55 protein-coding genes and 1 tRNA gene (2 of these 56 cut by a window edge) are annotated in these 56997 nt (G+C 65.5%); 22 read left to right on the forward strand and 34 right to left on the reverse strand.

What is annotated here, in order from left to right:
* From J2X37_RS11480 to miaA, 5 genes are all read right to left on the reverse strand, one after another.
* Positions 1-16, reverse strand: partial view of a YceI family protein gene (locus J2X37_RS11480; RefSeq protein ID WP_310021317.1) — the start only. It extends 656 nt beyond the left edge of the window; 16 of the gene's 672 nt are visible here — the first part of the coding sequence; the start codon lies at positions 14-16; the stop codon falls past the left edge of the window.
* 205 nt (positions 17-221) lie between these two features.
* Positions 222-1241, reverse strand: coding sequence for a ketol-acid reductoisomerase (gene ilvC, locus J2X37_RS11485; protein WP_310021319.1), 1020 nt, complete (start codon positions 1239-1241; stop codon positions 222-224).
* A gap of 118 nt (positions 1242-1359) precedes the next feature.
* Positions 1360-1875 carry an acetolactate synthase small subunit gene (gene ilvN / locus J2X37_RS11490; RefSeq protein ID WP_310021320.1) on the reverse strand — a complete coding sequence of 172 codons (516 nt, stop codon included), beginning with the start codon at positions 1873-1875 and terminating at the stop codon, positions 1360-1362.
* Complete coding sequence (ilvB, locus tag J2X37_RS11495; protein WP_404979621.1) at positions 1875-3587, reverse strand: biosynthetic-type acetolactate synthase large subunit; 1713 nt, start codon at positions 3585-3587, stop codon at positions 1875-1877. Before ilvB ends, ilvN begins: the two co-directional genes overlap by 1 nt.
* A 144-nt stretch (positions 3588-3731) precedes the next feature.
* Entirely contained in the window at positions 3732-4730 is a 999-nt protein-coding gene (miaA, locus tag J2X37_RS11500) for a tRNA (adenosine(37)-N6)-dimethylallyltransferase MiaA (protein ID WP_310021324.1), read from the reverse strand.
* 28 nt (positions 4731-4758) lie between these two features.
* On the opposite strand from miaA, the gene serB reads away from it, so the two are divergent.
* From serB to J2X37_RS11515, 3 genes are all read left to right on the forward strand, one after another.
* A complete protein-coding gene (gene serB / locus J2X37_RS11505; RefSeq protein WP_310021326.1) occupies positions 4759-5604 on the forward strand; it encodes a phosphoserine phosphatase SerB in 846 nt (281 codons plus the stop codon).
* A 133-nt stretch (positions 5605-5737) separates the two neighbouring features.
* Positions 5738-6946 (forward strand): S8 family serine peptidase, encoded by a 1209-nt coding sequence (locus J2X37_RS11510; protein WP_310021329.1) that lies wholly within the window; start codon positions 5738-5740, stop codon positions 6944-6946.
* A 48-nt stretch (positions 6947-6994) separates the two neighbouring features.
* On the forward strand, positions 6995-7147 hold the full coding sequence (locus tag J2X37_RS11515; protein WP_310021331.1) for a hypothetical protein: 153 nt from the start codon (positions 6995-6997) through the stop codon (positions 7145-7147).
* A 440-nt stretch (positions 7148-7587) separates the two neighbouring features.
* On the opposite strand, the gene purL is transcribed toward J2X37_RS11515, so the two are convergent.
* Positions 7588-9804, reverse strand: a complete 2217-nt coding sequence (gene purL / locus J2X37_RS11520) for a phosphoribosylformylglycinamidine synthase subunit PurL (RefSeq protein WP_310021333.1) — start codon at positions 9802-9804, stop codon at positions 7588-7590.
* Between the two features lie 146 nt (positions 9805-9950).
* On the opposite strand from purL, the gene J2X37_RS11525 reads away from it, so the two are divergent.
* The 8 genes from J2X37_RS11525 to J2X37_RS11560 all read left to right on the forward strand — a co-directional run bounded on the left by J2X37_RS11525 (position 9951) and on the right by J2X37_RS11560 (position 16522).
* Positions 9951-10211: an exodeoxyribonuclease VII small subunit gene (locus J2X37_RS11525; RefSeq protein WP_310021335.1), complete on the forward strand. Its 261-nt coding sequence runs from the start codon at positions 9951-9953 to the stop codon at positions 10209-10211.
* A 3-nt stretch (positions 10212-10214) separates the two neighbouring features.
* Entirely contained in the window at positions 10215-11141 is a 927-nt protein-coding gene (locus J2X37_RS11530; protein ID WP_310021337.1) for a farnesyl diphosphate synthase, read from the forward strand.
* Between the two features lie 40 nt (positions 11142-11181).
* Positions 11182-11694, forward strand: a complete 513-nt coding sequence (gene coaD / locus J2X37_RS11535; RefSeq protein WP_310021339.1) for a pantetheine-phosphate adenylyltransferase — start codon at positions 11182-11184, stop codon at positions 11692-11694.
* 127 nt (positions 11695-11821) lie between these two features.
* Positions 11822-12577, forward strand: a complete 756-nt coding sequence (locus J2X37_RS11540) for a peptidylprolyl isomerase (protein ID WP_310021343.1) — start codon at positions 11822-11824, stop codon at positions 12575-12577.
* A 42-nt stretch (positions 12578-12619) separates the two neighbouring features.
* Positions 12620-13648, forward strand: a complete 1029-nt coding sequence (gene queA / locus J2X37_RS11545) for a tRNA preQ1(34) S-adenosylmethionine ribosyltransferase-isomerase QueA (protein WP_310021345.1) — start codon at positions 12620-12622, stop codon at positions 13646-13648.
* A gap of 192 nt (positions 13649-13840) precedes the next feature.
* On the forward strand, positions 13841-14803 hold the full coding sequence (locus J2X37_RS11550) for an ABC transporter ATP-binding protein (protein WP_310021348.1): 963 nt from the start codon (positions 13841-13843) through the stop codon (positions 14801-14803).
* Positions 14800-15573: an ABC transporter permease gene (locus tag J2X37_RS11555; RefSeq protein WP_310021350.1), complete on the forward strand. Its 774-nt coding sequence runs from the start codon at positions 14800-14802 to the stop codon at positions 15571-15573. Before J2X37_RS11550 ends, J2X37_RS11555 begins: the two co-directional genes overlap by 4 nt.
* A gap of 16 nt (positions 15574-15589) precedes the next feature.
* Complete coding sequence (locus J2X37_RS11560; RefSeq protein ID WP_310021352.1) at positions 15590-16522, forward strand: DUF481 domain-containing protein; 933 nt, start codon at positions 15590-15592, stop codon at positions 16520-16522.
* Positions 16523-16547: 25 nt separating this feature from the next.
* Here J2X37_RS11560 and J2X37_RS11565 read toward each other — a convergent pair whose 3' ends face one another.
* Positions 16548-17306, reverse strand: a complete 759-nt coding sequence (locus J2X37_RS11565; RefSeq protein WP_310021354.1) for a TSUP family transporter — start codon at positions 17304-17306, stop codon at positions 16548-16550.
* Positions 17307-17376: 70 nt separating this feature from the next.
* Between J2X37_RS11565 and J2X37_RS11570 the strand changes: the two genes are divergently transcribed.
* Both J2X37_RS11570 and tgt read left to right on the forward strand, forming a co-directional pair.
* The gene (locus tag J2X37_RS11570) at positions 17377-17949 is read left to right on the forward strand and encodes an alpha-ketoglutarate-dependent dioxygenase AlkB (RefSeq protein ID WP_310021356.1); all 573 of its coding nucleotides are present in this window, start codon (positions 17377-17379) and stop codon (positions 17947-17949) included.
* 29 nt (positions 17950-17978) lie between these two features.
* Positions 17979-19109 carry a tRNA guanosine(34) transglycosylase Tgt gene (tgt, locus tag J2X37_RS11575; protein WP_310021357.1) on the forward strand — a complete coding sequence of 377 codons (1131 nt, stop codon included), beginning with the start codon at positions 17979-17981 and terminating at the stop codon, positions 19107-19109.
* On the opposite strand, the gene J2X37_RS11580 is transcribed toward tgt, so the two are convergent.
* Both J2X37_RS11580 and rpsD read right to left on the reverse strand, forming a co-directional pair.
* The gene (locus J2X37_RS11580) at positions 19106-19294 is read right to left on the reverse strand and encodes a hypothetical protein (protein WP_310021359.1); all 189 of its coding nucleotides are present in this window, start codon (positions 19292-19294) and stop codon (positions 19106-19108) included. The genes tgt and J2X37_RS11580 overlap by 4 nt on opposite strands.
* A gap of 146 nt (positions 19295-19440) precedes the next feature.
* Entirely contained in the window at positions 19441-20055 is a 615-nt protein-coding gene (gene rpsD, locus J2X37_RS11585) for a 30S ribosomal protein S4 (protein ID WP_310021362.1), read from the reverse strand.
* A gap of 268 nt (positions 20056-20323) precedes the next feature.
* On the opposite strand from rpsD, the gene J2X37_RS11590 reads away from it, so the two are divergent.
* Positions 20324-20635 (forward strand): chorismate mutase, encoded by a 312-nt coding sequence (locus tag J2X37_RS11590; protein WP_310021363.1) that lies wholly within the window; start codon positions 20324-20326, stop codon positions 20633-20635.
* Positions 20636-20642: 7 nt separating this feature from the next.
* Here J2X37_RS11590 and J2X37_RS11595 read toward each other — a convergent pair whose 3' ends face one another.
* The 6 genes from J2X37_RS11595 to rpiB form a co-directional block, all read right to left on the reverse strand.
* Positions 20643-20915 carry a DUF4242 domain-containing protein gene (locus J2X37_RS11595; protein ID WP_310021365.1) on the reverse strand — a complete coding sequence of 91 codons (273 nt, stop codon included), beginning with the start codon at positions 20913-20915 and terminating at the stop codon, positions 20643-20645.
* 82 nt (positions 20916-20997) lie between these two features.
* Positions 20998-21741 (reverse strand): RNA methyltransferase, encoded by a 744-nt coding sequence (locus J2X37_RS11600; protein WP_310021367.1) that lies wholly within the window; start codon positions 21739-21741, stop codon positions 20998-21000.
* Positions 21742-21744: 3 nt separating this feature from the next.
* Positions 21745-22221 carry a transcriptional regulator NrdR gene (gene nrdR / locus J2X37_RS11605; protein WP_310021369.1) on the reverse strand — a complete coding sequence of 159 codons (477 nt, stop codon included), beginning with the start codon at positions 22219-22221 and terminating at the stop codon, positions 21745-21747.
* Positions 22222-22232: 11 nt separating this feature from the next.
* Positions 22233-22397, reverse strand: coding sequence for a hypothetical protein (locus J2X37_RS11610; protein ID WP_310021371.1), 165 nt, complete (start codon positions 22395-22397; stop codon positions 22233-22235).
* A gap of 12 nt (positions 22398-22409) precedes the next feature.
* Positions 22410-23705, reverse strand: a complete 1296-nt coding sequence (glyA, locus tag J2X37_RS11615) for a serine hydroxymethyltransferase (RefSeq protein ID WP_310021373.1) — start codon at positions 23703-23705, stop codon at positions 22410-22412.
* A 14-nt stretch (positions 23706-23719) separates the two neighbouring features.
* Entirely contained in the window at positions 23720-24157 is a 438-nt protein-coding gene (gene rpiB, locus J2X37_RS11620; RefSeq protein ID WP_310021375.1) for a ribose 5-phosphate isomerase B, read from the reverse strand.
* A gap of 240 nt (positions 24158-24397) precedes the next feature.
* On the opposite strand from rpiB, the gene J2X37_RS11625 reads away from it, so the two are divergent.
* The gene (locus J2X37_RS11625) at positions 24398-25945 is read left to right on the forward strand and encodes a catalase (protein WP_310021377.1); all 1548 of its coding nucleotides are present in this window, start codon (positions 24398-24400) and stop codon (positions 25943-25945) included.
* A 717-nt stretch (positions 25946-26662) separates the two neighbouring features.
* Here the strand turns inward: J2X37_RS11625 and rpoD are convergent.
* From rpoD to J2X37_RS11640, 3 genes are all read right to left on the reverse strand, one after another.
* Entirely contained in the window at positions 26663-28696 is a 2034-nt protein-coding gene (rpoD, locus tag J2X37_RS11630) for an RNA polymerase sigma factor RpoD (protein ID WP_310021379.1), read from the reverse strand.
* A gap of 66 nt (positions 28697-28762) precedes the next feature.
* Positions 28763-30643: a DNA primase gene (dnaG, locus tag J2X37_RS11635; RefSeq protein WP_310021380.1), complete on the reverse strand. Its 1881-nt coding sequence runs from the start codon at positions 30641-30643 to the stop codon at positions 28763-28765.
* 27 nt (positions 30644-30670) lie between these two features.
* Positions 30671-31123 (reverse strand): GatB/YqeY domain-containing protein, encoded by a 453-nt coding sequence (locus J2X37_RS11640; protein ID WP_310021383.1) that lies wholly within the window; start codon positions 31121-31123, stop codon positions 30671-30673.
* A 153-nt stretch (positions 31124-31276) separates the two neighbouring features.
* Here J2X37_RS11640 and carA point away from each other — a divergent pair, with 153 nt between their 5' ends.
* From carA to greA, 4 genes are all read left to right on the forward strand, one after another.
* Entirely contained in the window at positions 31277-32461 is a 1185-nt protein-coding gene (gene carA, locus J2X37_RS11645; protein ID WP_310021385.1) for a glutamine-hydrolyzing carbamoyl-phosphate synthase small subunit, read from the forward strand.
* Between the two features lie 32 nt (positions 32462-32493).
* Positions 32494-32856 (forward strand): hypothetical protein, encoded by a 363-nt coding sequence (locus J2X37_RS11650; protein WP_310021387.1) that lies wholly within the window; start codon positions 32494-32496, stop codon positions 32854-32856.
* A gap of 23 nt (positions 32857-32879) precedes the next feature.
* On the forward strand, positions 32880-36203 hold the full coding sequence (carB, locus tag J2X37_RS11655) for a carbamoyl-phosphate synthase large subunit (protein WP_310021389.1): 3324 nt from the start codon (positions 32880-32882) through the stop codon (positions 36201-36203).
* A gap of 115 nt (positions 36204-36318) precedes the next feature.
* Entirely contained in the window at positions 36319-36795 is a 477-nt protein-coding gene (gene greA / locus J2X37_RS11660; protein WP_310021391.1) for a transcription elongation factor GreA, read from the forward strand.
* Between the two features lie 352 nt (positions 36796-37147).
* On the opposite strand, the gene J2X37_RS11665 is transcribed toward greA, so the two are convergent.
* The 5 genes from J2X37_RS11665 to J2X37_RS11685 form a co-directional block, all read right to left on the reverse strand.
* Complete coding sequence (locus J2X37_RS11665; RefSeq protein ID WP_310021394.1) at positions 37148-37372, reverse strand: DUF4170 domain-containing protein; 225 nt, start codon at positions 37370-37372, stop codon at positions 37148-37150.
* Between the two features lie 136 nt (positions 37373-37508).
* Positions 37509-38054, reverse strand: coding sequence for a hypothetical protein (locus J2X37_RS11670; protein ID WP_310021397.1), 546 nt, complete (start codon positions 38052-38054; stop codon positions 37509-37511).
* Between the two features lie 84 nt (positions 38055-38138).
* Positions 38139-38477, reverse strand: a complete 339-nt coding sequence (locus J2X37_RS11675; protein WP_310021399.1) for a hypothetical protein — start codon at positions 38475-38477, stop codon at positions 38139-38141.
* Positions 38474-38866 carry a phage holin family protein gene (locus tag J2X37_RS11680; RefSeq protein WP_310021401.1) on the reverse strand — a complete coding sequence of 131 codons (393 nt, stop codon included), beginning with the start codon at positions 38864-38866 and terminating at the stop codon, positions 38474-38476. The genes J2X37_RS11675 and J2X37_RS11680 overlap by 4 nt, the downstream gene beginning before the upstream one ends.
* 23 nt (positions 38867-38889) lie before the next feature.
* The gene (locus J2X37_RS11685) at positions 38890-39450 is read right to left on the reverse strand and encodes a hypothetical protein (RefSeq protein ID WP_310021403.1); all 561 of its coding nucleotides are present in this window, start codon (positions 39448-39450) and stop codon (positions 38890-38892) included.
* 202 nt (positions 39451-39652) lie between these two features.
* On the opposite strand from J2X37_RS11685, the gene eno reads away from it, so the two are divergent.
* Complete coding sequence (eno, locus tag J2X37_RS11690; RefSeq protein ID WP_310021406.1) at positions 39653-40936, forward strand: phosphopyruvate hydratase; 1284 nt, start codon at positions 39653-39655, stop codon at positions 40934-40936.
* 151 nt (positions 40937-41087) lie between these two features.
* A complete protein-coding gene (locus J2X37_RS11695; RefSeq protein ID WP_310021409.1) occupies positions 41088-43145 on the forward strand; it encodes a M13 family metallopeptidase in 2058 nt (685 codons plus the stop codon).
* A gap of 43 nt (positions 43146-43188) precedes the next feature.
* On the opposite strand, the gene ribH is transcribed toward J2X37_RS11695, so the two are convergent.
* From ribH to J2X37_RS11750, 11 genes are all read right to left on the reverse strand, one after another.
* The gene (gene ribH, locus J2X37_RS11700; protein ID WP_310021412.1) at positions 43189-43611 is read right to left on the reverse strand and encodes a 6,7-dimethyl-8-ribityllumazine synthase; all 423 of its coding nucleotides are present in this window, start codon (positions 43609-43611) and stop codon (positions 43189-43191) included.
* Positions 43612-43639: 28 nt separating this feature from the next.
* Entirely contained in the window at positions 43640-44932 is a 1293-nt protein-coding gene (gene ribB / locus J2X37_RS11705; RefSeq protein WP_310021414.1) for a 3,4-dihydroxy-2-butanone-4-phosphate synthase, read from the reverse strand.
* Positions 44933-45217: 285 nt separating this feature from the next.
* Positions 45218-47518, reverse strand: a complete 2301-nt coding sequence (locus J2X37_RS11710; protein ID WP_310021416.1) for an EAL domain-containing protein — start codon at positions 47516-47518, stop codon at positions 45218-45220.
* A gap of 121 nt (positions 47519-47639) precedes the next feature.
* Positions 47640-48227: an OmpA family protein gene (locus J2X37_RS11715; RefSeq protein ID WP_310021418.1), complete on the reverse strand. Its 588-nt coding sequence runs from the start codon at positions 48225-48227 to the stop codon at positions 47640-47642.
* An 11-nt stretch (positions 48228-48238) separates the two neighbouring features.
* The gene (locus J2X37_RS11720) at positions 48239-50113 is read right to left on the reverse strand and encodes a sodium:proton antiporter (protein WP_310021420.1); all 1875 of its coding nucleotides are present in this window, start codon (positions 50111-50113) and stop codon (positions 48239-48241) included.
* A 168-nt stretch (positions 50114-50281) separates the two neighbouring features.
* Positions 50282-50357 (reverse strand) — tRNA-Lys (locus J2X37_RS11725).
* Between the two features lie 99 nt (positions 50358-50456).
* Positions 50457-51584, reverse strand: coding sequence for a rod shape-determining protein RodA (rodA, locus tag J2X37_RS11730; protein WP_310021423.1), 1128 nt, complete (start codon positions 51582-51584; stop codon positions 50457-50459).
* Complete coding sequence (gene mrdA / locus J2X37_RS11735) at positions 51581-53707, reverse strand: penicillin-binding protein 2 (RefSeq protein WP_310021425.1); 2127 nt, start codon at positions 53705-53707, stop codon at positions 51581-51583. The genes rodA and mrdA overlap by 4 nt, the downstream gene beginning before the upstream one ends.
* Positions 53707-54264: a rod shape-determining protein MreD gene (gene mreD / locus J2X37_RS11740; RefSeq protein ID WP_310021427.1), complete on the reverse strand. Its 558-nt coding sequence runs from the start codon at positions 54262-54264 to the stop codon at positions 53707-53709. Before mreD ends, mrdA begins: the two co-directional genes overlap by 1 nt.
* A gap of 7 nt (positions 54265-54271) precedes the next feature.
* Positions 54272-55153: a rod shape-determining protein MreC gene (gene mreC, locus J2X37_RS11745; protein WP_310021429.1), complete on the reverse strand. Its 882-nt coding sequence runs from the start codon at positions 55151-55153 to the stop codon at positions 54272-54274.
* A 32-nt stretch (positions 55154-55185) separates the two neighbouring features.
* Positions 55186-56232 (reverse strand): rod shape-determining protein, encoded by a 1047-nt coding sequence (locus J2X37_RS11750; RefSeq protein WP_310021431.1) that lies wholly within the window; start codon positions 56230-56232, stop codon positions 55186-55188.
* Between the two features lie 182 nt (positions 56233-56414).
* Here J2X37_RS11750 and mutL point away from each other — a divergent pair, with 182 nt between their 5' ends.
* Positions 56415-56997, forward strand: the 5' end (the start) of a protein-coding gene (gene mutL / locus J2X37_RS11755; RefSeq protein ID WP_310021433.1) for a DNA mismatch repair endonuclease MutL. Its footprint extends 1277 nt past the window's final position; the window shows 583 of its 1860 coding nt (coding positions 1-583); the start codon lies at positions 56415-56417; its stop codon lies off the right edge, out of view.

The raw sequence follows: 56997 nt of genomic DNA on the forward strand, positions 1-56997 counted from the left end.
AGGTCGAACGATTCATCGATGGTCCCCTGACGTTTGGAAGGTTGCAGGAATCATTCTGGGGACTTCGCGCCATCGTGACAACGAGGCACATCGATGTGACCGAAGGAAAGACTGCCACCAGACGCAAGGCGGGCCCGCGATCGCCGGGACGATCGCGGGCCCGCTTCTTGTCCGGTCCCGATGAGGGCGCCCGAAGCGCCCCTTCGGTCAGGAAATGCCGATCAGTTCTTGGCCTTGTCGACCAGCGCGTTGGCCTTGATCCAGGGCATCATCGCGCGCAGCTTGGCGCCGGTTTCCTCGATCGGGTGGCGCAAGGCCGCCTTGCGCGCAGCCTTCAGTTCGGGCTGACCGGCGCGGTTGTCCATGACGAAGGCCTTGACGAAGCGGCCCGACTGGATGTCCGCCAGCACGCGCTTCATTTCCTTCTTCGTCTCTTCGGTAATGATGCGCGGGCCGATCGTGATGTCGCCGTATTCGGCGGTGTTCGAGATCGAGTAGCGCATGTTGGCGATGCCGCCTTCATACATCAGGTCGACGATCAGCTTCAGTTCGTGGAGGCATTCGAAATAGGCCATTTCCGGCGCATAGCCGGCCTCGACCAGCGTTTCGAAACCGGCTTGGACCAGCGCCGTCGCGCCGCCGCACAGCACGGCCTGCTCGCCGAACAGGTCGGTTTCGCATTCCTCGCGGAAGTTGGTCTCGATGATGCCCGAACGGCCGCCGCCGACGCCCGAGGCGTAGGCGAGGCTGATGTCGTGCGCGTTGCCGGTGGCATCCTGCGCGACCGCGATCAGGCAGGGGACGCCGCCGCCGCGCTGGAATTCCGAGCGCACGGTGTGGCCGGGGCCCTTCGGCGCGATCATGATGACGTCGACGTCGGGGCGCGCCTCGATCAGGCCGAAGTGGACGTTGAGGCCGTGCGCAAAGGCAAGGGCGGCGCCGGGCTTCATGTTGTCGTGCAGGTCGGCGTAGTAGATCGCGGCCTGGTGCTCGTCGGGAGCGAGGATCATGATGATGTCCGCCCACTTCGCCGCCTCGGCGTTCGACAGCACCTTGAAGCCGGCGCCTTCGGCCTTCTTCGCGGTGGCCGAACCTTCGCGCAGGGCGATGGCGACGTCCTTCACGCCGGAATCGCGCAGGTTCTGGGCGTGGGCGTGGCCCTGCGAGCCATAGCCGACGATGGCGATCTTCTTGTCCTTGATGAGGTTCAGGTCGCAATCGGCGTCGTAATAGACTTTCACTTCAATTCCCCTTGGCTTTTCGCCTGCTGACATGGCCGGCCCGCCGGATGATCGTGGCGGCGCATAGCTGGTGTGGATGGTGGCTTCAAATGTATCGTTTGGAACGAAATCCGTATGGTCAGGCGCCGTTCGCGCCGCGCATCATGCCGACGATCCCGGTGCGGCCCACCTCGACCAGCCCCAGTTCGCGCATGAGCGCGACGAAGCTGTCGATCTTTTCCGGGCCGCCGGTGATCTCGAATATGAAACTTTCGGTCGTGCTGTCGACCACCTTGGCGCGGTAGACGTCGGCGAGGCGCAGCGCCTCCACCCGGCTGTCGCCGCGGCCCGAGACCTTCACCAGCGCCAGCTCGCGCTCGACATGCGGGCCGAGTTCGGTGAGGTCGGAAACCTTGTGGACCGGGACGAGGCGTTCGAGCTGGGCGTGGATCTGGTCGATCACTTCGGGCGGGCCGTGGGTGACGATGGTGATCCGGCTGATCTGGTGGTTCTCCGAGATGTCGGCCACCGTCAGCGAATCGATGTTGTAGCCGCGCGCGGTGAACAGCCCCGCGATCTTGGCGAGGATGCCGCTCTCGTTGTCGACGGTGATGGCGAGGACGTGGCGCTCGGCGGCGCGTTTCTCGATATGCATCAGACGGACGCCTTTGCTTCTTCGCTGACCGGCGCGGGCTGGGTTTCGTCGCCGTAGAGCAGCATTTCGGTGTGCGGCGCGCCGGAGCGGAACATCGGCAGGCAGTTCGCCAGCTTGGCGACGCGGCAATCGACGATCACCGGTCCGTCATGGTCGATCATTGCCTGGATGCCCGCGTCGAGATCGTCGAGATCCTCGATGCGGATGCCCTTCCAGCAGTAGGCTTCGGCCAGCTTCACGAAATCGGGCAGCGCGTCGCTGTACGAGTTCGAATAACGGCCCTCAAAGGTCAGTTCCTGCCATTGGCGGACCATCCCCATGTACTCGTTGTTGAGGATGAAGATCTTGACCGGCAGTCGGTACTGGCTGGCCGTGCCGAGCTCCTGGATGTTCATCTGGATCGAAGCTTCACCCGCAATGTCGATGACCAGCGCGCCCGGATTGCCGAGCTGCGCGCCGATCGCGGCGGGCAGACCGTAGCCCATCGTGCCGAGACCCCCGCTCGTCAGCCACTTGTTGGGACCGAAGAAGTGGAAGTGCTGCGCGGCCCACATCTGGTGCTGGCCGACCTCGGTCGTGATGATCGGATCGCGGTCCCTGGTCAGCTCGAACAGGCGTTCGACCGCGAGCTGCGGCATGATCTCGTCCTCGGACCGCGGATAGGCGAGCGAATTGCGCGCGCGCCAGCCGTCGATCCGGGCATACCATTCGCCAAGGTCCTGCGCCCGCGCGCCGGTCGCCTTCCACGTGTCGAGAAGCTGGCGCAGGACCTGCGCGCAATCGCCCAGCAGCGGCAGGTCGACACGAACGGTCTTGTTGATCGACGAACGGTCGATATCGATGTGGATCTTCTTCGCATCGGGCGAGAAATCCTCGATCCGGCCGGTGACGCGGTCGTCGAAGCGGGCGCCGATGGCGACGACGAGATCGGCCCGGTTCATCGCCATGTTGGCTTCATAGGTTCCGTGCATGCCCAGCATGCCCAGCCACGCCCTGTTTTGAGCCGGGTAGGCGCCGAGGCCCATGAGCGTGCTGGTGATCGGCGCGCCGGTGATCGCCTGCAACTCGCGCAGAAGGTCCGATGCCTCCGGCCCCGAATTAATGACGCCGCCGCCGCTGTAGAGCACGGGGCACTTCGCCGCGGCGATCATGCGAACCGCCTCGGCGATCGCGTCGTCGGGCGCGGTGGTCGGCGGGGCGTAGCGGGTCGGCTTTTCGAGCTGGCGGACGGGCGCACTGGCGACTTGGACGTCCTTGGGAATGTCGATGACGACCGGGCCGGGGCGGCCCGTGGTCGCGATCTGGAACGCCTCGGCGATCGTGGCGGCCAGTTCCGACGGGTCTTTAACCAGGTAATTGTGCTTCGTGCAGTGCCGGGTGATGCCGACGGTGTCGGCTTCCTGGAACGCGTCGGTGCCGATCATCGAGGTTGCGACCTGGCCGGTCAGGACGACCATCGGGATCGAATCCATGAAGGCGTCGGCGATGCCGGTGACGGCATTGGTCGCGCCCGGCCCGCTGGTCACGAGGACGACGCCGGGCTTTCCGGTCGATCGCGCGTAGCCTTCGGCGGCGTGGGCGGCGCCCGCTTCGTGGCGGACGAGGATGTGGCGGATGCGATTGTCGGAAAACAGCGCATCGTAGATGGGCAGCACCGCACCGCCGGGATAGCCGAAGACGACTTCGACCCCCTGTTCGACCAGGCTGTCCATCAGGATGTCGGCGCCGCTGCGCTCGGTCACTGCAATTCTCCGTTCAATATTCCAGGTTCGGCCAAAAGAATGGGCCCGAGCGTCGTGCGCCCGGGCCTCTCTCTCCCAACCTTATTTGCCCGGCGAACTAGGCGACATAGAATATCATGTCAACCGCAAATCCCGTAATAATGTTTCAATTATAAGCTTGTTATCGACACTTTCGGTATCAAAGCGCGTCCAAGCGGTGGGTGGCTGATGCCGAAACCAAGTATATTGCCGCTTGGCATAGCGGCGAGTCGCCTGTGCGCCGGCCTCGAGCGTAGCGGCACGATCGGCGCGACCCGCCAGCATCGCCGCGATCTCCGGCACCCCGATCGCGCGCATAACGGGAAGGGCCGGATCGAGGTCGCGGGACAGCAGCGCCTCGACCTCCTCGACCGCACCATTCTCCATCATCAGGGCAAAGCGACGGTCGCAACGCGCGTAAAGCCACTCGCGCTCCGGCACGAGCACAGTGGCGGTCAGGGCCACCGCCCCTGCGATACCGCCTTCGCGCCGCGCGTGCCAGTGATCGAGGGGGCGGCCGGTGCTGCGGACCACTTCCAGCGCGCGGGCGACGCGGGTGGTGTCGGCAGGGTTCAGGCGCATTGCCGCCTGCGGATCCTCGCTGGCCAGAGCCGCATGCGCCGCAGCGACGGGCAGGGCGCGCACCGCCTCTCGCACCGCGGGGTCGATGGCGGGGATCGGCGCGATGCCGTCGATCAGCGTGCGCAAGTAGAGACCGGTGCCACCGACGAGGATCGGCAGCCGCCGCGAGGCATGGGCCTTCGCGATCTCGTCCCTGGCTCTTGCGGCCCAGTCGGCGGCCGAGCAGGCCTGTGCCCCGTCCCACGTGCCGAACAGGACATGCGGCACGCCGCGCATCTCGGCCTCGCTCGGCCTCGCCGACAATACGGCGAGATCAGCATAGACCTGCGCGCTGTCGGCGTTGATGACCGTGGCGGGCAGACCCGCCCGTTCGGACGCCAGCGCCAGCTCGACCGCGAGATCGCTCTTGCCGCTGGCGGTCGGCCCTGCAATGAGCGCGACGCGAGGCCTGGCGCCGCTGATCGAACCATTGCCTGCCGACCCGTCATCGAAGGAGATCCCGTCCGTGCTCATCGCCCGGCTGATAGCAGACCCAGCAAGCATGGAAACCGCGCTCGACGCGGCGGCGGCCGCGTTGGCCGACAAGGGTTGGGCGATGGCGGGTGCGCAGATGCTCGATTTTTGCGGCGACGTGCTGGAAATCCAGCTGGCCGGCGGCGATGCGACGGGGGTGCGTGCCGTGCTCGATGCCAGCTTCGGACCCTGCGACCTCTTGATGAGCGATGCCGAGATCGTCGTTCCCCAGCTTTTCGTGTCGGACATGGATTCGACGATGATCGGGCAGGAATGCATCGACGAGCTGGCCGACTTTGCCGGTATCAAACCCCAGATCGCCGAAATCACCGAGCGGGCGATGCAAGGCGAACTGGATTTCGCCAGCGCCCTGACCGAGCGGGTCGGATTTCTCACCGGGCTTGAGGAATCGGCGATAAGTCGTTGTCTTGACCAACGTATCGTGCCGATGGCCGGCGCTCGCACGCTGGTCGAAACGCTGAAGGCGCGCGGTTGCCGGACGGTCCTGGTCACCGGCGGATTTCATGCCTTTGCCGATCCGGTGGCCGAGATGCTCGGCTTCGAGCGCGTCGTCGGCAACCGGCTCGGCGTGGCGGACGGGAAGCTCACCGGCAAGCTGGCGGCGGAGATCGTTGACAGCACGACGAAGCGGCAGACGCTGGAGCAGGAAAAGGCGCGACTCGGCGACGGGGCGGTGACGATGGCCGCCGGGGACGGCGCCAACGACATCCCCATGATCGAGGCGGCGACTTACGGCATGGCCTATTACGCCAAGCCCAAGGCCAAGGCCGCGGCGAACGGCTGGGTCGATCGGGGCGATCTGACCAGCATCCTGAAGTTGCTGGGTATTCCCCAGTCGGACTGGGTGGGCTGATCCGCCAAGCCGGGGCTCGTTGCAACGCGGCGCGCGGATCCCGGCCCCGAAGCTGCCGGGCCGGTAGGGAATTCGGGGCAATTCTGCTAGAGTGAGGCACTGGGTCGCAAGGAAGTCGGAACGGGGGACTTCGATGCTCGCTGCCAAAACCGCAATCCGCCTGATCGCCGGATTCGCATCGCTCGGACTGGTGGGTGCAGGCTCGGCGCAGGCCGGGCCCCAGCCGGGCGACAGGGTGCCCGGCGTCTACAACTGCTTTTTCGTCGATGGGCCCCTGACACCCTCGTTCGAGGCGCGCAGCGCGGCTTCGCAGGCCAATGGCCGGGTCATGTGGATCTACCCGTCGTTCCGGGCCTTTTCGATGCGTGCACCTGCTGCTGCGGTGGACAGGATGCTGCAGAAGAACCCGATGATCGACCATTGTTCGCAAGCGGTCATCGTCAGCCTGCCGCCCGAAATGGCCTCTGCCAGCAGCACGGTGCAAAAAGGCCCGCCTTCCGGTGGGGGTGGCGGCGGCGGTGGAGGTGGCAAGACCGATACGATCCCCTGGGGCGTCGCTTACGTAAAGGGGGGCATCGGTTATAACGGCGGCAAGGCCTGGGTTGTCGATACCGGGGTCAGCGCGTCGACCGGCGACCTGTCGCTCGATGCGGCAAACTCCGCGGTCTTCCTTTCGGTGCCGAACTCGATCGACGGGACCTCGACGCAGGATTACAACGGGCACGGCACGCACGTCGCCGGAACCATCGCCGCGCTGAAGAACGGCAAGGCGGTGGTCGGCGTTGCGCCCGGAGCTGTCGTGGTTCCGGTCAAGGTGCTGGCCTACACCGGCCTGGGCCTCGATTCCGATGTCGCCATGGGGCTGCAGCACGTGCTCGGCCGCGCGAAAAAGGGCGATGTCGCCAACCTGTCGATCAGCGGCGATGTCGATTCCGACCTGATGGACGCGGCGGTCGTCGCATTCGCGGACAGGTTCGTGACGGCAGCGGGCGGGCCATCGCTGGTGATCGCCGCCGGCAACTCCACCAGGGACATCAACGATCCCGATGTCCGCTATTCCCCGCCCGCCGATATCGACGGACCGGGCATCTACACGGTCAGCGCCATCGACGCATCGGGGTCGTGGGCGTCATTCTCGAACTACGGGGCATCGGTCGACTATGCCGAACCGGGCGTCGACATCGTTTCGCTCAATACTTCCGGCAGGACCGCGAAGAAGAGCGGCACGTCCATGGCGGCGCCGCACCTTGTGGGTATCCTGCTTTCGAGCGGGACGCCCATCGTGAAGGGAACCACGGTCGATCCGGCCAATGCCGCGGTGGACATCGGCAGCAACCCCTGACTTTCCTTAGCCGGTCAGAACACGATAAGCGGCGAGGGACTGATCGTGATGACCGAGGCGGCCCGCAACCCGGGCGGCACGGCCGCGAGCAGCCGCGCGGCGTTCTGCTCGCTGGTGACGGTGATTTCGAAGCGGTCCCGCTCCTACGAGAAAGGGGCCATCGCATCCTGCATCCCGATCGACCGGAGTGCAGTGTCGTAGAGGTCGATGAAGCAGCGCGTCTCGGCAATCGGATAGCGCACTTCGCGCAAGACGAACCTTTTGCGCAAATGGGGCGAGAGCGCGGCCATCACCGCGCTTTGGTCGACGGGCGGCTTCGGGTCGACCGTCAGCCTCGGCTCGCTGGCCTGGGCACGGACGAAGCCCGGCAGGCGCTCCCGCTCGGCCCGGTAGCCGAATTCGGAGAGGACCGCGATATCCTATATGAACGGCGCATACCGATAGCCGTTTTGCGCGGCATAGGCCCGAAAGTAGGCGCGAGCGAGCGCCGGCGAGTGGGCGCGATAGGACATCGCCGTCGCAGTTGGCCCGTCCGGACTGGCACCATAGCCCGCAAGAACGAGCGCGGCAGCGAGGGCGGATGCGACCTTACATGCCGCGGAAACGAGCGCGCCGCGCGGCCCGTTTCCGCGCGCGCGGGATCAGGCTTCCATCCAGTCCCGGAAGAACGCCTCGTTCGCTTCGCGCAGGTCCGCGAGCGATACCCGGCTTTCACCGGTGAGCGATCGGAATGTCACCGCCTCGCCCTCGATCACGCCGAGCGCGACGGCGGCGAGCCCGGCGGCAGCGGCGGCTTCGAGGATCGGTTCTGCCTCTTCGGCAGTGACGACGTAACGCGACTGGTCCTCGCCGAACCAGAACGAGGCCGCGCCCCGGCCTTCGGGGAGGGCGACCGTGCAGCCGATGCCGCCGGCCAGAGCCATTTCCGCCAGCGCGACGGCGAGGCCGCCGTCGGAACAGTCGTGAACCGCCGTGACCGCGCCGTCGGCGATCAGCTTGCGCACCGTTTCCCCGGCCCGCTTCGCCAGGTCGAGGCCGACCGGCGGGGGCGGGCCTTCTTCCCGGCCCAGCACTTCGCGCAAGTAGAGCGACTGGCCCAGGTGCCCGGATTCGCCGCCGATGACGACGACCTGTTCGCCCGCCGCCTTGAAGGCGATGGTGGCCATGATCGCATAATCCTGCATCAGGCCGACGCCGCCGATCGCGGGGGTCGGCAGGATAGCGCTGCCGCCGCCGGTCGCCTTGCTTTCGTTGTAGAGGCTGACGTTGCCCGACACGATCGGGAAGTCGAGCTCGCGGCAGGCTTCGCCCATGCCCTGCAGGCAGCCGACGAACTGGGCCATGATCTCGGGCCGCTGCGGATTGCCGAAATTGAGGCAGTTGGTCACCGCCAGCGGCGTCGCGCCGACCGCGCTGATATTGCGATAGGCTTCGGCGATGGCCTGCTTGCCGCCCTCGTACGGATCAGCATAGCAGTAGCGCGGCGTGCAGTCGGTGCTGATCGCCAGCGCCTTTTTCGTGCCGTGCACGCGCACGACCGCCGCGTCGCCGCCCGATTTCTGGAGCGTGTCGGCACCGACCTGGCTGTCGTACTGCTCCCAGATCCACTTGCGGCTGGCGAGGTCGGCACAGCCCATCAGGGTGGTCAGCGCGGCGGCGACGTCGATGGTCTCCTCGACCGCGCCCATGGCGGGCACGCCGTTCCACGCGGCATATTCGTCGCGGCCGATATAGGGGCGGTCGTATTCCGGCGCGTCGGCGGCCAGCGGTCCGAGCGGGATGTCGCAGACGACCTCGCCGTCGAATTCCAGCACCATGTGGCCGGTATCGGTGACTTCGCCGATGACCGCGAAGTCCAGCTCCCACTTGCGGAAGATCGCCTCGGCCATGGCTTCCTTGCCGGGCTTCAGCACCATGAGCATGCGCTCCTGGCTTTCCGACAGCATCATCTCGTAAGGCGTCATGCCCTCTTCGCGGCAGGGCACCTGGTTCATGTCGAGCCGGATACCCGCCTTGCCGTTGGTCGCCATCTCGACCGAAGACGACGTGAGACCGGCAGCCCCCATGTCCTGGATCGCGACGATGGCATCGGTCGCCATCAGTTCGAGGCAGGCCTCGATCAGCAGCTTTTCGGTGAAGGGATCGCCAACCTGCACGGTCGGGCGCTTCTCGTCGCTGTTCTCGTCGAAGTCGGCGCTGGCCATGGTCGCGCCGTGGATGCCGTCGCGCCCGGTCTTCGATCCGACGTAGACGATCGGATTGCCGACGCCGGTCGCGGCCGAATAGAAGATCCGGTCCGCGTCCGCGACGCCCACGGTCATCGCGTTCACGAGGATGTTGCCGTCGTAGGCCTTGTGGAAGTTGGTTTCGCCGCCGACGGTCGGCACGCCGACGCAGTTGCCGTAGCCGCCGATCCCCTCGACCACGCCCTTGACCAGGTGCTTCATCTTCGGATGGTCGGGCCGCCCGAAGCGCAGCGCGTTCATGTTGGCGACGGGACGCGCGCCCATCGTGAACACGTCGCGCAGGATGCCGCCGACGCCGGTCGCCGCGCCCTGGTAGGGCTCGATGTAGCTGGGGTGGTTGTGGCTCTCCATCTTGAAGATCGCGGCCTGTCCGTCGCCGATGTCGATGACGCCGGCGTTCTCGCCCGGGCCGCAGATCACCCACGGCGCCTCGGTCGGCAGCTTCTTGAGATGCAGGCGCGAGGACTTGTACGAGCAATGCTCGGACCACATCACCGAGAAGATGCCCAGTTCCACGAGATTGGGCTCGCGGCCCAAGGCGTGGAGGACGCGCTGGTATTCTTCGGAGGAGAGGCCGTGCGCCTCGACGATCTCGGGAGTGATGTCGCTCATATCCCGCGCCCCTTAATCGTGCCTGCGCCAAGGTTCCAGTCCTTTGTCGGCTGGCGCGCGCCTCATCGGCAAGCCTGGCGCTTTGCGGGGAGGAAGGCATTGTCGGCGCTTGACCCCATGGAACCGCGCCGCCATTGCTATGCGCCATGAACGACGCGCCCGATGCCACCGGCTCCGACATTGCCGACCTGACTTACGAGCAGGCGCTCAAGGCGCTGGAGGACGTGGTGCGGCGACTGGAAAGCGGCGACGTGGCGCTCGACGAATCGATCACCCTTTACGAGCGCGGCGAGCGGTTGCGCGCGCATTGCCAGGCCCGGCTCGACGCGGCGCAGGCGCGGATCGAGAAGATCGTCGCCGGTCCCGACGGCGTGCCCACCGGCACCCGCCCGTTCGACGAGGGCTGAGCCATGGGAATCGAAGGTGTCGTGACCGCGAGCGTGCTGGGCGATGCGCTGAACCGCATCCGCGAGGACGTCGACAAGCATTTCGACCTCTTGCTTCCGGTCCCCGACGATGCTCGCGCTCGGCTGTTTCAGGCGATGCGGCATGCCGCGATCGGCGGCGGCAAGCGGCTGCGTCCGCTGCTGCTGGTGGCGACCGCGGGCCTCTTCGGGGTGGAACGCGATGCGGCCGTGCGCACCGGCTGCGCGGTGGAGGCGATCCACGCCTATTCGCTGATCCACGACGATCTGCCCTGCATGGACGACGATGCCCTGCGCCACGGGCGGCCGACCGTGCATCTGGAGTTCGACGAGGCTACCGCGGTGCTGGCTGGCGACGCGCTCCACGCGCTGGCCTTCGACATCCTGGTCAGCCCGCAAGTCACCAGCGATCCCTTCGTCCGCTGCGAACTGGTCCTGACGCTTGCAAAGGCGAGCGGGATGGACGGCATGGCCGGCGGCCAGATGATGGACATGATGGCCGAACAGGCGGGAGAGCGGGGCGAGGGGTTCAACCTTCACACCGTGACCCGGTTGCAGCAGCTCAAGACCGGCGCGCTGCTCGGCGCCTCTGTCGAGATGGGCGCGATCCTGGGCCGCGTTCCGCCGGAGGGGCGCGTGCATCTGAAGAACTATGCCCGCGACATCGGCCTTGCCTTCCAGATCGCGGACGATCTCCTCGATCACGAAGGAGACGAGGAACTGGCCGGCAAGGCGCTGCGCAAGGACGAGGCGGCGGGCAAGGCGACGTTCGTGTCGCTGCTCGGCCCCGAACGCGCGCGAGAACAGGCGCAGATGCTGGTGCAGCAGGCGATCGGCCACCTGTCGTCGCATGGCGAGGAGGCCGACGTCCTGCGGGCCATCGCCCGCTACATCGTGGAACGCGAATACTGATCGCCCGGCAGGGCATGGGTACGAGCCGGAGGGGCAGGGTTTGAGCACGCGCATCGGGATTTATCCGGGGACTTTCGACCCGGTCACGCTGGGGCATCTCGACATCATTCGTCGCGGCTCCAAGCTGGTCGACGAACTGATCATCGGGGTGACGACGAACCCGTCCAAGAACCCGATGTTCACGCCCGCCGAACGAATGGCTATGGTCGAGCGTGAGGTTGCCGCGCTCGGCATCGACAACGTCCGCGTCGTCGGGTTCAACGCGCTCCTGATCAAGTTTGCGCAAAAGATGCGGGCATCGGTGCTGATCCGCGGGCTGCGCGCGGTGGCCGACTTCGAGTACGAGTACCAGATGGCGGGCATGAACCAGCAACTCGATCCCGGCATCGAGACCGTGTTCCTAATGGCCGACGTTTCGTTGCAGCCGATCGCGTCGAAGCTGGTCAAGGAAATCGCGCTTTTCGGCGGCGATATTTCGCGCTTCGTCAGCCCTTCGGTATGCGAGGAAGTGATCGCGCGGGTCGACGCACAGGGACGGATGGGCGATTACTGATCGCCTGCATCGTTACCGGACAAGTGGGTACGATGCGCTTGTCATGCATTGCCCCTGTCATTCATTGCAACGTCATCCGTGCACGGCTAATCGCCGCTCATCGCCATTTACGGGATCTGCATTCCAGATGAAATTTCGCTTCCATGCCCGCGCCGCGATCCTCGGTGCCGCGTTCGGTCTTGCTACCCTTTCGATGCCCGCGATGGCGCAGGAAAAGCCCGATACCAGCGCCATCTCCACCGACCCGCTCGTCGCCGCGACCGCCGGCATGACGCCGGAGGAACGCGCCGCTTATGCCAAGGAATACTGGTCGGTCGACATGTCGCTGGAAAGCGACCCAGACAACATCCTGCTGCTCGACCTGTCCAATGGCGGGCGCGTCGCGATCCGCCTGAAACCGCAGTGGGCGCCCGGCCATGTCGAGCGGATCAAGACGCTGACGCGCCAGGGCTTCTACGACGGCGTGATCTTCCACCGCGTGATCGAAGGCTTCATGGCGCAGACCGGCGACCCGACCGGCACCGGCACGGGCGGTTCGCCGCTCCCCGACCTCAAGGCCGAATTCAACCGCGTGCCGCATCTGCGCGGCAGCGTTTCGGCCGCGCGAGAGGGCAACAACGAGGATTCGGCCAACAGCCAGTTCTTCATCGTCTTTTATCCGACGCTGCAGCTCGACCGGAAGTACAGCAATTTCGGCCGCGTCATCGCCGGCATGCAATACGTCGACCAGATCCAGCGCGGCCAGCCTCCGGTCAACCCGACCAAGATCTTGCAGGCGTCCATCGCCAGCGACCACAAGGCGCCGCCGGTCACGACGCCGATGACTGGCGAGATAACGTCGGAAATGCTGTCCGCGCCGATCGCCGACACGCCCGCCGATTAAGCCGCCTTTTCATCCCGCGCGCCAGCGTCTAGGCGCGCGGGCATGAAAGTCGACCTCTTCGATTTCGATCTTCCGCCCGAACGCATCGCCCTGCGTCCGGCCCGCCCGCGCGATGCCGCCCGGCTGCTGGTCGCCGAGGGGGGCGCGCCGCTGACCGACCAGATCGTGCGCGACTTGCCGCAGGTCCTGCGCGCGGGCGACATCCTGGTTTTCAACGATACCCGCGTCATACCCGCCCAGCTCGAAGGGCGGCGGGGCGATGCCAGCATCGGCGCGACCTTGCACAAGCGCATCGACTTGCGCCGCTGGCATGCCTTTGTCCGCAATGCCAAGCGGGTTCGGATCGGCGATCGCATCGAGTTTCCCGCAGGCGTCACCGCTGTGGCGGAGGCGCGCCATGCCGACGGGAGCCTGACCCTGGCGTTCGAAGGGGACGAGCCGGTCGAGGTTCTCCTCGAACGCGCCGGCCGGATGCCGCTGCCGCCCTATATCGCCGGCAAGCGGGACACCGATGCGGCGGATCGCGAGGATTACCAGACGATGTTCGCGCGCGAGGACGGGGCTGTCGCGGCGCCGACCGCCGCCTTGCACTTCACGCCCGACCTGATCGCCGCGCTCGATGCGGCGGGCATCGGGCGAGAGACGCTGACGCTGCATGTGGGTGCGGGCACCTTTCTGCCGGTGAAGGCCACGGACACCGACGATCACGCGATGCACAGCGAATGGGGTCGCATCGAAGCGGAAACCGCCGCCCGGCTCAACGACGCGCGCGCCAATGGCAACCGGGTCATCGCGGTCGGCACGACCTCGCTCCGCCTGCTCGAAAGCGCAGCGGACGACGGAGGGATCATCCATCCCTTCGAGGGCGATACCGCCATCTTCATCACGCCGGGCTACCGCTTTCGCGCCATCGACGGGCTGATGACCAATTTTCACCTGCCGAAATCCACGCTGTTCATGCTGGTCAGCGCGCTGATGGGACTGGACAGGATGCAGGCGGTCTACGCCCACGCCATCGCCGGCGACTATCGCTTCTACAGCTATGGCGACGGATCGCTGCTCATCCCTTGACTGACGGGATTGCGGGAAAAAGACGGCCCGCACCGGGGGCGCGGGCCTTAAGGGGAGAAGACACGACCGGCAAAGGTCCTGCCCGATCCTGCTAGAAAATCCGCGGCGCGAATTCATTGATCGGGATCAAAACCTTCGCATCGTGCGGCGCGATAGCCTTGCAATCGCTGACCCGCCCATCACATTGCGCGGGTGAGCGAACCGATCCTACAAATCAGCGGCCTTGAGAAAACCTATCCGGGACGGGGCTCCGCTCCGCCGACGAGGGCTCTGGAAAAAGTCGACCTCGACATTCGCAAGGGTGAGATCTTCGCCCTGCTCGGCCCCAACGGCGCGGGCAAGACGACGCTCATCGGGGCGGTCTGCGGACTGGTTCGGCCGACCGGCGGCACGATCCGCGCCTTCGGGCTCGATCTTGCGCGCGACTGGCGCAAGGTCCGTGCCCGCATCGGCCTGGTCCCGCAGGAGATGGCGGTCGACATCTTCGAGACAGTCCATCGCACTGTCACCTATTCGCGGGGCCTGTTCGGGCGGCCGCACGATCCTGCGCGGATCGAGGAAATCCTGCGCGCGCTCAGCCTGTGGGACAAGCGCGATGCGCAGCTTCGCATGCTCTCGGGCGGGATGAAGCGGCGCGTGCTGATCGCCAAGGCGCTGGCCCACGATCCCGAACTGCTTTTCCTCGACGAGCCGACCGCGGGGGTCGATGTCGAGCTGCGGCGCGACATGTGGAAGCAGATCGACCGCTTACGCGAACAAGGCGTCACGATCATCCTGACGACCCACTACATCGAGGAAGCGGAGGAGATGGCCGACCGGGTCGGCGTCATCGACAAGGGCCGCATCCTGCTGGTCGACAGCAAGGACGAGATGATGCGCAGTCTTGGCAGGACCGAGGCGCAGTTCGCGCTTTCCGCCCCGATGGCGACCATCCCTGCCGGGCTGGCGCGCGATGGGCTGTCGCTTTCGGACGACGGCCTGACCCTGTGCTATCGCGGCGGCGATGGGGCCGGGGCGGGCAAGGCGGCTGTGGCCGAGATCGCGCAGACGCTGACCCGGCAGGGCATCGCCTATGCCGGCATCGACATGCGCGAATCGAGCCTGGAGGACATCTTCGTCAATCTCGTCAAGGACCGGCCGGAGATCGCCGCATGACCCTGGGCTTCCACTGGCGCAGCGCTTGGGCGATCTACCAGCGCGAAGTCGCGCGCGCCTGGCGCACGGTGTTCGGCACGATCGTCTCGCCGGTGCTGACGACCTGCCTCTATTTCATCGTTTTCGGCGCGGCCATCGGCGGGCGCATGGATGCGGTAGGGGGCGTATCCTATGGCGCCTTCATCGTGCCGGGCCTGCTGCTTCTGACGCTGTTGTCCGAAAGCACCGCCAACGGCAGTTTCGGCATCTACATGCCGCGCTTTACCGGCGCGATCTACGAACTGCTCTCGGCGCCGGTCAGCGTGGCCGAAACGCTGGTCGGGTTCGTCGGCGCGGCGGTGACGAAATCGCTGATCATTGCGGCGATCATCCTGCTGACCGCCAATTTCTTCGTCGACTACCAAATCGCCCACCCGGTTCTCGCCTTCCTCTACATCGTGCTGGTGGCGAGCGCCTTCTCGCTCTTCGGCTTCATCCTCGGACTATGGGCCGACGGGTTCGAGAAGCTGCAGATGGTGCCGCTGCTGATCCTTACGCCGCTGACGTTTCTGGGCGGCACCTTCTATTCGATCGCCATGCTGGCCGAGCCGTGGCGCACGGTCGCGATGTTCAATCCGATCGTCTACCTCGTGAACGGGCTGCGGTGGACCTTCTTCGAACAGGCCGACGTCGCCTTTGGCGTGGCGCTGGGCATGACCGTCGGCTTTCTGCTGCTGTGCATCACGGCGATCTGGTGGATCTTCCGCACGGGTTGGCGGCTGCGCGAATGATTGGTAGCGGGGTCGAATGTTCCGATCCCGCCTGGTCGCCGCACGTTTCGCCTTTTTTCCTCTCGTGGCCGCGCTGCCGGTAGCGGCTCATGCCGCGCTGCCAGAGGCGGCGCTGCGCATGATCGCCGCCGCCGAGGCGACCGGCGATGCCGCGCAAGTCGCCGCCGTTCACGCCGCCGCCCGCGCCGCATTCCCCGGCGATGTCGCCGAACTGGCCGTCCACAAGGCCCGCTTCGACACCGTGCTCGAGAAGCGGCGCGAGGAAGACGCGCGCAACCGCCAGGCCGCGATTCGCACCGCCGGCCTGTTCGAACGCTGGGAAGGCAAGGGCGAGCTGGGCGCGTTGCGCAGCACCGGCAACAGCGAAGACACCGGTCTCACCGCCGCGCTGTCGCTGGAACGGGCAGGAATCGAATGGCGGCACAAGGTGGCGGCGCAGGCGGATTACCAGCGCAGCGACGGGTCGACCACGCGCGAACGCTTCCTCCTCTCCTACGAACCCAACATCGACATTTCCCGCCGCGGCTTCGTCTTCGGGCTGGCGCAGGCAGAGCGGGACCGGGTGCAGGGCATCGCCTCGCGTACGTCGCTGTCCGGCGGGCTCGGCTATCGCTTTCACGACAGCGACCGCCTCAAGGTGGAAGTGAAGGCCGGCCCGGCCTATCGGCGGACCGCGCTGATCGACCAGGCGAACGACCGGTATCTTGCCGGGCTGGGTGCGTTCGACCTCGACTGGAAGTTTGCCGACAGGATCACGCTGACGCAGAGCGCGACGGCTTTCGTGCAGGAAGAAAACAGCACGTTCACGAGCGTGACCGGGCTGCAGGCCGGCATCGTCGGGGGCTTTTCGACGAGGCTGTCCTATCGCGTCGTGCACGAAACCAGCCCCGCCGACGCGGCGGAGCGCACCGACACGCAGTCCCGCGTGACGCTGGTCTACGACTTCTAGTGCCCTGGCAAAGCCGCGGCGGTCGTCAGCCGACGTACCAGTCGTAGAGGAGCTTGGCGGTGAGCAGGAGGCTGAGCGTCACGAGAAGCGGTCGGATCAGCCGGGCACCGTGCCGCATTGCCATGTGCGAGCCGATCCAAGATCCGACGATCGCGCCGCAGGCCATGACGAGGGCGAGGGTACAGATCACCTTGCCGCCCAGCGCGAAGACGATCACCGAGGCGATGTTCGACACCATGTTGAACAGCTTCGACAGTGCGGTCGCCCTCGTCAGCCCCTCACCGCGCAGGCCGACCAGCGAAGCCGTGAAGAAACTGCCCGCACCCGGCCCGAAGAAGCCGTCATATAGGCCGATCACCGCGCTTGCCGGGGCATAGAGGATCCGCGAGAGAAGCGGGGGATGGGGCGTATCGTCCATCCGCGGCGACAAGACGATGTAGATCGCCACCGCGCCGAGCAAGAGCGGCACGATCAGCTTCAGCGCGGCGATGGAAACGAACTGGACGAGGATGGTGCCGATGCCCGCCGTCACGAAGACGATCAAAGCCAGCCACTTCTCGCTGCGCCAGTGGACCAGGCCGGCCCGCGCATAATTGCGGAACGCGGTGGAGGTGCCGCCCAGCGACTGCACCTTGTTCACGCCCAGCGCCAAGTCAGGCGGGATCCCGGCAAACAACATCGAGGGCATCAGCAAGAGGCCGCCGCCGCCGGCAACGGCGTCGATCATGCCGGTGAGGACGGTGAGCAGGCCGAGGCCCACGATGATCCAGAGATCGATTTCCATGCGCCGTCCATAGCGCTTCGCACTTGCAGCGAAAGCTGTTCTCTCGCCATTTCGACCCCATATTCGTGTTGTGAACACGCAATTCGCCCTGTTTACGCCGGAATCGCCGCCGGCATTGGTGCCCGGACTGGCGCTGGCCGGCCCGCTGGTCACCGACGCGGAGGCCGAGCGGATCTGTCGGTGGATCGATGACAGCGGCCTGACGCCGTTCCGTTTCCAGCAGTGGACCGGGCGGCGGCTGACCAGTTCCTACGGCTGGCACTACGACTTTGCCGGTGGCGGCGTCGTCCGGGCGGAGCCGATGCCGGACTGGCTCCTGGCCTTGCGCCGACGCGTTGTGCAGGGGATGGGCGACGAGCCCGATGCGTACGAACAGGCGCTGCTGATCCGCTACGATCCGGGCGCGGGCATCGGCTGGCACCGCGACCGGCCGCAGTTCGGCCGCGTCATCGGCCTTTCCCTGGGCGCGCCGGCCACCATGCGCCTGCGGCAAAGGCGCGAGGGCGGTTTCGCCCGCGCCGTCTTTCCGCTGACCCCGGGGCATGCCTACATCCTCGATGGCGAGGCGCGGCGCGACTGGGAGCATTCGATCGTGCCGCTTGGGCAAGCGCGCTGGTCGGCGACGTTTCGCACGCTGGCTTAACGCGGCAGGGCACGCTAAGCGGCGCGGCGATGACCCGATTTGACTTCACCATCCACGCCCGCGACGGCAAGGCGCGCACCGGCACGATCCGGATGCAGCGCGGCGACATCCAGACGCCCGCCTTCATGCCTGTCGGCACGGCCGCCACGGTCAAGGCGATGAAGGTCGAGGACGTGCGCGCGACCGGCGCCGACATCATCCTCGGCAACACCTACCACCTGATGCTGCGCCCGGGCGCGGAGAGGGTCGCGCGGCTTGGCGGCCTGCACAAGTTCATGGGCTGGAACCGCCCGATCCTGACCGACAGCGGCGGTTACCAGGTGATGAGCCTGTCCGACCTTCGCAAGATCACCGAGGAGGGTGTGAGCTTTCGCAGCCATCTCGACGGGTCGAAGCACATGCTGACGCCAGAACGCAGCATGGAAATACAGCGGCTCCTAGGCAGCGACATCGTCATGGCCTTCGACGAGTGCCCGCGCGCCGACCAGCCGCGCGATGCGATCGCGAAGTCGATGGACATGTCGATGCGCTGGGCAAAACGCAGCCGCGACGGCTTCGACAGCGGCGTGGAACACGCCTCGCGCGCGGCTCTGTTCGGCATCCAGCAGGGCGCGCTGGACGAGGAGCTGCGCGGGCAAAGCGCGCAGGCGCTGCGCGAGATCGGCTTCGATGGCTATGCGATCGGCGGACTTGCGGTGGGCGAGGGGCAGGAGGCGATGTTCGCCACGCTCGATTTCGCGCCAGGTCAGTTGCCGGACGACAAGCCGCGTTACCTGATGGGCGTGGGCAAGCCGGACGATCTCGTCGGTGCAGTGGAACGCGGGGTCGACATGTTCGACTGCGTCCTGCCCAGCCGGTCGGGTCGCAACGGGCAGGTCTTCACCTGGAACGGGCCGCTCAACATGCGCAATGCACGGCACGCGGATGATCCGGCCACGCTCGATCCGGATTGCTTCTGCGCGGTCTGTCGCAAGGGATATTCGCGCGCCTACCTGCATCACCTCGTCAAGGCGGGCGAGATCTTGGGCGCGATGCTGCTGACCGAGCACAACATCTCGTTCTATCAGGCGCTCATGGCGGGGATGCGATCGTCGATCGCGTCCGGCACGATGCGGCAGTTCGCGGCCGGCTTTCGTCGGAGCTACTTCGCCCGGGATTAGGCAGCCAGAGGCTCGTCGCCTTCCGGCGCACCGCGCACCTGGAGTTGCGTTTCCCGGTACTTATAGAAACGGTCGCTAGCCTTGTCGTAGTAGCCGGCGCCGATGGCGCAGGCTTGTTTCATGGCCACCTGAAGGTCGGTGTACCACTTGCCCTTGGTGTTCGGAGTGACGAAACGGTATTGCATAGTGCCCGGGTAATGCGCGGACCGGCATCGCGGTTCCCGGCTTAAAATGTTGCGATCGCGGAATATTTTTGCCCGATTTCCGCCACAAAAGAAAAAGGGCGGGGAAGCCCGCCCTTTTTCGGATTTTGCGGTCTTTTTCGAGCCGATCAGCGCGAATAGAACTCGACGACCAGGTTCGGTTCCATGCGAACCGGATAGGGCACCTCGTCCAGCGTGGGAACGCGGGCAAAGGTCACCTTGTCGTTGCCGTCGGTCGCGACGTAGTCGGGGATCTCGCGCTCGGGAAGGCTCTGCGCCTCGATGATCAGCGCCATTTCCTTGGCCTTGGCACCCAGCGAGATCACGTCGCCGACTTTCACGCGGCGCGAAGGAATGTTGCACTTCACGCCGTTGACCAGGATGTGGCCGTGGTTGACGATCTGGCGAGCCGAAAACACGGTCGGCGCGAACTTGGCGCGATAGACGACCATGTCGAGGCGCTGTTCGAGCAGGCCGATCAGGTTCTGGCCGGTGTCGCCCTTCATGCGCGACGCTTCGATGTAAGTGCTCTTGAACTGCTTCTCGGTCACGTCGCCGTAATAGCCCTTGAGCTTCTGCTTGGCGCGCAGCTGCAGGCCGTAGTCCGAAACCTTGCTCTTGCGGCGCTGACCGTGCTGGCCGGGGCCGTACGAGCGCTTGTTGACCGGGCTGTTCGGGCGGCCCCAGATGTTCTCGCCCATGCGACGGTCGAGTTTGTGCTTGGCGCTGGTGCGCTTCGTCATCGTATGCTCCAATATGCTGTCCCCGCCACCATGGCAGGGCCCAAGCCCGGCATCGCACCGACTGGCCCTTTTGCCAGCCGCGGCCACCGCTTCACCGGGGTGCGGGACCTATCGGGAGCGGACCTGTAGCAGGCCCGACCGACGTGGATGCGCGGCCCATAAAGGAATGGTCGGCGAAGTCAAGCGCACGGGCGGGGTGGCAGGGCTCCTTCGCCATGGCGCGGACAACGCTCGACAAGCCCCGTCGCTTTGGGCAAAGCGCGAGGCCATGAACGTTGCTGCCAAGTCACCCGAAGCCTGCCGATCCATGACCGAAGTCCGCGCAGGGGTCGACGCGATCGACCGGGCGCTGATGGACCTTCTCGCCTCCCGTTTCGGCTACATGCGCGCCGCCGCGCGGATCAAGACGACGCGCGAGGCTGTGCGCGACGAGGATCGCAAGCGGGCGGTGATCGAGGCGGCCGTTGCCGACGCGGCCGACAAGGGCGTGCCGACGGACTTCGTCGCCCTGATGTGGGAAACGATGGTCGAAGCCTCGATCGCCTACGAGACCGAGAAATGGGACGCGCTGCGGGCCTGATCACAGGCTATTCGGCGGTCGTCGGGTCGATCGTCGCGCGCACCTGGCTGATGCTGTTGGCGGGAAAGCCCGCGGTGCCGGAGTGCTGGCGGATCAGGTCCTCGCTCGGCGCGCGATAGATGCAGTAGATCTTGTCGTCGGTGACGTAGCTTTGCACCCACTGGATGTCGGGGCCCAGTTCATGAAGCACGCTGCACGAGGTCTGCGAAGCGGCCTTCAGGTCGCCGGCCGACAAATTTCCGACGCCGGGCATGTCCCGCTCGATCACGAATTGCGGCATGGGTGTTCTCCCTCGCGACCCGCAATTCCAAGCGTATCACCGGCACTCCCTGTTTGAAATCGCTTTCGCAAAGGGCGCGCCGCTAGTCCCGATCCGGTTTGCCAAGGGCGGACAGGACGCCGCGCATCGTCCGCACCTCGAGGTGGTTCCAGCCCGGCTTGGTCAGCATGTTGCGCAAGGTCCGCTTCGTCGCGGCGGCGCGGCTTTGAGGCCGGAAATAGCCCTTCGGCTCCAGCAGCGCCTCCATCTGCGCGATCATGCCGTCGAGTTCGGCCTGCGGGGCAGGGGGCAGCAGGTCTTCCTGCGTCGGCTGGGCCAGGGGCTGGGCCATCGATGCAGATGCGGTCTTGGACCATTCGTAGGCCATCAGGATCACCGCCTGCGCCAGGTTCAGCGAGCCGAATTCCGGATTGATCGGCACCGTCACGATGTTGCGCGCGACCGCGACGTCATCGGTTTCGAGGCCCGAGCGTTCGGGACCGAACAGGATGGCGTGACGCCCCTGCGAGGTTGCGATCTCGCGCGCGGCTTCCTCCGGCGTCAGCACCGGCTTGGTCACGCCGCGCTTGCGCACCGTGGTCGCGTGGACATGTTCGCAATCGGCGACCGCATCGGCGACACTGGCATAGACCTGCGCCCGTTCGAGCACCACGTCCGCGCCGCTGGCAGCAGGGCCGGCGCCGGGGTTGGGCCAGCCGTCGCGCGGGGCGACGAGCCGCATCTCGGTCAGGCCGAAGTTCAGCATGGCGCGCGCCGCCTTGCCGATGTTCTCGCCCAGTTGCGGGCGCACCAGCACGATGACGGGTTGGATCGGGGCGCTTTCCATCGCCTACTCGCCCGCCGCGTCGCGCACGGTCTTGGCGAACTGGGCGAAGTCCTGCGCCTCGCTGAACTCGCGATAGACGCTGGCGAAACGGATATAGGCGACCGGGTCGAGCTGGCGCAGACCTTCCATCACCATCTCGCCGATCTCGGCGCTGGCGATCTCGCTGTCGCCGCGCGTCTCGACCTGCCGCTGCACGCCGGAAACGAGCCGATCGATGCGGTCCTGCTCGATCCCGCGCTTGCGGCAGGCGAGCATCACGGCATGTTCGAGCTTTTCCCGCTCGAATGGCTCGCGGCGCGGTTCCTCGCCCGCGGGGCCGGATTTCAGCACGGTGATCTCTCGCAACTGGATGCGCTCGAACGTGGTGAAACGCGCGCCGCAGCCCTCGCACTGCCGCCGGCGGCGGATCGCGCTGCCGTCCTCTGCGGGCCGCGAGTCCTTTACCTGGCTCGATTCATGGGCACAGAACGGGCAGCGCAAACGTCAGGCCTTCAGATCTTGCCCTTGGCCTTGGCCCAGCCAAGTCCGCCGCCGACCGCCGCGCCCAGCAGCGGGCCGACGAAGGGGACGGGGATGGCGACGATCGCGCCGATGACGCCCCACTTGAGCGCGGTCTTGGTCGTCGGGCTCATGCCTTCATTGGGATATTCGGCCATGTCTCGGATTCCTCAGCTGTAGATCGGGAAGCGATCGCACAGTTCCTCGACGCGCTGACGCACGTTCCGTTCCACTTGCGCGTCGCCTTCCTCACCGCACCGGCGCAATCCGTCGAGAACGTCGGCGACCATGTGGCCGATCTGGCGGAATTCTTCCGGCCCGAAACCGCGCGTCGTGCCCGCCGGGCTGCCGACGCGGATGCCGCTGGTCTTGGTGGGCGGCAGCGGATCGTTGGGGATGCCGTTCTTGTTGCAGGTGATGCCCGCCCGCTCCAGCGCTTCGTCCGCGTCCTTGCCGGTCACGCCCAGCGGCGTCAGGTCGATCAGCGCGAGGTGCGTGTCGGTGCCGCCCGAGACGATTTCCGCCCCGCGTTCCTTCAGCGTCGCGGCGAGGACCTGCGCGTTCTCGACGACCCTTGCGGCATAGTCCTTGAACTCGGGGCGCAGCGCTTCGCCGAAAGCGATCGCCTTGGCGGCGATGACATGCATCAGCGGCCCGCCCTGCAGCCCCGGAAACACCGCCGAGTTGATCTTCTTGGCCAGCGCCTCGTCATTGGTCAGGATCATGCCCGAGCGGGGCCCGCGCAGCGTCTTGTGCGTGGTGGTCGTCGCGATGTGGGCGTGGGGGAAGGGCGAGGGGTGGACACCTGCCGCGACCAGCCCGGCAAAGTGCGCCATGTCGACATGGAGCAGCGCGCCCACCTTGTCGGCGATGGCGCGCATGCGGGCAAAATCGATGATCCGCGGATAGGCGCTGCCGCCCGCGATGATGAGCTTGGGGTTGTTCTCGGCGGCCAGGCGCTCGACCTCGTCATAATCGATGAGGTGGGTGTCGGGCGTTACGCCGTATTGCACCGCGTTGAACCACTTACCCGACAGCGCCGGTTTCGCGCCGTGAGTCAGGTGCCCGCCGGCGTCGAGGCTCATGCCCAGAATCGTGTCGCCCGGCTTGACTGTGGCGAGCAGCACCGCGCCGTTCGCCTGCGCGCCCGAGTGCGGCTGCACGTTGGCGAAGCCGCAGTCGAAGAGCTGCTTGGCGCGTTCGATCGCGAGCGTTTCGATCTCGTCCGACGGGCCGCAGCCCTGGTAATAGCGCTTGCCGGGATAGCCCTCGGCGTACTTGTTGGTCAGCACCGACCCTTGCGCCTCGAGCACCGCCTTCGACACGATGTTCTCCGATGCGATCAGTTCGATCTGCTTGCGTTCGCGGGCCATCTCGGCGTCGATCGCGCGGGCGATGGCGGGGTCGGTCTCGGCGATGCCGTCGGTGAAGAAGCCGGGGGCGCGGATCAGGGTTTCGGTGCTCATCTTGGCGTCTCCGCTCAGCAGGAGGGGTTGGACAGCTTCTCGACGCGGCCGGCGTGGCGGCCTCCGCCGAAATCGGTGGAGAGGAATGCGTCGAGACACGCCTTGGCCATGTCCGGCCCGGTCAGGCGCGCGCCCATGGCGATCACGTTGGCATCGTTGTGTTCGCGGGCCAACGCGGCCGAAAGCGGTTCCGACACCAGCGCGGCGCGGCAGGCCGGGTTGCGATTGACCGCGATGGAAATGCCGATGCCCGACCCGCAGAGCGCGACGCCGTATTGCGCGGTGCCGTCGGCGACGACCGAGGCCAGCTTGTAGCCGTAGTCCGGGTAATCGACCCGGTCGGCGGTTTCGGGGCCGAGATCGGCAACCTCGTGGCCGAGGTCGACGAGGTATTCGCGCAGGTCCGCCTTCAGGTCGACGGCGGCGTGATCGGAAGCAATGGCGATTCGCATCGTGGTCCCGTGATCGTGAGGGGATTCGGCTTGGGCCCGCGCATAGTGCGATGCGGCGCCAAACACCACCCGGGAAAGCAATGACGTGGGTGGAACCCGATTGAAAGATCCGATGGGACTGATCGCTATTTCTGAAACCTGCGCACCGGAACCGAATGGATGCAAGTTCGCTGTGATGGTACAAGCCTCGGCGCGGGTCGTGCGGCGGTTTGATGTTTCTCCAGCCCAAGGGTGCTAGCCATGGCCAAGTCCGTCCCCCCGACCAAGACCCCCCGTACAACCACAGACGCCGGCATCCCGGTGCAGAGCGACGAACATTCGCTCAGCCTTGGTCCTGATGGTCCGCTGGTCCTCAACGATCACTACCTGATCGAGCAGATGGCGAACTTCAACCGCGAGCGGATTCCCGAACGCCAGCCCCATGCCAAGGGTTCGGGCGCGTTCGGCTATTTCGAGACGACGCACGACGTGTCGCAGTATACCAAGGCGAAAATCTTCCAGAAGGGCGCCAGGGCCGAGGCTGCGGTCCGCTTCTCCACCGTGGCAGGCGAACGGGGCAGCCCCGACACCTGGCGCGATCCGCGCGGCTTTTCGGTGAAGATCTACACCGAGGACGGCAACTTCGACATGGTCGGCAACAATACGCCGATTTTCTTCATCCGCGATCCGTTGAAGTTCCAGCATTTCATCCGCAGCCAGAAGCGCCGCGCCGACAATGGCCTGCGCGATCACGACATGCAGTGGGATTTCTGGACGCTTTCGCCCGAAAGCGCGCACCAGGTCACCTACCTGATGGGCGACCGGGGCATCCCCAAGAACTGGCGCGAGATGAACGGCTACGGCAGCCACACCTACATGCTGATCAACGAGAGCGGCGAGAAGTTCTGGGTCAAGTTCCACTGGATGACCGACCAGGGGACCGAGAGCGGCAATGCGCACCTGACGCAGGACGAGGCCGACCGGCTGGCGGGCATCGATGGCGACTTCCACCGCCGCGACCTGTTCGATCACATCGCCAGGGGCGAATTCCCGAGCTGGACGCTGAAGTGGCAGATCATGCCCTTCGACGAGGCGAAGACTTATCGCATCAATCCGTTCGACCTCACGAAGATCTGGCCGCATGGTGATTATCCGCTGATCGAGGTCGGCAAGCTGGTGCTGAACGAGAACCCAGTCGACTGGGACACGCAGATCGAGCAACTGGCGTTCGAGCCGAACAACATGGTACCGGGCACCGGCCTGTCGCCCGACAAGATGCTGCTGGCGCGCGGGTTTTCCTATGCGGATGCCCATCGCCACAGGCTGGGCGTCAACTACAAGCAGATCCCGGTCAACGCGGCCAAGAACGCCGAGGTGCATTCCTATTCGCGCGGCGGGGCGATGCGGGTGCAGAACGCGCTCGATCCGGTCTATGCGCCCAATTCCTATGGCGGCCCTTCGGCTCAGCCCGAGGTGGGCGGCGAGGCGACCTGGTATGCCGACGGCGAGATGGTCCGTGCGGCCTATACCCTGCGCGAGGACGACGACGATTTCAGCCAGGCACGAGACCTGATCCGCAAGGTGATGGACGATGCCCAGCGCGAACGGCTGGTCGCGAACATCGCCGGGCACCTCTCCAACGGGGTCAGCGAAAGGATCCTGGTTCGCGCCTTCGAATACTGGCGGAACATCGACAAGGAGACCGGCGACAAGGTCGAGAAGGCGACCCGCGACCTGATCGGCGGCAAGTCCGACGAACCGGGCATGGCAAGCGCGGAGGCGATCACCGAGAACGAACCGGCCGAATAAGCACGAACGGGGCGGGCGGAGCATGGTGGCGAACCGCCCACCCTCTCGGTCTTAGGCGTATCTTTACCGCATCCGGACGAGCATGGTGGCCTGTGAAGGAGAGCGGGCCATCATGTTGTCGTTCCTGAAGCGCAAGCGGGTCTCGGTCGGTCCGCACGATTTTTCCGCCGAAACCGAGATTGCTTGCGAGGCGGCCGAGATCTTCCCGATGCTCGACGTGACCGACAACCTGTTCTGGCGCGTCGTGCTCGGCGATCACGTCGAACGCGTGGGAGAGCGAGATTTTCACCAGGTCGATCGACGCATGCCGGACATGGACGTCCACCTCGAAGTGCTGGATCGCGAGGCGGGAAGGATGATCGAACTGGGGGTCGTCTGCGATCCCTCGCCAGAGGAACTGGCCGCGTCACGCGAATGCTATCGCCTCGAGCCGATCGGGCCGGGCTTGACCCGACTGACCCTCGACATGAGCGTCTTGCTGAAAACGGAATTGAACGAAAAGGCCTTTCCGAAGAGGCCTTCCTTTTCAGCCTTGCCGTATTCAACACGGTCGAAAAGATCCGGATTTTTGCCGAAGAAGGGCCCGATGCGGTGCGCATTGCCGACGGGCAGGTCGTCGCCGGGATCGACTCGCCCTGCCTCAACTAGGCCGGCGACGCGCTCAGGAAAGGTGGCGCCGTCCTTCCCTGAAGAAGGACAACGCCACCGACTTCTGCATTACTGGTCGAGGAAGCTGCGCATCTTGCGGCTGCGGCTCGGGTGCTTGAGCTTCCTCAGCGCCTTGGCCTCGATCTGGCGGATGCGTTCGCGCGTGACCGAGAACTGCTGGCCCACTTCCTCCAGTGTGTGATCGGTGTTCATGCCGATGCCGAAACGCATGCGCAGCACGCGTTCCTCGCGCGGGGTGAGGCTCGCGAGAACGCGGGTGACCGTTTCCTTGAGGTTCGCCTGGATCGCAGCATCGACGGGGATGATCGCGTTCTTGTCCTCGATGAAGTCGCCCAGGTGCGAATCCTCCTCGTCGCCGATCGGCGTTTCGAGGCTGATCGGTTCCTTGGCGATCTTCATCACCTTGCGAACCTTTTCGAGCGGCATCGACAGCCGCTCGGCCATTTCCTCCGGCGTCGGTTCACGGCCCTGTTCGTGCAGGAATTGGCGGCTGGTGCGGACCAGTTTGTTGATCGTCTCGATCATGTGGACCGGGATGCGGATCGTGCGGGCCTGGTCCGCGATCGATCGGGTGATCGCCTGCCGGATCCACCAGGTGGCATAAGTGCTGAACTTGTAGCCGCGGCGATACTCGAACTTGTCGACCGCCTTCATCAGGCCGATGTTGCCTTCCTGGATCAGGTCAAGGAACTGCAAGCCGCGGTTGGTGTACTTCTTGGCGATCGAGATCACGAGACGCAGGTTGGCCTCGACCATCTCTTTCTTGGCGATGCGCGCCTCGCGCTCAGCCTTCTGGACCGTGTTCACGATCCGCCGGAACTCGTGCAGCGCCATGCCGGTCTGGCTGGCGATGTCGGCGATCTCGGCGCGGATGCGCTCCACCGCGTCGTCTTCCTTCTCGGCGAAGGCGGCCCACTTCTTGTCCTTCTTCGCCATCTCCGAAAGCCAGGTGTCGTCAAGCTCGCGCCCGACGTAGCTTTCGAGGAAATCGGCGCGCTTCACCTTGTGCCGTTCGGCCAAGCGCAGCATCTGGCCGCCCAGCGCGGTCAACCGGCGGTTGAAGGCGTAAAGGTTGTCGACGAGAAACTCGATCTTCGTCGCGTGGAACTGCACCGATTCGACTTCGGCGGTCAGGTCCTCGCGCAGCTTCTCGTACTTGTCTTCCTTCGCCTTGGGGAAGCTCTCGCCGCGGCCCATCGCCTCGACGCGTTCTTCCTGCAATTTCTCGAAGGTCTGGAACAGCTTGGTGATCCGGGCGAACCGCTCCAGCGCCTCGGGCTTGAGCGCCGCTTCCATCTGGGCGAGCGAGAGGGTGTTGTCCTCGTCGTCGTCCTCTTCCTTGCGGCGGCTCGAACCTTCCTCGCCGTCCTCGTCGCCGGACTCTTCCTCGTCCTCGACGTCATCGTCGTCCTTGTAGGACGGACCGGCAGTCTCTTCCGAGATCTCGCCGTCGCCTTCGTCGTCGTCGTTGAGGCTTTCGGGCGCCGGCTCCTTGGACAGCATGGCGTCGAGATCGAGGATCTCGCGCAGCTGCATTTCCTCGTTGTTCAGCGCTTCGGACCACTGGATGATGGCGTGGAAGGTGATCGGGCTTTCGCACAGACCCATGATCATCATGTCGCGACCGGCCTCGATCCGCTTGGCGATGGCGATCTCGCCCTCGCGCGACAGCAGTTCGACCGCGCCCATTTCGCGCAGGTACATGCGGACCGGGTCGTCCGTCCGCTCGATCGTTTCCTTCTTCTTGACCGGCGCCTTGTGGCCCGATCCGGCGGCGGAACCGTCGTCCTCGTCGCCGTCATCGTCGTCGGCGAGTTCGTCGGGACCGTCGCTTTCGCCATCGCCGTCGCCGTCGGAATCATCGTCGTTCTCGACGATATTGACGCCCATCTCGCTGATCGCGGCCATGATGTCCTCGATCTGCTCGGACGACATCTGGTCCTGCGGCAGGGCCTCGTTCAACTCGTCATAAGTAATCACGCCGCGCTTCTTGGCGCGGGCGATAAGCTTCTTGATGGACGCTTCGTTGAGATCGATCAGCGGGGCATCGCCGCTTTCGTTCTTGTCGCTCGTCGTCGCCATATGCCGTTCTGGTTTCCCGTAATTCCCACGCCGACCGGTGAAATGCGCCCCATCTTGAGGGTAATCTCAGGCCGACGCACTCGCGCGCGATGCCGCCATTTGCATGAGGCGGCGTTCGAATTCCAGCTTTCTCTTCAGCAAACGCTGCTGCTCTGCATAGGCTCCTTCCGGATCCTGTGCGAAACGCGCCGTCGCCTCGGCCAATGCAGTCTCTATTGCCGGCTTCTCCACCAGCAGGTCGATGGCCTGCACCAGTTCTTGCGTGGCCTCTTTCGCCTCTGCGTGATCGGTCAGGAAGGCAAATTTCATGCCGCCGATCGTTTCCCTGTCGGGAAGGCTCAGTCCACGTCCCTCCAATATGGCTGCAACATCGGCGCTTTCAAGCACGGACGACGCGTTTTTCCCGTCGAACCTGCGCGCTTCTGCCGCCTCCAGCATGGCGTCGAGCAGGCGGGCCTGTTGCCGGTCCTCAGGGTGGAGGCCGGCGAGGCGCTCGCTCTCTTCGCCGATCACGGCGGGATGGGCGCAAAGGCCGATCAGCAGCGCGTCGATCAGCCGGGCGCGGACGGCATCGGGGGTGAGGCGTCGCAACCTGTCGGATGGCGGCAGGATAGACGTCCGTCCGCCGAAACGGTCCTGTCCCTTCCGGAAATTGCCCGGCTGGAATGGCGCGCGCTCCTTCGGCGGAAAGGCGAAGGCGCCATAGCGGTCGAGCAGTTCGCGGCGATAGAGCGACCGGATGTCGGGGTGCTGGATCGTCTCGGCATGATCGATCAGCCGTGCCTTCAGCCCCGCCTTGTCCTCCGGCGTGCGCAGCGGCAGGGCGTCGCGCTCGAACCGCCAGATCGCGTCGACCAGCGTCTCCGCCTTGGCCAGAACCGCTTCCATCGCCTCGGCCCCGTCGCGGCGAATCAGGTCGTCGGGGTCCATTCCCTGCGGCAGGGTCACGATGCTCAGCGAATGACCGGGTTTCAGCAGCGGCAGCGCACGGGTGATCGCCCGCATCGCGGCGCGCTGGCCGGCGCTGTCCCCGTCGAAGCAGAGCACCGGAACCGGCACCAGTTTCCAGATCAGTTCGAGCTGGTTCTCGGTCAGCGCCGTACCCATCGGCGCGACCGCCTCGCCGATACCGGCGGCGGCCAGCGCGATCACGTCCATGTAGCCTTCGACCACGACGATCCGGTTCGACTGGCGAGAGGCAGCGGCAGCACGGTGCAGGTTGTAAAGCGTGCGCCCCTTGTCGAAGACCGGGGTGTCCGGGCTGTTCAGGTATTTCGGCGCATTCGCCACATCCGCCAGGATGCGCCCGCCGAAGGCGATGACCCGTCCGCGACGGTCCTGAATCGGCAGCATCAGCCGCCCGCGGAACCGATCGTAGGGTTCCTTGCCCTCGACATCGATCAGCAGCCCCGCCTCGACCAGCATCGGCTTCGGAAACGACGCAAGGGCAGGGGCGATCGCGCCGCGATCCTCCGGCGCATAGCCGAACCCAAATTCGCGGATCGCCGCCGCCGACACGCCGCGCTTGTCCAGGTAAGCGCGGGCTTGCGCCCCGGCGGGCGAGGCGAGATTGGCGACGAACCAGGCCTGCGCGCCGGCCATCGCATCGTGCAGCGTGGCGCGCTGCTCCGCGGCCCGGGCCATGCGCGGATCGGGGGCGGGGACTTCCATCCCGGCCTGCGCCGCCAGTTCCTTGACCGCGTCCATGAAGGGCAGGCCCTGCTGGTCGGTCATCCAGCGGATCGCATCGCCATGCGCGCCGCAGCCGAAGCAGTGATAGAAGCCCTTCTCGTCGTTGACCGTGAAGCTGGGCGTCTTCTCATTATGGAACGGGCAGCACGCCTTCCACTCCCGCCCCGCCTTGGTCAGCCGCGTGGTGCGGCCGATCACGCCCGAAAGCGTGATCCTGCTCCGCAGTTCGTCCAGCCATTGGGGGGAGAGCGCCATCCCCTTTGAGTATTACGAAAGGCCCGATTACGAAAGCGAGGCTTTGACGAGGCCGCTGGCCTTGCTCATGTCGAGCTGCGCACCGTGGCGCGATTTCAGCTCGGCCATGACGCGTCCCATGTCCTTCATGCCTTGTGCGCCCAGTTCGGCCTTGATCGCCTCGATCGCGGCGGCGGTCTCGGCCTCGCTCATCTGCTGGGGCAGGTATTCCTCGATCACGCGCATCTCGGCCTCTTCGGCGGCGGCCAGCTCCTCCCGCCCGCCCTGCCGGTACATCTCGATCGATTCGCGGCGCTGCTTGGCCATCTTCTGCAGCACCTCCACGATCATCGCGTCGTCGTCCGCCGGGCCGCCGCTGGTGCGCAGTTCGATGTCGCGATCCTTGATCTTGGCGAGGATCAGGCGGATCGCGGCGAGGCGTTCCTTGTCCTTGTCCTTCATCGCGCTGATCTGGGCGGCCTTCAGGGTATCGCGAAGCATGATGGTTCCAATGTCCTCTGCGGGGAATGTCCGATGCGCGGCCCCTAGCGAAAAGAAACCTTCCCGCCTACCTTGACGCTGCAACCGCACCTCTCTAGCGGACGAGCCTTAGCACGCATCGCTGGAAACACGAGATAACGGAGCGCCAATTTCATGGCCGACGCCGCACCTTCGCACGCGCCTCAACCGAAAAGCGCGACCGCCGTTCTGGTCTTTGCCGACGGTCACGTCGCCTGGGGCAGGGGCTTCGGCGCGGTGGGCGATGCGGTGGGCGAGCTGTGCTTCAACACCGCGATGACCGGATACCAGGAAGTGATGACCGACCCGAGCTACGCGGGCCAGTTCGTCTGCTTCACCTTTCCCCACATCGGCAATGTCGGCACCAACCCCGAAGACGTGGAAGGCCTGTGCGATTCGGCGCTGGGCTGCGTGGTGCGCGAGGACGTGACCGACCCGTCGAACTTCCGCGCGATGGGCGACCTGCCGCAGTGGATGGCTGAGAAGGGCAAGATCGGCATCGCCGGGCTCGACACCCGCGCGCTGACCCGCCGCATCCGCACGCTGGGCGCGCCCAACGTGGTGATCGCGCACGATCCCGACGGCAACTTCGATCTCGACGCCCTGCTCGCCAAGGCGAAGGCATGGCCGGGGCTGGAGGGCATGGACCTGGCGAAGAGCGTGGCGCGCTCGTGCCATCAGGACTGGACCGGCGGGCACTGGACGCTGGGCAACGGCTATGACGCACCCGGCCTCGATGGCCGCCCGCATGTCGTCGCGATGGACTTCGGCGCGAAAGACAACATCTTCCGCAACCTCGTGAAGGCGGGCGCGAAAGTCACCGTGGTTCCGGCCGAAGCGACCTTCGACGAAATCATGGCCTTCAAGCCCGACGGCGTGTTCCTGTCGAACGGCCCCGGCGATCCGGCGGCGACGGGCGAATACGCAGTGCCGGTGATCAAGGCGCTGCTCGACGCCGACGTGCCCCTCTTCGGCATCTGCCTCGGCCACCAGATGCTGGCGCTCGCGGCGGGGGCCAGGACCTCCAAGATGTTTCAGGGCCACCGCGGCGCCAACCACCCGGTCCAGCGCGTCGGCGGCATCTGGGGCGAGACCGAGGGGCTGGTCGAGATCACCAGCATGAACCACGGCTTCGCGGTCGACGGCGACACGCTTCCGGCGGGCGTGATCGAAACGCACCGCTCGCTGTTCGACGGCACCAATTGCGGCATCGCAATCAAGGGCAAGAAGGCGTTCGGCGTGCAGTATCACCCGGAGGCCAGCCCGGGGCCGCAGGACAGCTTTTACTTGTTCGAGAAGTTCGTGGGTGAGTTGGGGTGAAGCGCAGATCGCTTCTGCCATTTGCCTGTGGAATGGCGTTGGCGACGGCGGTCTGGGTTGCGAGCTTGCTGATGGGTGGCCAACGTATGGCGGCCAAAGAATTGGTGCTCGAATATAAGCGGCCTTGGGGCCACGTTCGAAGTGTGGACCCAGGGAGAAAGTATGAAAAAGTCGCCGATTACGTTGTGTTCATCGCTGACCACTGCGCCGTGAAGAACTGGAAATTGGACGGTACGATTGGTGTGACCGATATCGAAGACACTGCATGGCTTAGGATTGAAGATGGAAGTCTGTCAGATCCTGCTTTTGCGTGCCTCTTGAAGTTTGCTGATGCGCCGTTTGTCACCGTCTCGCGTCAACCTGTTTCGAGCAGGTCGATGTTGGATGCTAATTGATCGATTAGACCCGAAAGAACAAAATGCCCAAACGCACTGACATCTCGTCCATCCTCATCATCGGCGCGGGTCCGATCATCATCGGTCAGGCCTGCGAGTTCGACTATTCGGGCACGCAGGCGGTCAAGGCATTGAAGGAGGAGGGCTACCGGGTGATCTTGGTGAACTCCAACCCCGCCACGATCATGACCGATCCGGAAATGGCCGACGCGACGTATGTCGAGCCGATCACTCCCGAATTCGTCGCCAAGGTGATCGAAAAGGAACGCCCCGACGCGGTGCTGCCTACCATGGGAGGGCAGACTGCGCTCAACACCGCGCTGCGCCTGTTCGAGAACGGAACGCTCGAAAAGTACGGCGTGAAGATGATCGGCGCCGATGCCGATGCCATCGACAAGGCGGAGAACCGCCAGCGCTTCCGCGAGGCGATGGACAAGATCGGCCTCGAATCCGCGCGCAGCGGCGTCGCCAACACGGTCGAGCAGGCGTTCGCCGTGCTGGAGCACACCGGCCTGCCCTCGATCATTCGGCCTTCCTTCACGCTGGGCGGCACCGGCGGCGGCATCGCCTACAACAAGGCCGAGTTCGAGAAGATCGTTCGCGAAGGTCTCGACGCCAGCCCGACCACCGAAGTCCTCATCGAGGAATCGCTGCTCGGCTGGAAGGAATACGAGATGGAGGTTGTCCGCGACCGCAAGGACAACTGCATCATCATCTGTTCGATCGAGAACGTCGACCCGATGGGCGTCCACACCGGCGATTCGATCACCGTCGCCCCGGCGCTGACGCTGACCGACAAGGAATACCAGATCATGCGCACCGCCAGCATCGAGGTGCTCCGCGAGATCGGCGTGGAGACTGGCGGTTCCAACGTGCAGTTCGCGGTGAACCCGGCGGACGGCCGCCTGATCGTGATCGAGATGAACCCGCGCGTTTCGCGCTCCTCGGCGCTGGCGTCGAAGGCCACGGGCTTTCCCATCGCCCGCGTCGCGGCGAAGCTCGCCGTCGGCTACACGCTCGACGAGATCACCAACGAGATCACCGGCGCGACCCCGGCCAGTTTCGAGCCGACGATCGACTACATCGTCACCAAGATACCCCGGTTCGCCTTCGAAAAGTTCAAGGGCGCGGAAAACAAGCTGTCGACCGCGATGAAGTCGGTCGGCGAAGTCATGGCCATCGGCCGCAACATGAAGGAATCGCTGCAAAAGGCGCTGCGCGGCCTCGAAACCGGGCTCGACGGTTTCAACCGCATCGAGGAACTGGAAGGCGCGTCGAAGGACGTGATCACCGCCCGCCTTGCCGAGCGCACCCCCGAACGGCTTCTGATCGTCGCGCAGGCCTTCCGCGAGGGCATGACCCGCGACGAGATCCACGCGGTGACGCAGTACGACCCCTGGTTCCTGAAGCACATCGAGCAGATCATCGAGGAAGAGGCCCGCATCGTCGAAGCGGGCGTCCCCGGCGATGCCGAAGGCTTGCGGCGGCTGAAGGCGATGGGCTTTTCCGACAAGCGCCTCGCCACCCTGGCGGTGCGTTCGGTCGGCGTCGCCGGCGGCATGGGCGAGACCCAGGCCAAGCGCTCGGGCCTGCTCCACGATACGCTGCGCGCGATGGCCGGCGGCACCAGCGAGGAGGAAATCCGCAAGCTGCGCCACAAGCTGGGCGTGCGGCCGGTGTTCAAGCGCATCGACAGCTGCGCCGCGGAGTTCGAGGCGATTACGCCCTACATGTACTCGACCTACGAGGCGCCGCTGTTCGGCGAGCCCGAGAACGAGGCCATGCCGTCCGACCGCCGGAAGGTCGTCATCCTTGGCGGCGGCCCGAACCGGATCGGTCAGGGGATCGAATTCGATTACTGCTGCTGCCACGCGTGCTTCGCACTGGAGGACGCCGGGTTCGAAACGATCATGATCAACTGCAACCCGGAAACCGTCTCGACCGATTACGACACCTCGGACCGCCTCTATTTCGAGCCGCTGACGGCAGAGGACGTGCTCGAAATCCTCGCGGTCGAGATGTCGAACGGCGAATTGCACGGCGTAATCGTGCAGTTCGGCGGGCAGACCCCGCTGAAACTGGCGCAGGCGCTGGAGGATGCAGGCATCCCGATCCTGGGCACCTCGCCCGACGCGATCGACCTGGCCGAAGACCGTGAGCGGTTCGCCAAGCTGGTCAACAAGCTGAACCTGAAGCAGCCCGCCAACGGCATCGCCCGCAGCCAGGAAGAAGCGCGCGGCATCGCGGCGCAGATCGGCTACCCGGTGCTGATCCGCCCGTCCTACGTGCTGGGCGGGCGTGCGATGGAGATCGTGGATAGCGAGGCGCAGCTCGACGAATACATGGCCACCGCGGTCAGGGTTTCGGGCGATTCGCCGGTGCTGATCGACCAGTACCTGCGCGACGCCATCGAATGCGACGTCGACGCCCTGTCCGACGGGACCGACGTGGTCGTCGCGGGCGTCATGCAGCATATCGAGGAAGCCGGGGTCCATTCGGGCGACAGCGCCTGTACCCTGCCGCCCTACAGCCTGTCCGCCGACATCATCGCCGAGATGGAGCGCCAGGCCGACCTGCTCGCCCGCGCGCTCAAGGTCGTGGGCCTGATGAACATCCAGTTCGCGGTGAAGGACGGCGAAGTCTACCTCATCGAGGTGAATCCGCGCGCGTCGCGCACCGTGCCCTTCGTCGCCAAGGCGATCGGCGACCCCATCGCCAAGATCGCCGCGCGGGTCATGGCGGGCGAGAAGCTGGCCGACCTGCCGAAGATCCGCCGCGAGATCGACCATATCGCGGTCAAGGAGGCGGTCTTCCCGTTCAGCCGCTTCCCCGGCACCGACCCGGTCCTATCACCGGAAATGAAATCGACCGGCGAAGTGATGGGCATCGACACCGACTTCACCGCCGCCTTCATCAAGAGCCAGCTGGGTGCGGGCGTCGTCCTGCCGGAAAGGGGCGTGCTCTTCGTGTCGGTCAAGGACACGGACAAGGACCATGTCCTTCCTGCCATCCGCAAGCTGGCCGACAACGGTTTTTCGATCATCGCGACCGGCGGCACGCAGCGTTTCCTGGCCGACAATGGCGTGGCGGTGGAACGGGTCAACAAGGTCGCCGAGGGCCGGCCACACATCGTCGACCGGATCATCGATGGCGAAGTCTCGCTGATCTTCAACACCACCGAGGGCTGGCAGAGCCTCAAGGACTCCGCCTCGATCCGCCAGGCCGCGCTGGGCGCCAAGGTGGCGATCTACACCACCGCCGCCGCCGCCGTGGTCGCCGCCGATGCCATTGTGGCGCAACGCGGCGGCAAGCTTGAAGTGCGCTCGCTTCAATCCTATTATGGTTGACTGATCGGATTTCCCTCAATCGTTCAGGCTGTTCCCGCACTCGCTTCCAGATGAAGAGAGTGGCGGGGCAGCCTGTCCGGGAAATGCGGCGCGACACGCAGGAACAGGGAAAGACATGGCGAGTATCGAAAAAGTCCCGATGCTGGCGGAAGGGTACGAGAAGCTGATCTCGGACCTGAAGACGCTGCGCGAAGAACGGCCGCGGGTCGTCGACGCCATCGAGGAAGCGCGTGCGCACGGCGATCTTTCGGAAAATGCCGAATATCACGCGGCCAAGGAACGCCAGGGCCAGATCGAAGCGCAGATCGCGGAACTGGAAGACAAGATCAGTCGCGCGCAGATCATCGACCCGACGACACTGTCGGGCGACCGGATCGTATTCGGCGCGACCGTGACCCTGCTCGACGACGACGACAAGCCCGTCACCTACCAGATCGTCGGCCAGACCGAGGCGGACGCCAAGAAGGGCCGGATCTCCTATTCGAGCCCGCTGGCCCGCGCACTGATCGGCAAGAAGACGGGCGACGAGATCGAGGTCACCGTGCCGTCGGGCGATCGTTTCTACGTAGTCGAAAAGATCGAGTTCATCTGAGCGGTCGGAGCAGGCGCTGGAACCAGGCTACGTCCGGCCAGCGCCCGAATCTTTGCCCACCTCGCGGTAAAGGCCGACAGGGGTGAAGCCGATTGCCTCGTGCAGCGCGATGCTGGCCGTGCTGGGCAGTTCGATCGCCGCAATGCCGCATTTTGGCGAATAGGCGATGAAGAGGGAGGGGCATTATCGCGCGCCCTGCCGATACCGCGACAGGATCGCGGCGATCCGGCCGACCATCGGTGATGGAAGCTATCCTAGCGCGAGATTGTCGTGCCGATCAGACAGGACGCACAGATCGCCGCCATGGCTTGCGCATCCGCCGCTTTAGCCGAACGGATGCGCAACGGTCAGCTCACCCCTTTGGCAGACCGGGTTCGAGCAATTTGTGCAGGTGAACGATGACGTATTTCATCTCCGCATCGTCCACGGTGCGCTGCGCATTGGCGCGCCAGGCATCCTCGGCACTGGCATAATCAGGGAACACGCCGACGAGGTGGACCGAAGGCAGGTCGGCAAATTCCAGCGAGCGCGGATCCGTGACCCGGCCACCCATCACGAGATGCAACTTCTGCGACATGCGAAGCGGTTCCTTTTCGGAGAGAGGGAGGGGGCGGCTCCTTCGTTGGAGCCTGCCGTCGCGGCACCCTCTAAACAAAAATCGGCCCGGCGCAAGACTTGCCCCGGGCCGACATTGGTCGTGCATTCGTCAGTGGTCAGCGGCGGATCTTGCTCGCCAGCGACTGGGCCTGCGAAGCGGTCGCTTCGCCAACCCGCCTCACACTATCGGCCAGCGATGCGCCGGCGTCGCCCGCCCGGTCGGCAAGGCCCGATCCGGTGGCGGCAAAGCTTTCGCCGATCTCGCCAAGCTTCTCCTGGCTCGCCTCAGCCGCCTCGCGCGTCATGTTGAGCATGCGCGCACCGTAGGTCGCGGCCAGTTCGGCCACCATGCCGCCCAGCGCAACCGCGCCGCCGCGCATCTTGCGACCGGGCTTTCCGGGCAGGGCGAAGGCGATCAGCGCACCGGCGGCGACCGCGCCCGAGATCGAAAGAAGCGGATGCTTCTTCACGAATTCGACAGTCGCTTCGGCGTATTCGGCAGCCTTTTCCTCGACCTTGTCCTTGACCGGTCCGGCACGGGCGGCAAGCCTGTCCTGCGCCGCCTTGACCCGTTCGGTCAGGGTCGGCTCGGCTGGCGAGTAAGTGGTTACGGCGGGAACGCCGGCGCCGTCGTTGGCGGCGGTGGGTTCGGCTTCGTTCACGGGTAATTCCTTCCGGATGTCTGCAAATACGGCATTTGCCAAATCAATGCCTCGCAACCGCGAGAGTTCCGGCGGACGGCGTGGTCAGGCCTCTTCCGTCTCTCTCTCGGGTTCGCTTGCCTCTACGCTGTCGTCTTCGGCCTGATCCCCACTCATGATGCTCGCGGCGAAGGCCATCAGCGGCTTGCGCAGGAAGAAGCCCGTCAGGGCCAGAACTCCAGCCCCGACCAGAGAGCGATGACGATCGGCGGCATCGATGGCTGTCTCGGCCATGAGCCTGCCGTCCTCGGCGATGCGGGTGATGACCCGCTTCCCGATCCCGGCTGCGCCCAGGTCTGCCGAAATAAGGTCTTTCTGCGCGTCGAACACCTTGCGGGCCGCGCGGCGGAGGCGCTTCGCTTCCAAAACCTCCTGTTCGGTCATGCGTCGTCTCCATCGCCGATAACGGCCTTCAGCTTGGCGAGCGTCGCCTTGCCGCGCGAGGCGAAGATGGCTGCCCCGATCAGCAGAAAGCCAGCGACCACGGCCGTCGAACCCCAATAAGTGATGATCTGGCCGAGCGCGAGGACCAGCCCGACGGTGATCGCCATCAGTGCGAAAAACGCAAGAACGCCGGCGATCGCGAAATGAACCGCGATCTTCTGGCCCTGTTTCGCGCCGTAGATGGCGCGCTTCTTGTGAAAATCGAGCTCCGCTTCGGCAAGAAGGCGCCCGTCGCTGACGAGCGCCTTGATATCCTCTGCCAGCGACCTTTCGGCTGCCGGTTCGAACTCCTGCGGAGTCTCGCGCTGATAGCCGGTGCTATCGAGCATGTCGTTCCCCCTCAAAAGCCGCCTTACTTGCTACGGAACAGGCGGGCGAGGAGGAAACCGGCGCCGACCGCGACGGCCACGGCGGTGCCGGGGCTCTTGCGGATCATCTCGCGCGCGTCTTCGCCCAGTTCGTCGAGGCTCTTGGCATCGAGCTTGGCCGCGCCGCTTTCCAGCGAGCGCGCGGCGGACCGGGCATAGTCGCCGTACTTGACGCCCAGCTTTTCATCGAGCGTCGGCGCGTTGTCGGTGGCTAGACGGCTCAGCGAAACAAGCGCCTCGCTGGTGCGGGCCTTGGTCTCGTTGGCAAGCTCGGTCGCCTTCGCTTTGGCTTGGTCGCCATAGACGGCGGCGTCGCCCTTGAGCTGCGAACTCTTTTCGCCTGCGCGGCCCTTGTAACCATCAGCCTTTACCTTCGCGTCCGCCTTCAGGGCCTCTGCCTTTTCGAGCGCCTCGGCCTTCAGCGCGGCAGCGCCGGCCTTCGCTTCGTCGAGCGCCTTGGAAAAGCGGCTCTTGGCTTCTTCGCGGTGGGTGGTCACCGGTGTTGCCGGGGTCGTCGGTTCGATCGGATCAACCATGGTTTCCATCTTTCTTCCTATTACCGCCCGGTCGTCGGGCGGCCCCTTCATGATACAATACGGCAACGGCCAGAACCGTTCGTGCCTTTGCGGCTTCAACGACGGTTGCCAGCGATTGTTCCGCCCTTTATCGGCACCCAGCATAACACACAGGGCGCGTTTTTGCGCGCCTTGCGTCTTCGAAACCGGGCAGCATCAGGAAGGCAGCGACATGACCGCGATCATCGACATCCACGGGCGCGAAATCCTCGACAGCCGGGGCAACCCGACCGTCGAAGTGGACGTCCTGCTCGAAGACGGCTCGATGGGCCGCGCGGCGGTTCCCTCCGGCGCATCGACCGGCGCGCACGAGGCGGTGGAACTGCGCGACGGCGACAAGACCCGCTATCTCGGCAAGGGCGTGCAGAAGGCGGTCGACGCCGTCAACGACGAGATCGCGGACGTGCTCCTCGGCCTCGACGCCGAAGACCAGCGCGACATCGATCTCGCCATGATCGCCCTTGACGGAACCGAGAACAAGAGCCGCATCGGCGCGAATGCGATCCTCGGCACTTCTCTGGCGGTGGCGAAGGCGGCCGCGGCGGCGCGGGGCTTGCCGCTCTACAGCTATGTCGGCGGTGTCCAGGCGCATGTCCTGCCGGTGCCGATGATGAACATCATCAACGGCGGCGAGCATGCCGACAATCCCATCGACTTCCAGGAATTCATGATCATGCCCGTCGGCGCCGAAACGCTGGCCGACGCGGTGCGCTGGGGCGCAGAGATCTTCCACACCTTGAAGAAGGGGCTGCACGACAAGGGCCTGTCGACCTCGGTAGGTGACGAGGGCGGCTTCGCGCCGAATCTCGCAAGCACCCGCGCCGCTCTCGATTTCGTCATGGAATCGATCGAGAAGGCGGGCTTCAAGCCCGGTGACGACATCGCTCTTGCGCTCGATTGCGCCAGCACCGAGTTCTTCTCGGACGGCCGTTACGACATCGCCGGCGAAGGTCTTTCGCTGACCGGCGTCGAGATGGCCGACTACCTCGCCGATCTCTGCGCCAACTACCCGATCCGCTCGATCGAGGATGGCATGGCCGAGGACGATTTCGAAGGCTGGAAGGCGCTGACCGACAAGATCGGCCACAAGGTCCAGCTCGTCGGCGACGACCTCTTCGTCACCAATCCCAAGCGCCTGACGATGGGCATCGGCGAGGGGCTGGCCAACTCGCTGCTCGTCAAGGTCAACCAGATCGGCACCCTGACCGAGACGCTGGAGGCGGTCTCCATCGCTCAGCGCAACGGCTACACCGCGGTCATGTCGCACCGTTCGGGCGAAACCGAGGACAGCACGATCGCCGACCTCGCCGTCGCCACCAACTGCGGCCAGATCAAGACCGGCTCGCTCGCGCGGTCGGACCGGTTGGCCAAGTACAACCAGCTGATCCGGATCGAGGAAGAGCTGGGCAATTCGGCAATCTACGCCGGATCGCGCTGCTTCGGCCGGCTGTCCTGACCGGTTTGCCGGGGCGGCGCGCGGCGCTGGCCCGGCTTGGCTGGCCATCCGGCCAGCAGCCCCGGCGGGCGATTGCGGAACGGCGAAAAGACACCTAGAAGACACTGTCGCCACGATTTTGCCACAAACGCCCGACGGGAAGTCTCGCGCCTTGCGCTCAACCTTGCTCTCCGCCTCCCTGCTGCTGCTCGCCACGATCGGGCTTGCGGCGGGGTGCTCGTCGGACAACCGAGACCGCGGCGCGGCGGTGCAGGGCACGGGCGTCGGCATCGACCTCGACGCGATGGACAAGTCTGTCGCGCCGGGGAAGGACTTCTACCTTTATGCCAACGGGGCCTGGGAAAAGGCCGCCGTCATCCCGGCGGACCGGTCGTCGGTCGGTGTCTTTCCCGACCTGAGGGACCGCGCCGACGCGCAGATGGCGGAACTCGTCACGGGCCTCGCCGGGCAGGAAACGGATCCCGGCACGGCGCAGGACGCGGTGCGCCGCTATCATGCCGCTTTCATGGACGTGGCCGCGATCGAAAAGGCGGGCTTGGCCCCGGTGCAGGGGCAGATTGCCCGGTACGACCGGATCGCGACGAACGAGGACCTGTCGCGCGCGCTCGGCCAGCAACTGCGCGCCGACGTCGATCCGTTCAACTGGTCCGATGTCGAAACGCCGCACCTGTTCGGCCTGTTCGTCAGCGCACCGCTGAGCGGGGGCGAGAACGAGCCCTACCTCCTGCCGGGCGGACTGTCGCTGCCGACGCGCGAGGCCTATGGCGGCGCCCAGCGCGCCGTCCTGCAGCGCAAGGTCACGACGATGCTGCGCCTCGCCGGACGCGACGATGCCGCCGGTCGCGCGGCGCGGGTGGTGGCGCTGGAAGCGAAGATCGCTGCGGCGAGCCCCGATCAGGCGGCGCTCTACGATTTCATCTCGGCCCCTTCGTCGTGGCAGCGCGACCAGTTCGCGCGCAAGGCACCGGGCATGGACTGGTCCGCCTTTTTCGAGGCGGCGGGCCTCGGCGGCGCGGACACGGTGATCGCCTATCGCGGGGAGAATATCTCGCGCCTTGCCGCGCTCGTCGGATCGGAACCGATCGAGGTCTGGCGCGACTGGCTGGTCTATCGCCACTTGGCCGATCATGCGGACGTGCTGCCCGCCGCGTTCGCCAAGGCGGCGCTGGAGTTCGATGCGGCGATCAGCGGCGTGAAAAAGGCGCGCCCACGCAACGAACAGGCGATAAAAGCGCTCGACCGCCACCTGGGCGGAGCGATGAGCCGGCTCTACGCAGAGCGCTACATGCCCGATTCAGACCGCCGCGCCATTCGCGAAATGACGCGGGCGATCAAGGATGCCTTCGCCGCCCGCCTTGCCAAGGCCGACTGGCTCGATCCGGAAACCCGCGACGAAGCCTTGCGCAAGCTGTCCGCGTTGCAGGTCGGCATCGGCTATCCCGAGAATTTCGAGAGCTTTCGCGGTCTGGATCTGCGGGGCAAGGGTGCCTACGCGGCGACCATCGCGGCGGACGACCTCGCCTATCGCCGGCAAATGGCCAAGCTGGGCAAGCCGCAGGACCGGGGCGAGTGGTGGATCCGCGCGAACGACGCGAATGCGCTCAACCTGCCGCTTCAGAACGCGATCAACCTGCCCGCGGCGATCTTGCAGCCGCCGATGTACAACGCCGCCTCCGATCCGGCGGCGAATTACGGCGCGATCGGCGCGGTGATTGGGCACGAAATCAGCCATGCCTTCGATTCGCTCGGCGCATCGTTCGACAGCAGCGGTGTTCTGCGCAACTGGTGGACGCGCGAGGATCTCGCCGAATTCAACCGCCGCGCTGCGGTCCTCTCCGCGCAATATTCGGCCTATCGCCCTTTCCCCGGGGTCGCCATCGATGGGGAGGGTTCGCTGGCCGAGAATATCGCCGACGTTGCCGGCCTCGCTGCCGCATACGACGCCTATCGCGCGTCGCTGGACGGGCGCGAGCCACCGGTGATCGAGGGCCTGACCGGCGAGCAGCGCTTTTTCATCGCCTTTGCCCAGTCGAACCGAAGCAAGCGGCGTGAAAAGGCGGAGCGGACCCTGCTGCTGACCGACAGCCACGCGCCGGATCACTACCGCGCACTGACCGTCCGCAACATCGATGCCTGGTATCGCGCCTTCGACGTCCAGCCCGGCGCAGAGCTCTATCTCGCGCCGCGCGACCGGATCACGATCTGGTAGGCAAGCGCCGCGCCTGCCGGTCGGCAGGCAAGGGCCAAGCGCTTCAGGCTGCGAAGCGGGCCTGCAGCTCGAGCAGGCACAGCGCGGCCTTTGCCGCTTCGCCGCCCTTGTCCTTCTGCGCGGGATCGGCGCGGACAATCGCCTGCTGCTCGTTTTCGACCGTGAGGATGCCGTTGCCGATGGCGATGCCGTCCATCGTCAGCGCCATGATGCCCCGCGCGCTCTCTCCGGCGACGATCTCGAAGTGATAGGTCTCGCCCCGGATGACGACGCCGATGGCGACGAAGCCATCGTAGCGACCCGATTCCGCCGCCAGTGAAATCGCGCCCGGGATTTCCAGCGCGCCCGGAACGGTGAGGACGTCGACATGGTGGCCGGCATTCTCCAGCGCAGCGCGGGCGCCGGCGATCAGCATGTCGTTGAGGTGGTCGTAGAAGCGAGCCTCGACGATCAGGAAGCGAGCCATGCGGTAAACTCCGGAACGGGCAGGGGGATCAGACGACGATCGGACGTTCGCCCACGATGGAAAGGCCATATCCTTCCAGCGCGACGAGCGAGTGATGCGAATTGGTGAGCAGGATCATTTCGTGCACGCCCAGTTCCGACAGGATCTGCGCGCCGACACCGTAGTCGCGCAATTCGTCCATCGACGGAGCAGGCCTGTTTCCGGAATGCAGGTCGAGCGCGGTCGACCAGTAGTCTGCCCGGTTCCGGTTGATCAGCACGACGACGCCCGATCCTTCCTCGGCGATCAGCTGCATGGCGCGCCCCAGTTCCCCATTGCGGGGGTGATCCTCGCCTAGGGTGTCAGCAAAGATGTTGAGGCCATGCATCCGCACCAGCGTCGGCTTGTCCGGGTCGATATGGCCGAGGGTGAGGGCCAAGGTCTCTTCGCCGGTCGCCTTGTTGAAAAAGGCATTGGCCGTCCACCGTCCACCGAAGCGGCTTTCGAAGCGGCTTTCCGATCGTTTTTCGACGATGTGGTCGTGCTTGCGGCGATAGGCGATGAGATCGCGGATGGTGCCGATCTTCAGGTCGTGGCGACGGGCGAAGACGAGCAGGTCGTCCATCCGCGCCATGGTGCCGTCGTCGTTCATGATCTCGCAGATCACGCCCGACGGGTTGAGGCCGGCAAGCCGAGAGATATCAACCGCCGCCTCGGTATGTCCGGCGCGGATCAGCACCCCGCCGTCGCGCGCGACAAGCGGGAAGACGTGGCCCGGGGTGACGATGTCGTCGCGGCCCTTGCTGGCATCGATGGCGACGCTGACCGTGCGCGCCCGGTCTCCGGCGCTGATGCCGGTGGTCACGCCCTCGCGTGCCTCTATCGAGGTGGTGAAAGCGGTCTCGTGCCGCGTCCGGTTGTTCCGGCTCATCAGCTCCAGCCCGAGTTCCTCTACCCGTGCGCGGGTGAGAGTGAGACAGATCAGGCCGCGGCCATGGGTCGCCATGAAGTTGATCGCGGCAGGGGTGGCCATCTGCGCCGGAATCACGAGATCGCCTTCGTTTTCGCGATCCTCGTCATCCACCAGGATGAACATCCGGCCGTTCCGCGCCTCGTCGATAATCTCCTCGGGCGTGGCAAGAACGGGACGGTCGCTGCTGCTGGCGAGAAACGCATCGAGCTTTGCGATCGTATCGGACGTGGGATTCCAGTCGTCGTTTAGACACTCACGCAGGCTGTTCGCGTGAAGGCCGGCGGCACGGGCTATCGCGGTTCGGGTCATCGTGCCGTCGCGAACGAGATCCCTGATTCGGGCTTGGGTGGTGCGGGTCAGCGTTGTCATGGCAAGGCATTGGCACATAGCAGTGTGATTTGCAAGAATGGCGACATCGCAATGTGATCGCGAGCGTCTGGGTCAAGGCTTTTGCCGATTAAGGCCGTGTTGAATCGCGAATTTCTTGCTCCAAAGAAAAAGCCCCGCCGAAGGGCGGGGCTTCCGATTGGCAGCTTTTCAGCTCACCGATAGGGCATCAGCAGGTCCTTGAGCGGCTCCCACCAAAACCCGATAAGCATGGACAACATAATGGCCTCCGTTCTTGAGGCCTTTTGTTAACCACACTTTTTAAGGTTAATAAAGTGTTAATTTCACGGCAGTTTGTCTTCGATCCGCCTCCAGCATCTGCAGGAATTGGGGCAGAAACTGCGGTTTTCCGAGCAAGTAACCCTGGCCGATCGGACATCCGAGCTCGCGCAGGCCGTTGCGGTCCTCGTCGGTTTCGATCCCCTCGGCGACGAGTCGCATGCCCGCAAGCTGAGCTGTGCGAGCCAGCGCGGCGATGACCATGCGCGCACGTTCGCTGTGCTGCGCAAGGACCACGAAGCTGCGGTCGATCTTGATCTCGTCGCAGGGCAGGGAGACCAGCAGCGACAGGTTGGCCTCCCCCGTGCCGAAATCGTCGAGCGCGACGTGATAGCCGATCCGCTGCAAGGCTTGCAGATTGCGTGCGGCGCGCTCGATGCTGGGTATGCGGGCGGTCTCGGTGATCTCGATCGTGATGGCCGATGGTTGGCCGCCGCCAGCCCTGATGTTTTCCTGCACGAAATTGACGAAGTCGTCGTCGGCGATGATGGTGGCCGAGATGTTGACGCTGACCCGGACGTTGGCCGGTGCCGTCTTCTGCGAGGCCCGGGCGGCCAGCCGCAGCGTGTGCGCGGTCAGGGGCTTCAGGCGACCCGCGCGCTCGATCTGGGGGATGAACTGCGACGGGCTGATGACCCCGCGTTCGGGATGCCGCCATCGCACCAGCGCCTCGACGCCGACGATCGTATCGTCGTCCAGCCTGACCTGCGGCTGGAACGCGAGGTAGATTTGCTCCTTGCTGATCGCCTCGTCGAGAGAGGCCAGCAGCGAAAGCTGCCAGTTCGCATCGTAACCGTCCTGTTCGCTGACGTAAGCGATGCGGCTTGGTCGCGTGCCGGCCTTGTCGGCCGCCACGACCGTTGCGCTGATCGCCTGGCGCGGCTTTTCGATGGCGCAGTCCAGGAGGCCGAACGAACAGGCGAAGTCCAAGGTGCGGTCCGCGACCTTCAGCGGCGCACTGGTCAGCGCGAGGAGGCCCGCGACGTGGCTCTTGGCGTTCTCCAGATCCTCGAACCAGGCGAAATGCCCCGACGTGTCGGTGTAGATCTTCTGGCCGGAGCCGACCGACAGGCGCTTGGCGATCTGCTGGACGAATTCGGAATGCTGGGCGGGTTCGAGACTGGCGAGGATCTCTTCGAAATTGTCGACCTTGGCGATGACCAGGCGGCCTGTCGCGGCCGCGTAGTCGTCTTCCAGCGCGTGGAAGTTGGGAAGCCCCGAAAGCCGCTCCGTTCCTGCGGCGCGCTCGCGTGCCAGCGTGCGGTATCGCATCGTGAAGAATACGACGAGCATGGTCACTGCGCTGCCCATTCCGACCACGGGGCCGAACGGCGCGACGCCCAGGGGTATCGCAACGACCAGCATGGACACGACCGCATACATGCGCCGCCGCGCCTTCCGCGGCAGCGTCGTCGCGACATAGAGCAGCAGGAGGGTCAGGAGGAAGGTCGTGAGATTGGTGATTTCGACCGGGGGGCCCGATCGCAGGGTCTCTGCCGAAACGATGTCCGCGAAGATCGAGGGCACCCAGTTCCACTCGTTGGGCACGAGCACGGTCCTGTCGAGTGCCCCCGTCGACGCACCGATGACCACGCGCTTTCCGCGCAACCAAGACGGCGGTACCTTGCCGGACCTGAAATCCTGCAAGGAATGAACCGGGATCGTGCCGATGGCATAGCGATAGTCGATCGGCACTTCGACCGCCGCATTTCCCTTTCCGGCGATGGCCGAGGAGAAGGTGGCATACCTGCGCCCGCCGACCTCGATCGAACCGTCCACGAACGCGCGAAACCTGGTCGGCAAGACCCTGTCGGCCTGGATCGCTTCGGTCACGTTGGGGAAGGAGGCGCGGCGATCGACGCGGATGCCCGAGGAGTTTTCCTCCGCCGCATATGTGATCGACCAGCCGATGGTGACCGGGGCATCGCTGGCGGCAATCGACTTGCCCAGCGCCTCGATGCCGGAATCGGTCTGAACGAACTGGCCTTCGATGAAGATCGCCTGCGCCCCCTGTTTCGAGGCGAGCGAGACGGCTTCGGCCTGGCGTTCCGCGATCGAGATGGCCGTGAAACTGCGATCGTTGGTGATGTCCACCAGCACGATCTCGCCCGAGACCGGCTGCGGCGCGACGGCGGCCCCGACCCAGCGCGGCAAATGATCGATGAGCAGGGGGACGTAGAAGACGTAGAGCATCCACGCGACAAGGGCGCTGACCCCGAGCTGGTACAGCCGGGTCAGATCCTGGGAGGAAGCGCGGCGCGCTGAAAAGGACCAGGGGCGGGTCGTCACGCCCGCTGTCATACCGGGCTTTGGTTAACTTTTCGCTGACAAACGCTGGCGTCAATTCAAGGATTATTGCCCCGACGATGGTTAACGGGGCGCTTACGATGTTTCCGACAAAGCTGGGCAATCAAGGCGTTGCCGCGGTTTCCTCAGGACCGGGCGCCGGGGTTGCGTCGTCGGACGGATCGGGCGCTGCAGGCAGCAGGACCTCGATGTCGACGCGGCGATTTTTCAGCCGTCCTTTTTCGTCCGGCGTGCCGTCGAGATGGGCGTTGGGTGCGATCGGTCGCATTTCTCCGAGCGCGATGATGGTGATCCTGTCTTCATCGACCCCCGCTTCTCGGAGCGCATCGGCGACCATTTCCGCCCGACGGCGTGAGGATTTCAGGTTGACCTCGTCGCTGCCCACGGAATCGCTGTGGCCGCGCAGGACGATGCCGCCCCCGGCCTTGAACTGATCGGACGCCAGCGCCGAGGCGATGGTCGCTTCCGCTCCATCGGGCAATTCGGCCGAGGCATCGCCGAACGGAATCGTGGCGGTAAACGGCCCGGTGGGCCCCTCGACCACCGGGTCGGGCATCTCCCGCAGGATCGAGGCCGGACTTGCCGACATATTTGGCGTCGGCCTCGGTTCCGGATCGGCTTCCGGCTTCTGACAGCCGACCGCCGCCAGTGCGGTCAAGGGCAAGATGGCGATGACGATGGGGCGGAACATGGCATTCTCCCTCATGCCGGACTTGCGTCCGGTTTGTTGGCGCCGGCGCCTTTCTTGTCGCCCTTGCGCTCCCTGGCTGCCTGGACACGCTCGGCCGATGGCGCCTCCGGTGGCGAGTAGGACAGGACGAGATCGCCGCTGCCGGGGGACGGACGCGAGGCGTGTGTGAAGAACTTGAGCCCGCCGTCCTTGCGCAGGACAAGCAGGAAATCGGCACCGTCAGGCAGGGTGCTGCGCGCATCGTCGATGCCGAAACGGTCGGACAGGCGCGTCTTGCGGAATTCCCAGCCCGCCGTCTGGCGCCGATGCATCTCTTCCATGTCGGCCCCGGATTCGAACAGCGAACGCCCCCTTATCGCACTGGGCAGGGCACGCGGATCGTCGTGATGGCCCGGCTCACCCAACTGGTAGACGGCATCGCGGCCCAGTTCCGGCGCGAATTCCATGCAGACGAGCGAGTTGTAGGCCTCGTTCTCCGTAGCCGCGACCAGCACCTGATAGCGCGTCAGATCGAGGGTGTGCTCGGTCGCTTCGGCGAGGATTTCGCCGTGGTAGGTCTCCAGACCCTGCTGCCTTGCCGCGGAAAGACGCCACCAGCTCGTGTCGGAGATCGTCACCGGCACGCCGACCGCCTTCAGCTCGATGGCAAGCGCGATCGACCACGGTGTCGCACCGACCAGCAGCAGACCCTTGCTGCCCGCGCCAGTCACTCCAAGCAGGCGGGCAACCGGCTGGATGGTGAAGCCGTGGGCGACGATGGTGGCGACGCACACCGCGAAGGACAGGCTGATCAGGATCGTACCGTCCCCATAGCCGAGGTCGGACAGTCGCAGCGCGAAGAGGCCGGAGATCGCGATGGAGACGATGCCGCGCGGCGCAATCCACCCGAGGAAGAGCCGTTCGCGCCACGGGATGGAACTGAATGCCAGGCTGATGATGACGGTCGCCGGTCGGACGAGGAAGAGGATGGCGAGAATGAAGAGCGTAAACTGCCACTCGAGCGAGCGAAGCGTCTCGAACTCCAGAGAGGCGGACAGGAGGATGAAGATGCCCGACACCAGGATGACGGCGATGTTCTGCTTGAAGGGATGGATGTCGCGCAGCGAATCGACCTTCATGTTGGCCAGCGCAATGCCCATGATGGTCACGGCGACGAGCCCGGTTTCGTTCTGGATCGCGTTGGCGACCACGAACAGCGCGACGACGACCACCAGCAGCACCGGCGCCTTGAGGTATTCGGGAACATATCCCCGCGGGAAGCTCCACGCGATCAGCTTGGCCGCCGCATAGCCGAGGATCGCCGCCGCGACGGTGGCGAACAGAAGTAGGGGCACGACTTCCAGCGCGTTCGATCCGTCGGCGGAGGCGCGAAAGTATTCGTAGGCCAGCACGGCGGCCATCGCGCCCACCGGATCGTTGACGATCGCCTCCCACTTGAGCACCGCAGAAGGTCGCTGCGCCACGGCCGACTGTCGCAGCATGGGGATCACCACTGTGGGTCCGGTGACGATTAGAATGCCGGCAAAGATGATGGCCACGGGCCACACCAGCCCGGCGATGTAGTAGCAGGCGAGCGAACCGAGCAGCCAGGCGACCGGGCCGCCGATGACGCACATGCGCCACACCGCGCTACCGGTCTTGCGAAGCTCGCGGAAATCGAGGCTTAGTCCGCCTTCGAACAGGATCAGGGCGACCCCGATCGACACAGCCGGTTCGAGCAGTTCGCCGAACGCGTGGTGCGGATCGATGCCGCCGAGCAGCGGCCCCGCGATGAAGCCGGCGCCGAGCATCAGCACGATCGCGGGCCAACCGGTGCGCCATGCCACCCATTGCGCGCCGATGCCGAGAACCCCGACGAGCGCGATAACAATTGCCTGTTCTTCCATTACCCCTCTTGTCGCCGCGCCGGTATCGGACGCCAGGCGACCAAGTTGCCCTTGGTAAAGAAAGTGCTCAACCGCTCGAGGGTTCCCCGAAAGCGGGAATGGCGGCGCCACTTCGGGCGAACTTCACGGGAAGTCGCGCATGATATTCGATATTTTAGGGATAAAGGGTGGTGGACGCACTAGGGCTCGAACCTAGGACCCGCTGATTAAGAGTCAGCTGCTCTACCAACTGAGCTATGCGTCCACATCGCCGCTTCGGGGCCGCGATACGGGGAAGGGCCGAGGCCCTGTCCGCCGTGGAGCGCCCCAAATAGTGTCTGACGCGATTCGCGCAAGCGCTTTTTCAGCTATCCTCGAAGCCGCCCCGGATATCGCGTTTGCCCCACCGATCGACCGCCATGATCAGGCCCATGCAGATCATCAGCGTCATCATCGAGGATCCGCCATGACTCATGAACGGCAGCGGGATGCCGACGACCGGGGCAAGCCCCATGACCATCATCAGGTTGATTGCACAGTAGAAGAAGATGGTCGCCGTGAGCCCCGCCGCCATCAGCCGCGAGAAGCGCCCCGGCGCATCGCGCGCCACGCGCAGGCCATAGCGCAGGATGATGCCGAAAACGAAGAGCACGAAGAGCCCGCCCAGCATGCCCCACTCCTCCGCCATCGTGGCGAATACGAAGTCGGTGTGCGGCTCGGGCAAGTAGGCGAGGTGGCTCTGCGTGCCGTTGCCGAACCCCTTGCCGAACAGCCCGCCCGATCCGATCGCGATCTTCGACTGGGTGATGTGATAGCCCGTGCCCAGCGGGTCGCTTTCGGGATCGAGGAAGGTGAAGACCCGCTGCCGCTGATAGTCGTGCAGCGCAACGAAGAACAGGAACGGGATCGCGATCATGACGGCAACGCCGGCGCCGATGAACCAGATCAGCGGGAGGCCGGCGAGAAACATGACGACGACCGCCCCGAAAGTAATGGCAAGGCCGGTGCCCAGGTCCGGCTGGATCAGCACCAGGCCGACCGGCAGGCCGATCAGCACGGCGGGTATCGCCAGCGAGCGGAATTCCCGCGTCGCCCCCGGGGGGAGCATGTCGTAGAAACGCGCCAGGATGATGACGATGGCCGGTTTCATCAGTTCCGACGGCTGCAGCGTCATGAAGCCGAGGTTCAGCCACCGCTGGCTGCCGCCGCCGACGAAGCCCAGCGCCTCGACCGCCATCAACAGCAGCAGGACGATGACGTAGATGGGCAATGCCATTATTTTCACGAACTCGCGACTGAACCGCGAAATGACGATCGCCATCACGAGAAACGCGAGATAGCGCACGACGTGCATTGCCGACCATGGCATCCAGTGGCCTGCCGCCGCCGAGTAAAGCACTGCCGCGCCGAAACAGACGAGAGCCGTCAGCGGCAGGATCACGCCCCATGGCTGCCGCCCGATGCCGGCCGGAAGGGCGTTGAGGACGCTCATTGCGCTGGGCCCTGGCGCGGCGCATCCGCCGGTGCCGGTGCCGGTGCCGGCGATGGCGTGGCGGCAGGCGCATTTGCCGTCACTGCGCTGGCGGCGGTGTCGCCCTCCGCGGGGCGCGGCGCGTCGGCGTTGTTGATCGGGCGCGGCGCGGGCGTGTCGGCGGGATTGTCGACCGCGTTCTCGATAACGCTTTCCGCCGGTTTCGGCGCTGCGCCGCCATAGGCGTTCTCGTAGGCCTGGTACTTGCGGGCGAGGCGCTCCTGCGCGGTGCCGCCCCATTCGGCTTCGTAGGTGTGCAGCACCTCGACCGCTTTCTGCGGGTCGAACAGGTAGGTCATCACGTCGCGCGCCACCGGGTATGCCGACGACGAACCCGCGCCATGTTCGATCGCGACGGCGCAGGCATATTTCGGATTGTCATAAGGGGCGAAGCTGATGAAATGGCCGTGGTCGCGGTATTTCCAGGGCACGCCCTTGCCGCCCCGGCCATAGGCGAGGCTGACGACCTGCGCCGTGCCGGTCTTGCCCGAAAGCTCGATCCCCTCGAGAGGCAACTTCGCGCGCCCGGCGGTGCCGGCGCCGTTGACCACTTCCCACATCGCATGACGCACGATCTGCAGGTGCTCGTCCGAAATGTCGAGATGCGGCGCGGGGAGGGCGGGGTCGGTCGCCACGAGGCGTGGCTGCAACCTGCGGCCGCTGGCGATGCGCGAGGTCATGACCGCCTGCTGCAACGGGTTCACAAGAAAATAGCCCTGACCGATGGTCGCGTTGACCGTGTCGTAGGTCTGCCACTCGCTGTCGTACTTGCGCTTCTTCCATGCCGGGTCGGGCACGGTGCCGTAGGACTGGCTGGCGACGGGGAGGGGATACTTCCAGCCCAGGCCCAGCTTGCGGGCCATGTCGGCGATCGGCTGCATGCCGACGCGCTGGGCCATGGCGTAGAAATAGACGTCGCAGGACTGATAGATGCCCTTGGCCATGTTGACGGTGCCGTGGCCGCGCCGGTTCCAGCAACCGAACACGCGGTTGCCGACGCGCAGGCCCCCGCCGCAGAAAACCGATTCGTCGGGGTCGATCCCGGCCTTGAGCAGGGCGAGCGAAACGAAGGGCTTCACCGTCGAGCCGGGCGGGTAGAGGCCCGAGAGCACCTTGTTGCGCAGCGGAACGTGGTCGTCCTCGGACAGCATCTTCCATTCGACACGGCCGATGCCGTCGGAAAAGCTGTTGGGATCGAAGCTGGGCATAGATGCCATGCACAGCAGGTCGCCCTTTTCGAGATCCATGACCACGACCGACCCGGATTCCAGCCCGATGCGCCGCGCTGCATAATCCTGCAGCTTGGCGTTGATGGTCAGCTTGACCGGGTCGCCCTGAACGTCCTCCTTGGTTTCGAGATCGCGGACGATCTTGCCGTTGGCGGTCACTTCGGCCCGGCGCGCGCCCGGCTCGCCGCGGAGGCGCTTCTCGAAGTATTTCTCGACCCCGTCCTTGCCGATCTTGAAACCGGGCGTGATCAGCAGCGGGTTCTTTTCCTGCTCGTATTCCTCTGCCGAGACGGTGCCGACATAGCCCAGCAGATGCCCGACCGACGGGCCGGTAGGGTAATACCGCGTAAAGCCGCGCTGCGGCACCACGCCGGGCAGGTCCGGCAGGCGCACCGACAGCGCCGCGAACTGCTCCCAGTCGACGCCTGTCGCCACCTCGACCGGGCGGAACCCGCGCGCGCCGTCAAGCTTGTCGCGAAGGTCGGTGATCGCCGCGGGCGTCAGCTCGAGAATCTCGCCCAGCGTCGAGAGCGTCCGCTCCTTGTCGATGACCCGTTCGGGCACGAGGTCGACGCGGAAATCGGCGCGGTTCGACGCCATCGGTATGCCGTTGCGATCGAGGATCCAGCCCCGGCGCGGCGGGATCAGGGTCAGGTCGACGCGGTTCGATTCCGAGGCCAGCTCGTACTTCTCGTTCTCCGCCACCGCGAGATAGGCCATGCGCACCGCCAGAAGCACGCCGACGCCGCCCTGGATGCTGCCGATGACGAAGCTGCGCCGGTCGAACCGGTTGCGCAGTTCGCCGCTGCTGACGCGCTGCTCGATACGCGGGCCACGCCGCTTCCACCCGAGCATCAGCCGAGTTTCCGCACGCGGGCGAGACGAAAGAGATCGAGAATGGCGATCACGCGAGTCAGCAAGGGGAAAGCGATGAAGCACAACAATAGCTGGGGAAGGATGACTGCCGGGTGAAAGGTGCCGCCGGAAAACGCCGCCAATGCATGCGCGACGAAGAGATAGATTGCGATGACGCCGCTGGCGACCAGCCAGTCCTGCCAGAAACCGCGCCAGCGCAGCCAGCCGTCGATCAGCTCCAGCCCAATCATCGCCAGCGACCAGAGCAGGATGGCGCTGCCGAAGGGTTGCCCCGAATAGAGATCGTCAATCAGCCCAAGGGGCGCACCGGCCCAGATCGGCAGCAGGCCCGGGCGCAGCAGGCGCCAGCCGATCAGCAGCATAAAGCCCAATGGCGGCAGCACCGGGGCCGAGGCGATGATCGGCGACAGCGGCATCAACGAGGCAAGCGCAATGGTAACCCACGGCACCGTCTTCGCCAGCAGCGGCGAGGGCGCGCGATTGATGCGCCGCGCAAACAGCCCCTGGCCGGGCAGCCGGTCGCCGGTCAGCGCCACGCCGCGCTTACTCCGCCGCCGGCTTGGCCGGGTCGCGCAGTTCGGTCAGCGGTTGCCAGATCGGCTCCACCACGACGAATTCGCTGGCCGCCGGGTCCGACACGATGCGCGCCACCGCGCCGTCGCGGGTGACGTTGGCGACGATCGCGACCGGCACGTTGGGGCGATAGAGCCCGCCCGAACCGGACGTGACGAAAACGTCGCCCTTCTTCAGCGGGTTGATGCCCAGGTCGATCAGCCGGATGACGAGCGTACCGTTCGACTGCCCTTGCGCGAAACCGGCGATGTCGCCGTTGACGCGGCGCACCGGCACAACGCTCTCGCCATCGGTGATCAGCAGGATTCGCGCCGTCCGCTGCCCCACCTCGAGCACGCGGCCGACCAGCCCGGTGGAGGAGCGAACCGGCATGCCCACCTGCACCCCGTCGCGCGCCCCGGCGCTGAGCAGGGCAAAACGGCGCGTCGAGCTGGCGGTCGATCCGATCAGGCGCGCGGCAGTAACCGGGCGGCCGTCGGTTTCCCGCACGTTCAGCAACTGCTTGAGCCGCTGGTTCTCCGACTTGATCGCCTCCGCCTCGGCCAGCCTGGAGCGGGCAATCGCCAGTTCCTTTCGCAGCTGCGCGTTCTTGCTGCCCGCCGCGATATAGCCTGCGATCACGTCGATCACCGACTTGCCGCCGGTGCGCACGGTCGCGCCGACCTGACCCGCCGGCGCGGCGACGTCGGTGGCCGCGCTTCGCGCAAAGGCGAAGGTCGCCGGATGGAACAAGGAGATCATCAGCAGCACGAAGCCCAGCGCGGCGCCGAAGAACGCCGCGACATAACTGGTGAACAGGCCGAGTTGCGCCCGCTTGGAAAAACTGGAGCGACGGTCTTTTGGCGGTGCCATCGCCACGCCCCTTTCAAGTCAGATCGAATGCCTCAGGCGGTCATCAATACGCCGCGATAGACCGGTTCCTCCAGCGCGCGACCGGTGCCGAGCGCGACGCAGGACAGCGGATCTTCCGCGACGGTGACGGGAAGGCCGGTTTCCTCGCGCAGATGCTCGTCCAGCCCCTTGATCAGCGCGCCGCCGCCCGTCAGCACGATGCCCTGGTCGACGATGTCGGCGGCCAGTTCCGGCGCGGTGTTTTCCAGCGCGATGCGCACCGCCTCGACGATGGCGCCGATCGGTTCGGCCAGCGCTTCGGCGATGTTCGCCTGGCTGATCGTGATTTCCTTGGGCACGCCGTTGACAAGGTCGCGGCCGCGAATGTGGATGACTTCGCCTTCGCCGTCCTCGGGCACCGTCGCGATGGCGTAGTCCTGCTTGATCCGTTCCGCCGTCGCTTCGCCGATCAGCAGGTTGTGGTGGCGGCGGACGTAGGAGACGATCGCCTCGTCCATCTTGTCGCCACCGACGCGCACGCTGGTGGTGTAGGCGAGGCCACGCAGCGACAGCACGGCGACCTCGGTGGTGCCGCCGCCGATGTCGACCACCATCGAGCCGACCGGTTCGGTCACCGGCATGCCGGCGCCGATCGCGGCGGCCATCGGTTCGAGGATCAGGTAGACCTGCGATGCGCCCGCGTTGCTGGCCGCGTCACGGATCGCGCGGCGTTCGACCGAGGTCGAGCCCGACGGCACGCAGATCACGATCTCGGGAAAGCGGAACATCGAGCGTTTGCCGTGCACCTTCTTGATGAAATACTTGATCATCTCCTCGGCGACCTCGATGTCGGCGATGACGCCATCGCGCAAGGGGCGGATCGCCTCGATGCTGTCGGGCGTCTTGCCCATCATCATCTTGGCATCGTCGCCGACCGCCTTCACCTTCTTGATGCCGTTCAGCGTCTCGATCGCGACGACCGAAGGCTCGTTGAGCACGATCCCGCGCCCCTCGACATAGACGAGCGTGTTCGCGGTGCCGAGATCGATGGCCATGTTCTGCGAACCGAACTGAAACAGGCGGGTAAAGAAATTGGACATGGACGGTGCGGATCCCTGGTGAAATGAAGGCGCGCGGCTGAATCGGGCGGCGCTTGGGGTGGCGGCGTTGCGAGTGACTAGCGCAAAAGAGTAGACGGATGGAAAATTTTTCGCGCGGGGATGCTGCCTTTTCCACACCGTCCGCCTCGAAAAACCGGGAGTTCGTCGCTAGACCCCCATCCATGCCGCAGATCCGCCGCCTTCCCGACAACCTGGTGAACCGGATCGCGGCGGGCGAAGTGGTCGAACGGCCCGCCGCCGCGCTCAAGGAACTCGTCGAAAACGCCATCGATGCCGGTGCGACGCGGATCGACGTGGCGCTGAAAGCGGGCGGGCTCGACGGGATCGAGGTGACCGACGACGGCTGCGGCATGGCCCCGGAAGAGATGGCACTTGCACTGGAACGCCACGCGACCTCGAAATTGCCGGAGACGCTGGTGGGCGCGGAAGGCGCGATCGAGAAGGTGCTGACCCTCGGCTTTCGCGGAGAGGCGCTGCCGTCGATCGCCAGCGTTGCGCGCCTCACCATCGAAAGCCGCCCGCGCCACTTGGCCGAGGGCTGGCAGCGCATCGTCGATCACGGGCGACTGGTGAGCGAAGGGCCGGCCGCCTTGCCGCCGGGAACGCGCATCCGGGTCGAGGAGGTTTTCGCGCAGGTGCCGGCCCGCCGGAAATTCCTGCGCTCTGCCCGCAGCGAATATGCCGCATGCCACGATGTCGTGCGTCGTCTCGCCATGGCGCGCCCCGATATCGGCTTTTCGCTGT

Origin of the sequence: Croceicoccus sp. BE223 (assembly GCF_031457155.1) — a bacterium.
In the GTDB taxonomy this organism is placed as follows: Bacteria; Pseudomonadota; Alphaproteobacteria; order Sphingomonadales; family Sphingomonadaceae; genus Croceicoccus.

Coding starts and splice junctions, on each gene's coding strand:
- J2X37_RS11680 (WP_310021401.1), bottom strand. CDS start 38,866: ATGCTCGATAGCACCGGCTATCAGCGCGAGACTCCGCAGGAGTTCGAA.
- J2X37_RS11510 (WP_310021329.1), top strand. CDS start 5,738: ATGCTCGCTGCCAAAACCGCAATCCGCCTGATCGCCGGATTCGCATCG.
- J2X37_RS11590 (WP_310021363.1), top strand. CDS start 20,324: ATGAACGTTGCTGCCAAGTCACCCGAAGCCTGCCGATCCATGACCGAA.
- tgt (WP_310021357.1), top strand. CDS start 17,979: ATGACCCGATTTGACTTCACCATCCACGCCCGCGACGGCAAGGCGCGC.
- carB (WP_310021389.1), top strand. CDS start 32,880: ATGCCCAAACGCACTGACATCTCGTCCATCCTCATCATCGGCGCGGGT.
- miaA (WP_310021324.1), bottom strand. CDS start 4,730: ATGAGCACGGACGGGATCTCCTTCGATGACGGGTCGGCAGGCAATGGT.
- rpoD (WP_310021379.1), bottom strand. CDS start 28,696: ATGGCGACGACGAGCGACAAGAACGAAAGCGGCGATGCCCCGCTGATC.
- glyA (WP_310021373.1), bottom strand. CDS start 23,705: ATGAGCACCGAAACCCTGATCCGCGCCCCCGGCTTCTTCACCGACGGC.
- J2X37_RS11610 (WP_310021371.1), bottom strand. CDS start 22,397: ATGGCCGAATATCCCAATGAAGGCATGAGCCCGACGACCAAGACCGCG.
- J2X37_RS11580 (WP_310021359.1), bottom strand. CDS start 19,294: ATGCAATACCGTTTCGTCACTCCGAACACCAAGGGCAAGTGGTACACC.
- carA (WP_310021385.1), top strand. CDS start 31,277: ATGGCCGACGCCGCACCTTCGCACGCGCCTCAACCGAAAAGCGCGACC.
- J2X37_RS11530 (WP_310021337.1), top strand. CDS start 10,215: ATGGGAATCGAAGGTGTCGTGACCGCGAGCGTGCTGGGCGATGCGCTG.
- J2X37_RS11515 (WP_310021331.1), top strand. CDS start 6,995: ATGACCGAGGCGGCCCGCAACCCGGGCGGCACGGCCGCGAGCAGCCGC.
- mreC (WP_310021429.1), bottom strand. CDS start 55,153: ATGGCACCGCCAAAAGACCGTCGCTCCAGTTTTTCCAAGCGGGCGCAA.
- J2X37_RS11540 (WP_310021343.1), top strand. CDS start 11,822: ATGAAATTTCGCTTCCATGCCCGCGCCGCGATCCTCGGTGCCGCGTTC.
- J2X37_RS11600 (WP_310021367.1), bottom strand. CDS start 21,741: ATGGAAAGCGCCCCGATCCAACCCGTCATCGTGCTGGTGCGCCCGCAA.
- J2X37_RS11750 (WP_310021431.1), bottom strand. CDS start 56,232: ATGTCCAATTTCTTTACCCGCCTGTTTCAGTTCGGTTCGCAGAACATG.
- rpiB (WP_310021375.1), bottom strand. CDS start 24,157: ATGCGAATCGCCATTGCTTCCGATCACGCCGCCGTCGACCTGAAGGCG.
- J2X37_RS11565 (WP_310021354.1), bottom strand. CDS start 17,306: ATGGAAATCGATCTCTGGATCATCGTGGGCCTCGGCCTGCTCACCGTC.
- ilvN (WP_310021320.1), bottom strand. CDS start 1,875: ATGCATATCGAGAAACGCGCCGCCGAGCGCCACGTCCTCGCCATCACC.
- J2X37_RS11720 (WP_310021420.1), bottom strand. CDS start 50,113: ATGGAAGAACAGGCAATTGTTATCGCGCTCGTCGGGGTTCTCGGCATC.
- ilvB (WP_404979621.1), bottom strand. CDS start 3,587: ATGGACAGCCTGGTCGAACAGGGGGTCGAAGTCGTCTTCGGCTATCCC.
- J2X37_RS11715 (WP_310021418.1), bottom strand. CDS start 48,227: ATGTTCCGCCCCATCGTCATCGCCATCTTGCCCTTGACCGCACTGGCG.
- purL (WP_310021333.1), bottom strand. CDS start 9,804: ATGAGCGACATCACTCCCGAGATCGTCGAGGCGCACGGCCTCTCCTCC.
- mrdA (WP_310021425.1), bottom strand. CDS start 53,707: ATGCTCGGGTGGAAGCGGCGTGGCCCGCGTATCGAGCAGCGCGTCAGC.
- J2X37_RS11555 (WP_310021350.1), top strand. CDS start 14,800: ATGACCCTGGGCTTCCACTGGCGCAGCGCTTGGGCGATCTACCAGCGC.
- ribH (WP_310021412.1), bottom strand. CDS start 43,611: ATGGCTCGCTTCCTGATCGTCGAGGCTCGCTTCTACGACCACCTCAAC.
- rodA (WP_310021423.1), bottom strand. CDS start 51,584: ATGAGCGTCCTCAACGCCCTTCCGGCCGGCATCGGGCGGCAGCCATGG.
- dnaG (WP_310021380.1), bottom strand. CDS start 30,643: ATGGCGCTCTCCCCCCAATGGCTGGACGAACTGCGGAGCAGGATCACG.
- J2X37_RS11685 (WP_310021403.1), bottom strand. CDS start 39,450: ATGGAAACCATGGTTGATCCGATCGAACCGACGACCCCGGCAACACCG.
- J2X37_RS11625 (WP_310021377.1), top strand. CDS start 24,398: ATGGCCAAGTCCGTCCCCCCGACCAAGACCCCCCGTACAACCACAGAC.
- J2X37_RS11650 (WP_310021387.1), top strand. CDS start 32,494: ATGGCGTTGGCGACGGCGGTCTGGGTTGCGAGCTTGCTGATGGGTGGC.
- serB (WP_310021326.1), top strand. CDS start 4,759: ATGGAAACCGCGCTCGACGCGGCGGCGGCCGCGTTGGCCGACAAGGGT.
- rpsD (WP_310021362.1), bottom strand. CDS start 20,055: ATGACGAAGCGCACCAGCGCCAAGCACAAACTCGACCGTCGCATGGGC.
- J2X37_RS11675 (WP_310021399.1), bottom strand. CDS start 38,477: ATGACCGAACAGGAGGTTTTGGAAGCGAAGCGCCTCCGCCGCGCGGCC.
- J2X37_RS11525 (WP_310021335.1), top strand. CDS start 9,951: ATGAACGACGCGCCCGATGCCACCGGCTCCGACATTGCCGACCTGACT.
- J2X37_RS11640 (WP_310021383.1), bottom strand. CDS start 31,123: ATGCTTCGCGATACCCTGAAGGCCGCCCAGATCAGCGCGATGAAGGAC.
- greA (WP_310021391.1), top strand. CDS start 36,319: ATGGCGAGTATCGAAAAAGTCCCGATGCTGGCGGAAGGGTACGAGAAG.
- queA (WP_310021345.1), top strand. CDS start 12,620: ATGAAAGTCGACCTCTTCGATTTCGATCTTCCGCCCGAACGCATCGCC.
- J2X37_RS11665 (WP_310021394.1), bottom strand. CDS start 37,372: ATGTCGCAGAAGTTGCATCTCGTGATGGGTGGCCGGGTCACGGATCCG.
- J2X37_RS11560 (WP_310021352.1), top strand. CDS start 15,590: ATGTTCCGATCCCGCCTGGTCGCCGCACGTTTCGCCTTTTTTCCTCTC.
- J2X37_RS11595 (WP_310021365.1), bottom strand. CDS start 20,915: ATGCCGCAATTCGTGATCGAGCGGGACATGCCCGGCGTCGGAAATTTG.
- eno (WP_310021406.1), top strand. CDS start 39,653: ATGACCGCGATCATCGACATCCACGGGCGCGAAATCCTCGACAGCCGG.
- ribB (WP_310021414.1), bottom strand. CDS start 44,932: ATGACAACGCTGACCCGCACCACCCAAGCCCGAATCAGGGATCTCGTT.